Source organism: Acinetobacter sp. YH12132, from assembly GCF_013418645.1.
Classification (GTDB): domain Bacteria; phylum Pseudomonadota; class Gammaproteobacteria; order Pseudomonadales; family Moraxellaceae; genus Acinetobacter; species Acinetobacter indicus.
In genome coordinates this window covers 1-57,671 of sequence record NZ_VPBR01000010.1, presented here as the reverse complement: position 1 = coordinate 57,671, position 57,671 = coordinate 1, and the positions used below count along the sequence as shown (strand labels likewise).

54 protein-coding genes and 3 pseudogenes (1 of these 57 running past the window's edge) are annotated in these 57,671 nt (G+C 43.9%); 10 read left to right on the top strand and 47 right to left on the bottom strand.

Annotated features, from left to right (window positions below; genetic code table 11):
* Positions 1 to 1,080, bottom strand: the 5' portion of a protein-coding gene (gene thrS / locus FTU67_RS10645; protein ID WP_016659522.1) for a threonine--tRNA ligase. It extends 843 nt beyond the left edge of the window; only the first 1,080 of its 1,923 coding nucleotides appear in the window; the start codon lies at positions 1,078 to 1,080; its stop codon lies off the left edge, out of view.
* Positions 1,081 to 1,578: 498 nt separating this feature from the next.
* Between thrS and FTU67_RS10640 the strand changes: the two genes are divergently transcribed.
* Positions 1,579 to 3,222, top strand: a complete 1,644-nt coding sequence (locus FTU67_RS10640) for an acyl-CoA synthetase (protein ID WP_127801702.1) — start codon at positions 1,579 to 1,581, stop codon at positions 3,220 to 3,222.
* A gap of 129 nt (positions 3,223 to 3,351) precedes the next feature.
* Here the strand turns inward: FTU67_RS10640 and yjgA are convergent, their stop codons facing one another.
* The 9 genes from yjgA to mazG all read right to left on the bottom strand — a co-directional run bounded on the left by yjgA (position 3,352) and on the right by mazG (position 10,016).
* Positions 3,352 to 3,885, bottom strand: coding sequence for a ribosome biogenesis factor YjgA (gene yjgA / locus FTU67_RS10635; protein ID WP_005182421.1), 534 nt, complete (start codon positions 3,883 to 3,885; stop codon positions 3,352 to 3,354).
* 2 nt (positions 3,886 to 3,887) lie between these two features.
* On the bottom strand, positions 3,888 to 4,157 hold the full coding sequence (locus FTU67_RS10630; RefSeq protein ID WP_206862651.1) for an HPr family phosphocarrier protein: 270 nt from the start codon (positions 4,155 to 4,157) through the stop codon (positions 3,888 to 3,890).
* A complete protein-coding gene (gene rapZ / locus FTU67_RS10625; protein WP_016659525.1) occupies positions 4,154 to 5,005 on the bottom strand; it encodes an RNase adapter RapZ in 852 nt (283 codons plus the stop codon). Before rapZ ends, FTU67_RS10630 begins: the two co-directional genes overlap by 4 nt.
* Before the next feature lie 27 nt (positions 5,006 to 5,032).
* Positions 5,033 to 5,878, bottom strand: a complete 846-nt coding sequence (gene panC / locus FTU67_RS10620; RefSeq protein ID WP_016659526.1) for a pantoate--beta-alanine ligase — start codon at positions 5,876 to 5,878, stop codon at positions 5,033 to 5,035.
* 3 nt (positions 5,879 to 5,881) lie between these two features.
* On the bottom strand, positions 5,882 to 6,691 hold the full coding sequence (gene panB, locus FTU67_RS10615) for a 3-methyl-2-oxobutanoate hydroxymethyltransferase (RefSeq protein ID WP_005182412.1): 810 nt from the start codon (positions 6,689 to 6,691) through the stop codon (positions 5,882 to 5,884).
* A 45-nt stretch (positions 6,692 to 6,736) separates the two neighbouring features.
* Positions 6,737 to 7,225, bottom strand: coding sequence for a 2-amino-4-hydroxy-6-hydroxymethyldihydropteridine diphosphokinase (gene folK / locus FTU67_RS10610; RefSeq protein WP_005182411.1), 489 nt, complete (start codon positions 7,223 to 7,225; stop codon positions 6,737 to 6,739).
* Positions 7,222 to 8,694: a polynucleotide adenylyltransferase PcnB gene (pcnB, locus tag FTU67_RS10605; RefSeq protein WP_005182410.1), complete on the bottom strand. Its 1,473-nt coding sequence runs from the start codon at positions 8,692 to 8,694 to the stop codon at positions 7,222 to 7,224. Before pcnB ends, folK begins: the two co-directional genes overlap by 4 nt.
* Before the next feature lie 136 nt (positions 8,695 to 8,830).
* Positions 8,831 to 9,244, bottom strand: a complete 414-nt coding sequence (locus FTU67_RS10600) for a ComEA family DNA-binding protein (RefSeq protein WP_005182409.1) — start codon at positions 9,242 to 9,244, stop codon at positions 8,831 to 8,833.
* Positions 9,245 to 9,254: 10 nt separating this feature from the next.
* Positions 9,255 to 10,016 carry a nucleoside triphosphate pyrophosphohydrolase gene (gene mazG / locus FTU67_RS10595; protein WP_005182408.1) on the bottom strand — a complete coding sequence of 254 codons (762 nt, stop codon included), beginning with the start codon at positions 10,014 to 10,016 and terminating at the stop codon, positions 9,255 to 9,257.
* Between the two features lie 100 nt (positions 10,017 to 10,116).
* Here mazG and FTU67_RS10590 point away from each other — a divergent pair, with 100 nt between their 5' ends.
* Complete coding sequence (locus FTU67_RS10590; protein ID WP_160243526.1) at positions 10,117 to 10,893, top strand: SDR family oxidoreductase; 777 nt, start codon at positions 10,117 to 10,119, stop codon at positions 10,891 to 10,893.
* A gap of 64 nt (positions 10,894 to 10,957) precedes the next feature.
* On the opposite strand, the gene der is transcribed toward FTU67_RS10590, so the two are convergent.
* From der to FTU67_RS10495, 19 genes are all read right to left on the bottom strand, one after another.
* On the bottom strand, positions 10,958 to 12,370 hold the full coding sequence (gene der / locus FTU67_RS10585; RefSeq protein ID WP_005182406.1) for a ribosome biogenesis GTPase Der: 1,413 nt from the start codon (positions 12,368 to 12,370) through the stop codon (positions 10,958 to 10,960).
* 174 nt (positions 12,371 to 12,544) lie between these two features.
* Positions 12,545 to 13,693: an outer membrane protein assembly factor BamB gene (bamB, locus tag FTU67_RS10580; RefSeq protein WP_104472416.1), complete on the bottom strand. Its 1,149-nt coding sequence runs from the start codon at positions 13,691 to 13,693 to the stop codon at positions 12,545 to 12,547.
* Positions 13,690 to 14,394 (bottom strand): tetratricopeptide repeat protein, encoded by a 705-nt coding sequence (locus tag FTU67_RS10575; protein ID WP_005182401.1) that lies wholly within the window; start codon positions 14,392 to 14,394, stop codon positions 13,690 to 13,692. Before FTU67_RS10575 ends, bamB begins: the two co-directional genes overlap by 4 nt.
* 30 nt (positions 14,395 to 14,424) lie before the next feature.
* Positions 14,425 to 15,720 (bottom strand): histidine--tRNA ligase, encoded by a 1,296-nt coding sequence (gene hisS, locus FTU67_RS10570; protein ID WP_005182398.1) that lies wholly within the window; start codon positions 15,718 to 15,720, stop codon positions 14,425 to 14,427.
* Between the two features lie 3 nt (positions 15,721 to 15,723).
* A complete protein-coding gene (gene ispG, locus FTU67_RS10565) occupies positions 15,724 to 16,845 on the bottom strand; it encodes a flavodoxin-dependent (E)-4-hydroxy-3-methylbut-2-enyl-diphosphate synthase (protein WP_005182396.1) in 1,122 nt (373 codons plus the stop codon).
* A gap of 22 nt (positions 16,846 to 16,867) precedes the next feature.
* Positions 16,868 to 17,656 (bottom strand): helix-turn-helix domain-containing protein, encoded by a 789-nt coding sequence (locus FTU67_RS10560; protein WP_016659532.1) that lies wholly within the window; start codon positions 17,654 to 17,656, stop codon positions 16,868 to 16,870.
* A complete protein-coding gene (pilW, locus tag FTU67_RS10555; protein ID WP_104470591.1) occupies positions 17,647 to 18,444 on the bottom strand; it encodes a type IV pilus biogenesis/stability protein PilW in 798 nt (265 codons plus the stop codon). The genes FTU67_RS10560 and pilW overlap by 10 nt, the downstream gene beginning before the upstream one ends.
* Positions 18,445 to 18,479: 35 nt before the next feature.
* Positions 18,480 to 19,715: a 23S rRNA (adenine(2503)-C(2))-methyltransferase RlmN gene (gene rlmN, locus FTU67_RS10550; RefSeq protein WP_180061722.1), complete on the bottom strand. Its 1,236-nt coding sequence runs from the start codon at positions 19,713 to 19,715 to the stop codon at positions 18,480 to 18,482.
* A gap of 122 nt (positions 19,716 to 19,837) precedes the next feature.
* Positions 19,838 to 20,269: a nucleoside-diphosphate kinase gene (gene ndk / locus FTU67_RS10545; protein ID WP_005182388.1), complete on the bottom strand. Its 432-nt coding sequence runs from the start codon at positions 20,267 to 20,269 to the stop codon at positions 19,838 to 19,840.
* 108 nt (positions 20,270 to 20,377) lie between these two features.
* The gene (iscX, locus tag FTU67_RS10540) at positions 20,378 to 20,578 is read right to left on the bottom strand and encodes a Fe-S cluster assembly protein IscX (protein WP_005182385.1); all 201 of its coding nucleotides are present in this window, start codon (positions 20,576 to 20,578) and stop codon (positions 20,378 to 20,380) included.
* 94 nt (positions 20,579 to 20,672) lie between these two features.
* Entirely contained in the window at positions 20,673 to 21,224 is a 552-nt protein-coding gene (locus FTU67_RS10535) for a phosphatase PAP2 family protein (RefSeq protein ID WP_104470590.1), read from the bottom strand.
* Between the two features lie 32 nt (positions 21,225 to 21,256).
* Entirely contained in the window at positions 21,257 to 22,540 is a 1,284-nt protein-coding gene (locus tag FTU67_RS10530) for a glycosyltransferase family 1 protein (protein WP_075167359.1), read from the bottom strand.
* 167 nt (positions 22,541 to 22,707) lie between these two features.
* A complete protein-coding gene (locus FTU67_RS10525) occupies positions 22,708 to 23,124 on the bottom strand; it encodes a hypothetical protein (protein ID WP_180061721.1) in 417 nt (138 codons plus the stop codon).
* Positions 23,125 to 23,138: 14 nt separating this feature from the next.
* The gene (locus FTU67_RS10520; RefSeq protein ID WP_180061720.1) at positions 23,139 to 25,439 is read right to left on the bottom strand and encodes a fimbria/pilus outer membrane usher protein; all 2,301 of its coding nucleotides are present in this window, start codon (positions 25,437 to 25,439) and stop codon (positions 23,139 to 23,141) included.
* Positions 25,440 to 25,459: 20 nt separating this feature from the next.
* Positions 25,460 to 26,164: a molecular chaperone gene (locus tag FTU67_RS10515; RefSeq protein WP_016659537.1), complete on the bottom strand. Its 705-nt coding sequence runs from the start codon at positions 26,162 to 26,164 to the stop codon at positions 25,460 to 25,462.
* A gap of 69 nt (positions 26,165 to 26,233) precedes the next feature.
* Entirely contained in the window at positions 26,234 to 26,755 is a 522-nt protein-coding gene (locus tag FTU67_RS10510; protein ID WP_180046244.1) for a hypothetical protein, read from the bottom strand.
* Between the two features lie 1,141 nt (positions 26,756 to 27,896).
* Entirely contained in the window at positions 27,897 to 28,913 is a 1,017-nt protein-coding gene (gene ilvC, locus FTU67_RS10505) for a ketol-acid reductoisomerase (RefSeq protein WP_005182373.1), read from the bottom strand.
* A 104-nt stretch (positions 28,914 to 29,017) separates the two neighbouring features.
* Positions 29,018 to 29,509, bottom strand: a complete 492-nt coding sequence (gene ilvN / locus FTU67_RS10500) for an acetolactate synthase small subunit (RefSeq protein ID WP_005182370.1) — start codon at positions 29,507 to 29,509, stop codon at positions 29,018 to 29,020.
* Complete coding sequence (locus FTU67_RS10495) at positions 29,506 to 31,233, bottom strand: acetolactate synthase 3 large subunit (RefSeq protein ID WP_180061719.1); 1,728 nt, start codon at positions 31,231 to 31,233, stop codon at positions 29,506 to 29,508. Before FTU67_RS10495 ends, ilvN begins: the two co-directional genes overlap by 4 nt.
* Positions 31,234 to 31,940: 707 nt before the next feature.
* Between FTU67_RS10495 and FTU67_RS10490 the strand changes: the two genes are divergently transcribed.
* From FTU67_RS10490 to FTU67_RS10460, 7 genes are all read left to right on the top strand, one after another.
* Positions 31,941 to 32,294 carry a DUF4124 domain-containing protein gene (locus tag FTU67_RS10490; protein ID WP_005182363.1) on the top strand — a complete coding sequence of 118 codons (354 nt, stop codon included), beginning with the start codon at positions 31,941 to 31,943 and terminating at the stop codon, positions 32,292 to 32,294.
* Between the two features lie 127 nt (positions 32,295 to 32,421).
* Positions 32,422 to 35,043, top strand: a complete 2,622-nt coding sequence (gene leuS / locus FTU67_RS10485; RefSeq protein ID WP_180061718.1) for a leucine--tRNA ligase — start codon at positions 32,422 to 32,424, stop codon at positions 35,041 to 35,043.
* A gap of 378 nt (positions 35,044 to 35,421) precedes the next feature.
* A complete protein-coding gene (gene lptE, locus FTU67_RS10480; protein ID WP_005182353.1) occupies positions 35,422 to 35,949 on the top strand; it encodes an LPS assembly lipoprotein LptE in 528 nt (175 codons plus the stop codon).
* Positions 35,946 to 36,935: a DNA polymerase III subunit delta gene (gene holA, locus FTU67_RS10475; protein WP_180061717.1), complete on the top strand. Its 990-nt coding sequence runs from the start codon at positions 35,946 to 35,948 to the stop codon at positions 36,933 to 36,935. The genes lptE and holA overlap by 4 nt, the downstream gene beginning before the upstream one ends.
* Before the next feature lie 118 nt (positions 36,936 to 37,053).
* Entirely contained in the window at positions 37,054 to 38,397 is a 1,344-nt protein-coding gene (locus FTU67_RS10470; protein ID WP_156188776.1) for a MacA family efflux pump subunit, read from the top strand.
* Positions 38,398 to 38,399: 2 nt separating this feature from the next.
* Positions 38,400 to 40,379 carry a MacB family efflux pump subunit gene (locus FTU67_RS10465; protein WP_160241618.1) on the top strand — a complete coding sequence of 660 codons (1,980 nt, stop codon included), beginning with the start codon at positions 38,400 to 38,402 and terminating at the stop codon, positions 40,377 to 40,379.
* Positions 40,380 to 40,389: 10 nt separating this feature from the next.
* On the top strand, positions 40,390 to 41,808 hold the full coding sequence (locus FTU67_RS10460; protein WP_104473304.1) for an efflux transporter outer membrane subunit: 1,419 nt from the start codon (positions 40,390 to 40,392) through the stop codon (positions 41,806 to 41,808).
* Between the two features lie 71 nt (positions 41,809 to 41,879).
* Here FTU67_RS10460 and FTU67_RS10455 read toward each other — a convergent pair whose 3' ends face one another.
* The 3 genes from FTU67_RS10455 to FTU67_RS10445 are packed head-to-tail and all read right to left on the bottom strand — an operon-like array spanning position 41,880 to position 43,674.
* Positions 41,880 to 42,635, bottom strand: a complete 756-nt coding sequence (locus FTU67_RS10455; RefSeq protein WP_180061716.1) for a putative type VI secretion system effector — start codon at positions 42,633 to 42,635, stop codon at positions 41,880 to 41,882.
* Positions 42,622 to 43,404 (bottom strand): putative type VI secretion system effector, encoded by a 783-nt coding sequence (locus FTU67_RS10450; protein ID WP_180061715.1) that lies wholly within the window; start codon positions 43,402 to 43,404, stop codon positions 42,622 to 42,624. Before FTU67_RS10450 ends, FTU67_RS10455 begins: the two co-directional genes overlap by 14 nt.
* The gene (locus tag FTU67_RS10445; RefSeq protein ID WP_160241622.1) at positions 43,405 to 43,674 is read right to left on the bottom strand and encodes a hypothetical protein; all 270 of its coding nucleotides are present in this window, start codon (positions 43,672 to 43,674) and stop codon (positions 43,405 to 43,407) included.
* A gap of 123 nt (positions 43,675 to 43,797) precedes the next feature.
* Between FTU67_RS10445 and FTU67_RS10440 the strand changes: the two are divergent.
* Positions 43,798 to 44,025 (top strand): annotated as a pseudogene (locus FTU67_RS10440) (IS5/IS1182 family transposase); the annotation flags it as partial.
* 7 nt (positions 44,026 to 44,032) lie between these two features.
* Here the strand turns inward: FTU67_RS10440 and FTU67_RS14220 are convergent.
* The 15 genes and pseudogenes from FTU67_RS14220 to FTU67_RS10370 all read right to left on the bottom strand — a co-directional run bounded on the left by FTU67_RS14220 (position 44,033) and on the right by FTU67_RS10370 (position 57,324).
* Complete coding sequence (locus tag FTU67_RS14220; protein ID WP_257220604.1) at positions 44,033 to 44,158, bottom strand: hypothetical protein; 126 nt, start codon at positions 44,156 to 44,158, stop codon at positions 44,033 to 44,035.
* A 26-nt stretch (positions 44,159 to 44,184) separates the two neighbouring features.
* Entirely contained in the window at positions 44,185 to 44,646 is a 462-nt protein-coding gene (locus tag FTU67_RS10435) for a hypothetical protein (protein WP_127800632.1), read from the bottom strand.
* 144 nt (positions 44,647 to 44,790) lie between these two features.
* Positions 44,791 to 45,252: a hypothetical protein gene (locus FTU67_RS10430; protein ID WP_168397152.1), complete on the bottom strand. Its 462-nt coding sequence runs from the start codon at positions 45,250 to 45,252 to the stop codon at positions 44,791 to 44,793.
* Positions 45,249 to 46,811: a hypothetical protein gene (locus tag FTU67_RS10425; RefSeq protein ID WP_180057790.1), complete on the bottom strand. Its 1,563-nt coding sequence runs from the start codon at positions 46,809 to 46,811 to the stop codon at positions 45,249 to 45,251. Before FTU67_RS10425 ends, FTU67_RS10430 begins: the two co-directional genes overlap by 4 nt.
* Before the next feature lies 1 nt (position 46,812).
* A pseudogene (locus FTU67_RS10420) lies at positions 46,813 to 47,436 on the bottom strand (DUF2345 domain-containing protein); the annotation flags it as partial.
* Positions 47,435 to 47,884: pseudogene (locus tag FTU67_RS10415) on the bottom strand (hypothetical protein); the annotation flags it as partial. The pseudogenes FTU67_RS10420 and FTU67_RS10415, both read right to left, overlap by 2 nt.
* Before the next feature lie 18 nt (positions 47,885 to 47,902).
* Positions 47,903 to 48,367 carry a hypothetical protein gene (locus FTU67_RS10410; protein WP_163146133.1) on the bottom strand — a complete coding sequence of 155 codons (465 nt, stop codon included), beginning with the start codon at positions 48,365 to 48,367 and terminating at the stop codon, positions 47,903 to 47,905.
* 41 nt (positions 48,368 to 48,408) lie between these two features.
* Entirely contained in the window at positions 48,409 to 48,846 is a 438-nt protein-coding gene (locus tag FTU67_RS10405; RefSeq protein ID WP_227554623.1) for a hypothetical protein, read from the bottom strand.
* A 32-nt stretch (positions 48,847 to 48,878) separates the two neighbouring features.
* Complete coding sequence (locus tag FTU67_RS10400) at positions 48,879 to 49,229, bottom strand: hypothetical protein (RefSeq protein WP_373684737.1); 351 nt, start codon at positions 49,227 to 49,229, stop codon at positions 48,879 to 48,881.
* A gap of 87 nt (positions 49,230 to 49,316) precedes the next feature.
* Positions 49,317 to 49,772 (bottom strand): hypothetical protein, encoded by a 456-nt coding sequence (locus FTU67_RS10395; RefSeq protein WP_180057787.1) that lies wholly within the window; start codon positions 49,770 to 49,772, stop codon positions 49,317 to 49,319.
* Positions 49,773 to 50,114: 342 nt separating this feature from the next.
* Positions 50,115 to 50,756 carry a hypothetical protein gene (locus FTU67_RS10390; RefSeq protein WP_168397148.1) on the bottom strand — a complete coding sequence of 214 codons (642 nt, stop codon included), beginning with the start codon at positions 50,754 to 50,756 and terminating at the stop codon, positions 50,115 to 50,117.
* Positions 50,757 to 50,763: 7 nt separating this feature from the next.
* The gene (locus tag FTU67_RS10385; protein ID WP_168397149.1) at positions 50,764 to 52,695 is read right to left on the bottom strand and encodes a sodium/proton-translocating pyrophosphatase; all 1,932 of its coding nucleotides are present in this window, start codon (positions 52,693 to 52,695) and stop codon (positions 50,764 to 50,766) included.
* A gap of 4 nt (positions 52,696 to 52,699) precedes the next feature.
* Positions 52,700 to 55,498, bottom strand: coding sequence for a type VI secretion system Vgr family protein (locus tag FTU67_RS10380; RefSeq protein ID WP_180061714.1), 2,799 nt, complete (start codon positions 55,496 to 55,498; stop codon positions 52,700 to 52,702).
* Between the two features lie 139 nt (positions 55,499 to 55,637).
* Positions 55,638 to 56,441, bottom strand: coding sequence for an enoyl-ACP reductase (locus FTU67_RS10375; protein ID WP_005182307.1), 804 nt, complete (start codon positions 56,439 to 56,441; stop codon positions 55,638 to 55,640).
* Positions 56,442 to 56,589: 148 nt separating this feature from the next.
* Positions 56,590 to 57,324, bottom strand: a complete 735-nt coding sequence (locus FTU67_RS10370) for a Bax inhibitor-1/YccA family protein (RefSeq protein WP_016659546.1) — start codon at positions 57,322 to 57,324, stop codon at positions 56,590 to 56,592.
* Between the last annotated feature and the right edge of the window lie 347 nt (positions 57,325 to 57,671).

Below are 57,671 nucleotides of genomic sequence, written 5' to 3'. Positions count from 1 at the left end.
ACATGAACCAAATTCTGCCAGACGGATTGGTAAATCACGATACGACTTTAGGCCCTGGTTAAACACCTGCACGTGACATGGGCAGTTCATTGGCTTCACTGCGTAGTTACGGTTTTCAGAATGCGTGGTAAACATGTTTTCCGCATAGTTCGCGGCATGACCCGATTTTTCCCATAAGGTGAAATCGACCACCTGCGGAGTACGGATTTCCTGATAACCGTTGTCCTGCTGCACTTTACGCATGTACTGTTCCAGCACCTGGTAAATGGTCCAGCCATTTGGATGCCAGAACACCATACCCGGCGCTTCTTCCTGCATATGGAACAGGTCTAAGGCTTTACCAATTTTACGGTGGTCACGCTTTTCTGCTTCTTCAATACGTTTGATGTAGGCAGCCAGCTGTTTTTTGTCAGCCCAAGCGGTACCGTAAATCCGTTGCAGCTGCTCGTTCTTGGCATCACCGCGCCAGTAAGCACCCGAGATTTTGGTCAGCTTGAACGATTTTAAGAATTTGGTATTTGGTACGTGCGGACCACGGCACATATCCAGATAGTCCTGATGGTAGTACAGGCCCATTTGAGTTTCTTCAGGCATGTCTGCAATCAGGCGCAGTTTGTATTCTTCGCCACGCGCAGTGAACTCAGCAATAACTTCATCACGCGGGGTCATTTTTTTCACAACATCGTAGTCCTGGTCGATGAGCTTTTTCATACGCTCTTCGATGGCCGCCATGTCATCTAAAGTAAATGGACGTGGCATCCAGATGTCATAGTAGAAACCTTCTTCAATGACCGGACCAATCACCATTTTTGCTTCAGGGAACAATTGTTTTACCGCATGGCCCACCAGGTGCGCACAAGAGTGACGAATAATTTCGACCCCTTCTTCGTCTTTCGGTGTGATGATTTGTAAGGTGGCATCTTCGGTAATTAAATCGCAGGCATCGACCAGACGATCGTTCACACGACCTGCCACAGTATTTTTGGCAAGACCCGGGCCGATGCTTTGTGCAACTTCCATCACAGATACGGCTTGATCAAATTGTTTTTGATCACCATTCGGCAAAGTGATAATTGGCATAGAAAATCCTTAAGGAGTGATGCCCCGTACCATGGAGCATGTCACCGCGAGATTATGATCGAGGAGAACCTCAAAAGATAAAAAACGGCGGTAAATAAAAAAATCGACTAGAATTTTACACGTCTTGGCGCGGTGATTAAACCTTTTCTCCGAGAAAATTCAAATTAAGCCTCGTGTTTATGCTTAATTTTTTCCGATTTAAAAAAATGTGCTGCATGGGCCAATTTTATTTCCGGATTTACCGGTCAAACGGATGATGTGGCTTTTTATATGCTGATCTGGCCAATCTATCTGCAACTGCCATCATCAGCTACACCCAGATAAAAAAGAAATATCTCCATACAATTTTACCGGATCAAAAAAGGTTTATATTTCAGGTGATAGCGTGCCTATTCAGCAGCAATACCGCTCACTCGACTAAAGAATAACTGCAAGCCTGCACTGAAATGAATATCTTTAAACCAGAGAAACAATAAATATGATTAGGGAGTAATAATAATGGTTAGCGCATATGATCAATTGCCGCGTACCCCTGCCAATTTCGTGGCCTTGTCTCCACTGAGATACCTTGAACGCGCTGCTTATATCTACCCGCATCAGGACGCCATTATTCACGGTAAACGCCGCATTACCTGGCGAGAAAAATATCAACGCTGCCGCCAGTTTGCCCATCAGCTACAACAGCTGGGGGTCGGCAAGAATGATACCGTGTCCACCCTACTCCCGAACGTACCAGCCATGCTGGAAGCACATTTCGCCGTACCAATGGCAGGCGCCGTCCTCAATACCCTCAACACCCGGCTCGATGCCAAAAGTCTGGCCTTTATGCTGGAACATGCCGAATCCAAAGTGTTACTGGTTGATCCGGAATTTTCTGCCGTGGCCAAAGAAGCGCTGGCGTTGGTGCCACAAGAGATTTTTGTGATTGATGTTGAAGATGAGCTGTATGAGCAGTGCTTTACTGCCCCGATTGGCCAGATTGAATATGAAGACTGGCTGGCTGAAGGCGATGCCAATTTTGAATGGTCACTTCCACAAGATGAATGGGATGCGATTAGCCTGAACTATACCTCTGGCACCACCGGCAACCCGAAAGGCGTGGTCTATCATCATCGTGGGGCTTATATCAATGCCGCCAGTAATATTATTGCCTGCGGTATGACCCCACGTGCCACCTATTTATGGACCTTGCCACTGTTCCACTGCAACGGCTGGTGTTTTGCTTGGACCATGGCAGCCAATGGCGGTACCAATATCTGCCTACGTAAAGTCGATCCTGAGCTGATTTTTAAACTGATTGCTGAACATAAAGTTGATTACTTCTGCGGCGCACCGATTGTACTGTCGATGCTGATTAATGCTCCGGAACAGCAACAGATCAAAATTGAGCATCGCGTAGAAGTGATGGTGGCCGGTGCTGCACCACCTGCGGCGATTATTGAAGGGATGCGTAATCTGGGCATTAACGTGACCCATGTTTATGGCTTAACTGAAACCTATGGCCCATCGGCGCTATGTGCATCACAAGCTGGCTGGTCTGAGCTGACTATTCAGGAACAGGCGCAATTGCATTCACGCCAAGGCGTGCCGTATCCGCTGCAAGATGGCATGAAAGTCCTCGACCCGGAGACCATGCAACCGGTACCGAACGATGGCGAAACCATGGGCGAAATTATGTTCCGTGGCAATATCGTGATGAAAGGCTATTTAAAAAATCCGGAAGCGACGGCCGAAGCCTTTGCCGGCGGCTGGTTCCATACCGGCGACCTGGCCGTTTGCCAGCCGGACGGCTATGCCAAAATTACCGACCGCTCCAAGGATGTGATTATTTCCGGCGGTGAAAATATTTCCTCGCTGGAAGTTGAAGAGGTGTTGTATCAGCACCCTGCGGTCCTCACCGCGGCAGTGGTGGCCAAACCGGATCCGCGCTGGCAGGAAGTGCCGTGCGCCTTTATTGAAATTAAAGAAGGTAAAACCGTGACCGAAGATGAAATCATTGCCTTCTGCCAGCAGCATCTGGCGCGCTTTAAAGTGCCAAAAGAAGTGGTGATTACCGAGATTCCTAAAACCTCGACCGGCAAATTACAGAAGTTTGTATTACGTGAATGGGCCAAAGAACGCGCTGTCGGCGAGTTCGGTTAAAGCCAGCCGAGATGTTGATGCGGGTCACAGTGCCCGTTTTCACATCAGTCACCCAAAAATGAACCGCAATAAAAAACGACTCCATCGAGTCGTTTTTTATGGCTTCAGACCAGATGAAGTCTGATCCGCTTAATTGTCAGATAATAGCGCCACTTGCTGCACATAGTTAAACAATTTTAACTTGGACGCTTCCAGTTCTGCTTCCGGCATTTCCACTTTCAAATCACGGTGAATGCGCAACACATGCTGACGCAGAGTATGTCGCTCTGCCGCATTATAGGTTTTGCAAAAGTCATTAATCACCGGATCGCCATCTTTAATAATCCGCTCGACCCAGCGTTGCAGCTGCGCGGTTTTCTTGGCACCCTGCTGCGGGGTTAAATAAGACAGAATTACCGATTCATCTTCATTGCGCAGCAGTTTCCCAATCCGCTGGAACTGACGGCGACGCGCCTCATGCGAACTGATATTCTGCACTTCAATGAGTGCATCAATTAAACGCTCATCTACAGGAAGCTTTTGAATTTGCTTCGGGTTCAGTTGAGCCAACTGCTCGCCCAAAGCCGCCATACGCTGTACGGCTTTTTTCTGTTCAGTTTTACTTGCACGTCCTTCTAAAGATTCGAAATCATCTTCGGTAAAACGGTGCGGTCGACGTGCCACGATTAATCTGCCTCGTAAAATTTTGCTGCAAAAAGTGTCTGAATTTCAGATAAAGCTTGTTCTTCATCTGCACCTTCAATCACTAAACGTAAAGTTGTGCCCTTACCTGCGCCGAGCATGAGCAGGGACATGATATTTTTTGCATCAACCAACTTGTCACCTTTGCCAATTTGAATGGACGAACGGAATTTCGTGGTGACTTCAATCAGTTTGCCTGATGCACGCGCATGTAAACCTAGTTTATTAATTACGTCAACAGTTGTGTCAATCATGACCAGTGCTTCATTTCCCGGTGTAAGACTTGAATAGACCATTGTGCCTCAAGTGCCTTTTTTAGTCTATCCACCATATAAACAGATCGGTGCTGCCCACCGGTACAGCCAATAGAGATGGTCATATAATGACGATGCCCTTCTGCAAATGCAGGCAGCCATTTATTTAAAAACTGATAAATATCCTGGAACATTTCATTGGTCTGTTCATGCTGTTCCAGAAACTGTTGCACCGGCTCATCCAGCCCGGAATATTTGCGCAAAGACAGATCCCAATGTGGGTTCGGCAAATGCCGGATATCAAAGACATAGTCGGCATCCAGCGGAATACCATACTTGTAGCCAAAAGATTGTAAAATCACAATCAGCTTATCGGTCTGGCCCAGCTTCGACAGCAAGGTGTGTTTTAAGTCATGCACACTCTTGTCGGTGGTATCAATGTGCACCGTGGAGCGCAGCTGAATCGGCATAAGCAGGACTTTTTCTTCCTGAATGCATTGATGCAGACTTTTAAACCGGCTGGCCAGAGGATGCGGACGGCGCGAAGCACTAAAGCGGGTGATCAGCTCCTGATCTTGGGCAGTCAGATAAATAATATCGACCGAGCCATGACCTTGCAGCTGTTCAAACACCTGGTCAAATTCCTGCAAATTGGCGCGGGTACTGCGTACATCGACCCCTAGCGCCAGCTGTTCCAGATTATTTTCCAGATCAAGCTTGGCCACAATTTCGGGCAGCAATGCCAGAGGAAGGTTATCAATACAGTAATATCCGAGGTCTTCGAGAACCTGCAAAGCCGAGGATTTTCCTGAACCTGATTGTCCGGTCACAATCAAAATACGCTTCATGACAAGGCTGTCCTTTCCATTGCTGAGCTATGCAGTCGGTTTGATCTGCATATTATCAATTAAGCGGGTGCTTCCCAATTTTGCCGCCACGAACAAAACAATCTCTTGATTAAATTCATCAATTTTTTGCAGTTCAGGTGTACGTGCCTCTACATAGTCCACAACAAAGCCGGCCTGCGTCAATGCTGCCTTAATATTCGCTAACACTTCTGACAGCTTTTCACCCTGTTGCAGTGCCTGTTCAGCATTTTTCAGGCTTTGATAAATTACTGGTGCCGTTTTACGTTCCTGTTCACTTAAATAACCGTTACGTGAACTGAGCGCCAGACCATCCTCTGCCCGGACAATTGGCACGCCAATCACTTCCAGTGGAATATTCAGGTCACGTACAAACTGACGGATCACCGCCAGCTGTTGATAATCTTTTTGGCCAAAGAAGGCATAGTTCGGCTGCACAATATTAAACAGCTTGGTCACCACCACCGCGACACCATCAAAATGTCCCGGACGCTGCAAACCACACAGGTCTTCGGTAATTTCAGACACACTGATGTTGGTTAAACGCGGGCTTTTGCCATACATTTGCTCGACAGAAGGTGCAAATACGATGTCACAACCGGCTTCTGCCAGCAATTGACTGTCTTGTTCCAAGGTCCGTGGATAGTTGTCAAAGTCTTCATTTGGACCAAACTGAATCGGGTTCACGAAGATGCTGACCACCACCACATCACATAATTGACGCGCTTCACGCACCAGGCTCAGATGGCCTTCATGCAAATTGCCCATGGTCGGGACAAAACCAATAATTTTACGCGCTGCACGTGCAGGATTTAATGAGGCTGCCAATCCCTGAATCGTGGTTTCTGTTTTCATGTTTTACAACTCAACTTGGAAAGTTTGTTCACGTGCCGGGAAAGAACCGTCTTGTACCGCAGCATGATAGGCTTTGAAGGCATCTAAAATGGCTGTTTCACCAGACTGCTCTTTCATAAAGTTCCGTACAAATTTGGCAACGCGGCCAAACGTCAGACCCAGCATATCTTGCACCACCAGCACCTGACCATCGGTGTCTGCACCGGCACCAATTCCAATTACCGGAATATGCGGGAACAGGGCGCTAATTTCCTGACCAAGCTGCGCCGGTACACATTCCAGCAATAACAGCGCAGCACCGGCATCAACCACCGCCTGACAGTCGGCAATCAACTTGTCCGCCGCTTCACGGGTACGCGCCTGGAGTTTATAACCGCCAAAAACATGTACCGATTGCGGCGTCAGGCCCAAATGCACACACACTGGAATTCCGTTACGGGTCAGCACTTCTACGGTTTCAGCCAGCCAGGCACCACCTTCCATTTTGACCATTTGCGCACCGGCCTGCATCACGGTTTTCGAGCTTTGCAGTGCATCATTCAAGGTGGCATAACTCATAAATGGCAGATCGGTCATGATAAAGGCATGCTGATTGCCACGACGCACTGCTGCCGTATGATAGGCCATATCTTCAACGGTCACCGGCAAGGTAGAGTCACGGCCCTGAATCGACATCCCCAGCGAGTCGCCAATTAAAATACTATCAATTTCAGCAATTTCCATTGCCTTGGCCATACTCGCATCATAACAAGTCAGGCAGGAGAATTTGCGACCATCGGCTTTAAATTGTCTTAAGTCACTGAGACTAATCATGGAGATGTTCCTCTAGGAAAAGCATAGAACATGCTAAAAATCACTTTAAATATTTGCCCAGTGTTCATGGTCCAGCACATCCAGTGCGGGCTGTTGAATGAACGGCAAGTCTTTTAATAATTGCGTATGCACACGCAGTTCGGGGTCTAAATCCAGTAATGGAATCACCACGAAATCGCGTTCTAAAACGCCGACATGCGGCACAGTCAGACGTTCATGCTGAATCTGCTCCTGTCCATAGAGGAGTAAATCCAGATCGAGCGTGCGTTCACCCCAATGGCGTAAACGCACCCGTCCGGCTTCCTGCTCAAAACGTTGCAGCTGATCCAGCAATTCCAGCGCCGGTAAATCTGTACGCAGCTGTACCACCGCATTTAAATAATTCGGCTGGTCTTGTGGCCCCATCGGCGGACTTTGATACAGTTTAGAGGTTTTGACCTGACCCAACGTCGCCAGCTTGTGCACAGCTTCGGTCAGAATCTGGCGTGAATCGCCCAGGTTACTGCCCAGGCCAATATAAGTCACCCTACTCATTGTGTTGGCCCGAAAATAACCTGACTTAAATCCCGTTGTACCCGCTTGCGCTTCAGAATTGGATGGTCTGCACCAATCCCCGAGCCATTGCTTGATGATGTTGATGCAACCTGGGCACGGGCATCTTCCTGCTGTTTGGCTTTACGGGCACGGCGGCTGCGTGGCTCCGGCTCATTCACCAGCGGTTCAATTTCGGCGGTCTGCGCGGCATTCAGCTGCTGCTCCAGATGTTCTTCCTGTGCAGCTTTGCGACGGCTCTTGGCCCGCTGACGGTTGTACTGGCCAATGGCACGTTCTTTTTCATCGGTGCTCATGGTCTGGTACTGATCCCACCACGTACCCATCTCTTGAGTCTGGGCATCGCCAGATCTTTCACGCAGCAGCAAAAAGTCGAAACCGGCACGGAAACGCGCATGGTTGGACAAGGCAGCAATTTGCTGAGGTTTTGGATTCAGCAAACGGGTTTGCATTTCCCAGACTTCACGAATAAAGGTTTCAGCAAAACGCGGAATCACCGTGCGGGTGGCCTGACGTTTCAGCACATCCAGTCCAGCCTGGGCACGCGCTTCTGCCGGAATTACCCCTTTGGATAGATAAAAATCACAGCGCTCTAAAAATGGCTTCCACAGCAGCACCGCATAGAAAAAGGCCGGGTTGATGGTTTTGCCAATCGCAATGCGCTGATCGGTATTTTTTGCAGCCAGTTCAATAAAGGGTGTGATGTCCGGCTTGATGTCGGCAAAAAGCTGACGCCAGATACCGAAGTCGATTAGCATCGGCAAGACGCGATTTAAATGCCCCATGGTGAACAGTTTTTGCGATTCATCATACAGACGGTGCGGAGAAACATCGCGCAGCAACTGAGTCATTTCCGGAGTAAAAATCTCCAGAATGGCCGGATCAATATTGAAATTCAGCTTGGCCGCAAAACGTAAGGTCCGCAGCATCCGCACCGGATCTTCTTCAAAACGGACGGTCGGATCACCGAGCAGACGCAAGGTTTTGGATTTAATGTCATCAACTGCATGACAGAAATCCAGCACGATTCCTTTACGTGGCTGGTAATACAAAGCATTGATACTGAAGTCACGACGGGCAAAATCCTGCTCAATCGTGCCCCAGTTATTGTCTCTTAAAATCATGCCCGCAGCAGAGGTCACCGCTCTTTTCGGCGGTGCACGGAAGGTAGCAACTTCCACCAGTTCACGTCCAGAATAGACATGAGCCAGCTCAAAGCGGCGTCCGATAATGCGACAGCGGCGTCCGAACACCTCTTTGACCTGAGATGGCGTGGCATTGGTCACGGCATCAAAATCCTTCGGATTCAGGCCCAACATCAGGTCACGAACACCACCACCAACGATATAAGCTTCATAGCCAGCTTTGGTTAAAGCATCAATAACATCTAGAATGTAAGCAGGTAATTGCGTGGTTGATAAACCACATTTTGACGCGCGCAAAGTTTGCAAAAGACGCTGTCTCCTACGTCTGAACGTAAAATAGATTAGATGACGCTAATCATATCTCTAACACAATCAAAGGGCAATTTGATTATCTCAATACTCGGGCCCGGCTGATGCGGTGTTGGCCGATGATCAGACCCGATTAAATACCCAGCCGGTGCCGGTTTTTGGCCAATAATGCCGGTCCAATCCCTTTGACCAGCTGTAAATCTTCAATCCGTTTGAATTTTCCATGCCGATTGCGGTACTCAATAATGGCTTCCGCCTTCTTTTGTCCCACGCCAGATAATTGCTGTAATTGCGCGGCTGTTGCCATATTCAGATTAATTTTTTCACTGCTGCCTGCGCTAGCTGAACGGGGTTGGGAAGTCTTCGTAGAAGCCGACGGGCTTAAGCGGGCATCAATCGCCTCTTGTTCGGCCTTCCATTGCAGATAACGCGCATCATAATTTTCTGCCTGCGCATTTTGCAGCGCGAAAAAGCTACAAAACACGCAGAACATTAACGCCAGTTGAATTAGAGCTTGAGCGTGTTGAAATCTTATTCTTCTTGTCATGGTCACTCTGTCATTTTAATTGTTGTTTTGCCTGCTCCCACAGCTGATCCATTTCAGCCAACGACACCTGTTCTATATTTTTATGCTGCTGTTGTAACTGCTGTTCAATGAAAGCAAAGCGGGTTCTAAATTTATGTACGGTACTCAGCAAAGCCATTTCGCTGGACAGATTCAGTTTACGGCCAACATTAATTAAAGAGAATAAACAGTCACCCAGCTCATCCAGAATTTCGTCGGAATTTTGCCGATCCACCGCCTGTTTCAACTCCTGCAACTCTTCATCGACTTTTTGCATCGCACCAGTGACATCGGGAAAATCAAAGCCAATCTGCGCGACATTGTGCTGTAACTGCTGTGCCTGCTGAATGGCCGGGCCATGTTTGACCTCAGATAAGCGCGATGCAGGTTTGCCGGCTTTTTCCTGCTGTTTAATCTGCTGCCACAATGCACTGACATCTTCCGGGCTTAAGGCCGCAAACTGCTCGGGCTGAAATACATGCGGATGACGGCGAATCATTTTATCGGTAATGGCCTGCACCACATCCTGAAAGTCAAAAGCACCCTGCTCGCTATACATTTGCGACTGGAATACCACTTGCAGCAATAGATCACCCAGTTCTTCTTTAACGTCCTGAGCATGACCACTGCGCACGGCCGCTTCGACTTCATAGGCTTCTTCAATTGCATACCTGGTCAGCGATTCTGGGGTCTGCTTCTGGTCCCATGGGCATTGCTCACGAAGCTGTTTCATCACTGCCAATAACTGATCCATGCCGATTTCTACCTTCTTTAACCATCATCTACATAAAAATATTTGCTATGCTCTCAACAGAACAACACTTTGAAAAACAAAAACACAAGGAGTTAGCCACATGCACAGTATCTTCATTAGTGGTGCAGCACAAGGCATTGGTGCAGCAGTGGCCCGCTTATTTTATCAGGCGGGTTATAAAGTCGGAATTTATGATTTAAATGTTGCACAGGCCGAGCAACTGGCGCAGCAGCTGGGTCCCAATGCGCAAGCCGGCGGGCTGGATGTCGCGGATTATGCACAGTGGCAAACGGCTTTGGCGCGTTTTGTAGACTGGGCTGGCGAGCTGAATATTTTAGTCAATAATGCCGGTATCTTATATTCGGGTGCTTTTGAAGACACCGAGATTCAGGCGCATCAGCGTACCATGCAGGTTAATGTCAATGGGGTGCTAAATGGCTGTCATGCCGCACTGCCTTATTTAAAACAGGCGACTTTTGCCCGGGTGGTGAACCTGTCATCAGCTTCGGCCATTTATGGACAGGCCGATCTGGTGTCGTATTCGGCCAGCAAATTTGCGGTACGCGGTATAAGCGAAGGGCTGGATGTTGAATGGCAAAAATACGGTATCCGGGTGCTGGATGTGATGCCTCTGTTTGTACAAACCGCCATGGTCAAAGATATGGATGCCGGCACCATCCAAAATATGGGGGTACATTTAAGCGTGGAAGATGTGGCCGATGAAATTTTCAGTTGTGTTACGCGAAAAAGCTCGCTATTTACCGCCACTCATCAGCCGGTCGGATTAAAAAGCAAATTCCTGTTTACCCTGTCACGCCTAAGCCCGCAGTGGGTGAATCGTTATAGCAATATGTTGCTGGCACGGCGTCCAGACTAGAAACTGATGGCCATAAAAAAGCCCGAATCTGATTCGGGCTTTTTTGTATCAAGCGACAAACCGCTTAACCGCGTTTAAATTTCTTCTCGGCTTTCTTAAACTTCTGTACATAACGACGACGACGCGCAGCAGTACGTTCATCCACCTGTGATTTACGTCCTTCAAACGGGTTCTCAGAGGTTTTAAATTCAATCTTCACCGGAGTTCCTTCCAGCTTATAGACCTTACGGAACACGTTTTCCAGGTAACGACGATAATCGGCCGGGGTTTTATCCACCTTGTTACCGTGAATTACAATCGTTGGCGGGTTCTGGCCTCCCATGTGTGCATAACGCATTTTAATGGCACGACCCTGCACTTTTGGCGGATGGTGCGCTTCAGTTGCATCATTCAGAATCTGAGTCAGTTTGGCTGGTGATACTTTTAAGCGCGAAGACTCATAAGCACGATGAATCGATGGATAAAGATCACCCACCCCAGTGCCATGCAGCGCTGAAATCAGGTGAATACGCGCCCAAGGAATAAAGTCAAAGCGGCGCTCGACATCCAGCTTACACTGCTTGCGATCATATTCAGACATGTTGTCCCATTTATTGATCGCAATCACCATGGCACGGCCAGCTTCCAGCGCATAACCAATCAGGTGCAGGTCCTGCTCGACAATCCCTTCACGCGCATCGACCACCACAACCACCACGTTGGCATCTTTCATCGCCTGCAAGGTTTTTACAATCGAGAATTTCTCGATCATTTCATCAACCTTGCCTTTACGGCGTACACCGGCAGTATCAATCAGGGTGTATTTACGCCCTTCACGCTCAAACGGAATATAGATCGAGTCACGTGTTGTGCCCGGCTGGTCAAAAGCAACCACGCGCTCTTCACCCAGCAAACGGTTCACCAGCGTCGATTTACCCACGTTTGGACGACCAATAATCGCTAGACGCAGACCCGTGTCTTCATCACGCTCTTCCGGGTTTTCATCTTCCGGCACATCTTGCAGTACTTCTTCCAGCATCTGCTGAACACCGCGACCATGGCTGGCGGCCACTTGCATTGGCTCGCCCATCCCCAGTTTAAAGAATTCAACCAGCGCGGCTTCTGCATGTACGCCATCGACCTTGTTGGCCACCAGAAAGACTTTTTTACCCAGCGTACGCAGTTCACGGGCAATCTGCTCATCCGAAGCCAGCAGACCGGCACGCGCATCGACCACGAAGATGATCATATCGGCTTCATGGATGGCGGTTTTCGACTGCTCGGCCATGTAAGAATCGATACCACCTTCAGATTCGCCAATACCGCCGGTATCGACCACGATGAAGGATTTATTCTGATAGGTCGCATCACCATATTTACGGTCACGCGTCAGGCCGGCAAAGTCTGCGACCAGAGCATCACGACTCTTGGTGATCTGGTTAAACAACGTTGATTTTCCGACGTTCGGACGACCAATGAGCGCAATTACGGGTTTCATAGATTAACCTTTATTTGAGATCAGTCCACTACACGGGTCTGAACATCAGAAACAAATGGGAAGAAAAAATTTCAGTCAAAGACCTGAATAAAAACACGGGGCATTGAACATTCAATCACCCCGCGTTAAAAAATACGGAAATTGTCGCCTAGTTTAACATAAGGCAACAAAAAGTTAACGGTTCTGCCAAATGCTGAATGCACCCTTTTGCGTACCAACATATAACTGGTTGTCGATGACACGTAAAGAACGCACTTCACCGCTGGTTTTGGCGCGACCAATCAGCTGACCGTTGCTCGGGTTAAACAGATGCAAGACACCATCCATATCTCCCACCACCAGGTCCTGACCCAGCATTACCGGGTTACTTAAACGACGGTTAAGCAACTGGTCATTTTCCCACAGCTTCTGGCCACTGGTAATTTCATAAGCCACTAAACGGCCATCGGCACTGGCGACAAAAACCCCATTGCCGACCACTTCCGGACGTTTGGTGCTGCTCAGGTCTTCGCTCCAAACCACTTGCTGTGAAGCCAGATCAGTGACGGTCACCTGGCCCTGGAAGCTGGTAGTGACCAGGAACTGGCCCGCTACTACCGGATCGCCATCAATATCATTTAAACGCTGAATATCGGAGCGACCTTCACTGATGGCCACACGGCGCTGCATACGCGGCGTACCGGTCACCACATCAATTGCATAAATATAAGCATTGGCGGTTGCTACCAGCACGGTACGCGGATCAACCGCTACCGGTGCAGCGCTACCACGCAGGCTAAACTGGACATTCGGCAAATTGTAAGTCCACATTTGCTGGCCAGTCGCCAGGTTATGCGCATAGACAATACCATCATTGCTGATAGTCACCACACGGTTGGCATGCACCAGCGAAGGTGCCAGAATAGCCCCAGTCAATTGTGCGGTCCACTTTTTCTCACCTGTGGCCTGATCCAGTGCAAACAGTTGGCCTTTCTGATTCCCAACAATCACCAGACCTTCTGCCGCTTCTACACCTGAGCTCAGCCCCTGTTTGCTGACTTCGGTTTGCCACAAACGCTGCTTGCCACGATAGGCCGCCACTTCACCTTTAGGATCAATACTAAATACTACGCCATTATCGACATCTAGCTGTAAACGCAGCGGATCTTCTTCAGCAGTCGATGAGGTGTTTTGAGAAAATACAGGCACCAGGGTTTTGGCCTGTTGCAGTTTTGGCAAAGGATTCGGTTTTACTTTTTCAACTTTAATGCTGTTGCTTGAACAGCCAGCCAATGCAAGGCTTAAAACAGTTAGTGCAAACGGGATCTTATATTTTCTATTCATTCAGTTTCATCCACTTGTGTGTCGATTACAGGACGTTCAATTTCAGGATCATCAACTAAAACGCCGACACTTTCGAGTTTAATTTGTAAAATTTGACGTTCCTGTTGACGTTCAAGTAACGCATTCCATGCGTTCTGATACGCTTTTTTGGCATTTTCAATATCGTTTTTCGCCACGTACACATCACCACGCGCTTCTTCAGCTGTTGCTTTAAAGGCAGGATCGTTGACGGCAGACAAGGTTTTCAGTGCCTCATCATATTTCTTTTGTGCCAATTGCGCATAGGCCAAACGCAGTTTTAATACCTGCATTAAGCCGGCATCATCGACTTTAGAATTTTCAACTTTCTTTAAGGCTTTTTCTGCACCGGCATAATCGCCCTGATCATAGGCCAGTTTCGCCATTAAGAACTGGGTCTGAATGGCCTGGACGGAATCTGGTGCTTCTTTCACAATCTTATCGGCCGTGGTCGACAGATTCTGGAAAGCTTTGTCATCGCCTTCAGCCGCACGCGCCTCGTCCATCAGTTGCTGGACTTTGGCGGTGTTGGTCTGATCTTCAGCCAGGTTTTTCTTCTGCCAGTATTGCCATCCGAAAAAGGCAATCAGCGCAATCAAAATCCCGCTAATAATTGCAGAACCATATTTCTTAGCGAATGATTTTAAATGATCAAGTTGTTCATCATCACTTAATGCGCTCATTGAATTACCCTTTTCCTTATATTCTTTGGCTTATTTTGAAGAAAATTTTTCAATCATAAATGGCACAATCTCTGCCACAGCTACATCCAACTGCTCGGCAGTGGCCAGTTCTTTAACGGCGAAGCGCTGGTTTTCCCACTCACGCTCACCCAGAATTAAAGCATACAGTGCACCCGACTGGTCGGCTTTTTTCATCTGGCTTTTCATCGAGCCTTGTGAGCCGACTTTCAGGCGAATGGCACTACCACTGGCTTCAAGCTGGTCACGAATCTGCTCTGCCAGCACCAGTGCTTTACCTTGTGATGCCGGATCGGCCACCAGGAATACTTCACAATCGCGGCTTGGGCTGTTGTCTTCGACCTGTTCCAATAGAAGCAATAAACGCTCCATGCCCATGGCAAAACCAACTGCCGGAACCGACTGTTCTGGCTTGCCTTTTAACTGCCCCACCAGACCATCATAACGGCCGCCGGCACACACTGTCCCCTGTGAACCCAAATGGGTGGTGGTCCATTCAAATACAGTTTTGTTGTAATAATCCAGACCACGGACCAATTTTTGATTAATCACGAAGCTGACACCGGCATCAGTCAGATACTGCTGCAACAGGGCAAAATGCGCCATGGTGTCTTCACCCATAAAGTCGTGAAGTTTTGGTGCATTTTCCAGGATGCTTTGAGTTTTGGCATCTTTAGAGTCCAGAATACGCAGCGGGTTGGTGCTTAAACGGCGCTGAGAATCTTCATCGAGATCGGCTTTGTGCGTTTCCAGGAATTCAACCAAGGCAGCGCGATATGCAGCACGTTCGTCTGACTCACCTAAAGTATTCAGTTCAAGTTGAACTTTATCTGCAACGCCCATACGTTTCCATAAACGCGCGGTCATTAAAATCAGCTCGGCATCCATATCTGGTGTAGCGACACCAAAAGTTTCCACACCAAACTGATGGAACTGGCGATAACGGCCTTTTTGCGGTTTTTCATAACGGAACATTGGGCCGATATACCACACGCGAGGCGTTGCACCGCGCAGCAGGTTATGCTCAAGCATGGCACGTACACAGCCTGCCGTACCTTCCGGACGTAAAGTCAATGACTCTGGCGGATTGCCTTTGTCCAGGAAAGTGTACATTTCTTTTTCAACGATATCGGTTGCATCACCAATGGAACGCTTGAACAGATGGGTCTGCTCAACCATCGGCAAACGGATTTGCTGATAACCATAAGCATCCATAAGACTGGACAGATGCTGTTCCAGACGTCTCCAAGCCGGGGTCTGGGTTGGGAGAATGTCATTAAAACCTTTGATTGCGACGATTGAACTCATGATCTACTCAGAAAAACCTGTGCGAATAATCTCTTTTGACTTAGCTTCTTCAAGCTCTTTAACACGTTGACGAACCATTGTTTCGATTTCATCAACCAATTGATTGGTATCAATTAAATGGCTCTTTTCACCATTACGATACACCAGTGAACGCGGACTTGCACCTACCACGCCAATATCAGCTTCTTTGGCTTCGCCCGGACCGTTAACTTTACAGCCAATCACCGACACATCCATTGGAGTGCGGACATCTTCCAGACGCTCTTCCAACATCTGCATGGCTTTAATCACGTTAAATTCCTGACGTGAACAGCTTGGGCAGGCAATGAAGTTAATGCCATTAGAACGCAGGCCGAGCGATTTTAAAATATCAAAGCCAATTTTGACTTCTTCTTCCGGCTCTGCTGCCAGGGAAATACGCATGGTGTCGCCAATGCCTTCCATCAGCAGGCCACCTAAGGCAATCGCTGATTTCACCGAACCGGTCCGATAGATTCCCGCTTCAGTCACACCTAAATGTAGCGGATTATCAATTTGCTGCGACAGCAAACGATAGGCATCCATGGTTAAAAATACATTCGATGCTTTCACCGAGACCTTAAATTCCTGGAAATCCAGACGGTCTAAAATATCAATATGGCGCATGGCCGATTCAAGCAAGGCTGCACCGGTCGGCTCGCCGTATTTTTTTTGAATATCTTTTTCCAGTGAACCGGCATTGACCCCAATCCGCATGGAAATATCATGATGTTTGGCCGCAGCCACCACTTCACGGATTTTCGCTTCCGAACCGATATTACCCGGGTTAATCCGCAGACAGTCAGCACCGAAATCGGCCACAGCCAAAGCAATTTTATAGTCGAAGTGAATATCAGCCACCAAAGGAACAGAGACCTGCTTACGGATTTCACCAAAAGCCTGTGCGGCTTCCATGCTTGGTACCGATACCCGCATGATGTCTGCACCAGCATCAACACAGCGCTGAATTTGCGCAACCGTTGCAGCGACATCACAGGTTTCGGTATTGGTCATACTCTGAATGCTGATTGGCGCATCACCGCCCACATAGACTGAACCGACACGAATTTTACGGGTTGGACGGCGTCGAATTGGATTCTCAATCATGATTTCGCTCTACTCTGTGCCATTAACGCGACAAACGGAATTCCGCTTTGCCATTGACGGTATATGGAGACAATGAAATATTTTCATTGTTTAGACTTAATGACACTGCGGTTGCATCATCTAAACGAATCTGAAATGGTGCCTCACCAGTTAAATTCAAGCTGGACGCCTGACGGCCAGTGGCCAGCACTTTCCCGGTCGAATCCACAATATGAACCGACGTCGGACGGTTAAAGCTTAAAGACAGCTGATCGCCGGTCACGGCACTGCTGTTGTCTAAATTAATAATTTCGACATCAGACATTGGCACAATATTCTGCTCGGTGTCGCTCGACTGCGAAGATGACCAGTTTTGCACGGCCGCGATGATAATCCAGATTAAGGCCAGTGCCACTACCGCCAGCGCAATACGCTTTAACCATTTGCGGTTACGGTCACGATTCGAGCCAGGCAGTTTGCCCATAATTTTAATTGGGGAATTATTCAGGGCATGATTCGGCAGCATGCCGGTATCATTGGCATAGATTTCATCAAAACGCTGGATGATACTGGTGGCATCGACTTTTAAGTATTTGGCGTAGGTGCGGTAATAGCCCTTGATAAAAGTCGCTTCAGGCAGTGACTTGTATTCATCCTGCTCCAGCGCCGTCAGGGTTTTGACCGGAATATTCAATTCTTGCGCCACATCTTCAAGCTCAAGCTTCTGATTTTGACGGATTTGACGCAGATACTCACCTGGGCGTTGGATATTTCCTAATGCATTGGGCGCTACATTTGTATTTGATTGCGGTGAATTAGGATTTACTTCCATACGGCCTCAGTACTGTGCTGTAATTGCAAATAACGTTGATATTCCTGGCTTTCAGGGAACAATGCCCGAAGCTGATTGACCAGCACCTGCTGTCCCAACTGATCGCCATTTGCTCGTGCAACACGGATCCCAATCCACAATGCACGCGCACCTTGATTTTTTTGTCCCACAGCACGCACAAACTGTTCATACATTCTGGATGCTGCAGGAGTCTGCTGGTTGAAATAAAAAATTTCCGCCAACTCTAACATTGAAACATAGGAGTCACGGTTCGCCTGCAGAGCCTGCTTGAATGATTTTTCAGCATTCGCCATATCGCCCAGTTTCAGGTAAATCCGCCCCACGTTTTCCAATGCACGAAAACGTTGATCATAACCGAGTGTTGCCCCGGCAATACTCAGCTGTTCAATGGCATCATTATAGCGTTCAACCTGATACAAATACGTACCATAGTTGTTACGCGCCTGCGCATTGTTCGGATCGGCAGAGATGGCACGCTTGAAATACGTATCGGCCTTCTCCAGATTCAGCTTGCTACCTTCTTGCTGTAGCAGCACGCCCATCATCATATTGGCCATAGAATCACGCGAATCTGTTTCCAGTGCCTGATCCAGGGCACGTTTGGCCGAGTCTAAATCACCCGATTTTAAATACTCGGCCGCCAGCTGGGTACGCACCTGAATTGCCTTTTCCGGATCTTTCGGACTTAAAGTAGGAGTTGTGGTTTGACAGCCGGTGCTCATCCATGCAGCCACACACAGTGTGCTGATGGTTGTGAATTTATACATCAACTTAGTCAATGGACCTCTCCCCCTAAATTTAATTATCCTTGAGAGCGCATAATTTCATTTCGCTCTGCAACTTTCTTTTTCCACTGTTCCGCACGACGGGTACGGTCTGCCACCTGTCCCACCAGCTGGCCACACGCGGCATCAATATCATCACCACGTGTCTGACGAATCGTACACACAAATCCGGCATCAGACAAAGTTTTTTGGAAAGAAATAATCCGGTTCCGGCTTGAACGGCCATATGGCGCATGCGGGAACGGGTTAAACGGAATTAAATTGATTTTGCTTGGCAGGTCTTTAAGCAGCTTGATCATCTCTTTGGCATGTTCAATGCTGTCATTCACGCCATCGAGCATGACATATTCAATGGTCACGTGCTTACGCGCACTTTCGTTGCCATCTTTTTTGATATAACGCTGGCAGGCTGCAATCAGCTGTTCCAGTGGATATTTCTTGTTGATTGGCACCAGCTCATTGCGCAGTTCATCGTTGGTGGCGTGTAAAGAAATCGCCAGCGCGACATCAATATCTTCAGCCAGCTGGTCAATTTTTGGCACTACACCCGAGGTCGACAGCGTTACACGGCGTTTTGACATGCCATAGGCGAAGTCATCCAGCATAATACGCATCGAGTTTAAAACTGCATCATAGTTCAGCAGCGGCTCGCCCATGCCCATCATCACCACGTTCGTCACCGAACGCTCACGCTCTGCAACCGGCACACCTTCCATATAGGAATAGTTGGCCATCCACAGCTGACCAATAATTTCAGCTTGGGTCAGGTCGCGCTGAAAGCCCTGTTTACCGGTTGAGCAGAATGAACAGTCCAGCGCACAGCCGACCTGTGAGGAAATACATAAAGTCTTACGCGAACCGGTTTTATCTTCCGCAGGAATCAGCACGGTTTCAACCAAGGAACCGGCACCATCACCGACACGGAACACCCATTTACGCGTACCATCTTTAGAATAGTTTTTATGCACCACATCGGGCGCTTTAATTTCACATATCTGTTCCAGTTTTGCGCGCAACTTGCCTGAAATATTGGTCATTTCGGCAAAATCGGTTACAAAATACTGGTGAATCCATTTCATCACCTGGCCGGCACGAAATTTCTTCTCACCTAAATCTTCGAAGAATTTTTCCAGCTCAGCACGCGACATGCCCAGTAAATTCACTTTCTGCACAGAAGTTGATTGCGCTGGAGTGGACAAAGATTGTTGCTGCTCATCAGATGTTGCAGATGAAGCGACCACTTCATTACTCATGTGTATTACCTAAATCATGTCTGAGGATGAAAGGAGATGCTCAAGATCTGAGCGAGGGATTATTCAGAGAATAAAAAAACCAGATAAGTATAATAACACTTATCTGGTTTGAATACTGCGTATTAACGAGTACGTGGAGCAATCTCAGTTTGAGCGAAGAAGTAGTTAACTTCACGGTCAGCAGATGCTACAGAGTCAGAACCGTGAGCAGCGTTTTCGTCGATGCTTACAGCGAAGTCTGCACGGATAGTGCCAGGAGCCGCTTCTTTAGGGTTAGTTGCGCCCAGGATTTCACGGTGAGCAAGAACTGCGTTTTCACCTTCAAGAACTGAAACAACAACTGGACCAGAAGTCATGAACGCAACTAAGTCAGCGAAGAAACCACGTTCTTTGTGCTCAGCGTAGAAGCCTTCAGCTTCAGCTTGAGTCAAGTGTTTCATTTTAGTTGCAACGATTTTAAGACCCGCTTTTTCAAAACGCGCGAAGATTTCGCCGATTACGTTTTTAGCAACTGCGTCTGGTTTAACGATAGATAATGTACGTTCGATAGCCATGATTGGCTCCTTAAAGTCAAAGTTGACAGAAATTTTGCCGCATTATACCGAAAAATGGGCTTTTTTCTGCGTTTAATCTGTAAAAAAATCGGTTTTTTGAGGTCGCTGTTAACGTGCTTCGTCAATCCATGCCATTTGAATGGCTTCTAACAGACCCTCGGTTGACTTGGTCGGATCATCTTCAAAATCTGGAAGTGCACAAACCCAGGCATGCAGGTCAGTAAAACGGATCCATTGCGGATCGACATCTGGATGTGCTTCATACAGTTCAATGGCGATATCGATGCTATCTGTCCAACGTAAACCCATGTCTATTCCTAAGGCAGTTTAGTGTGATGCACTACTTTAGCAAATTTTGCAAATGCTGTACCAGCTTTGACAGGCCGTACCGCCGGTGAATGGGCTATAGCGCAATTTCCAGATACGGCGCAGCCGAAATAATGCCACTGGCCACCACACCGCCAATCAGTGCACCGACCGCCACATCACTTGGATAATGCAGACCCAGCACCATACGTGATAGCGCCACCAGAATGGTAAAAGGTAACATCAGCACCAGCAGTAGCGGCTGAATATAGCCCAGTACCGTGGTAATCATGACTGCATGCAAAGTGTGACCGGAAGGAAAACTAAAGTGATCAAGCGGACGCTCGCCCAGGCGGATCACCTGATGCACCTGATAAGGACGCGGACGCACGGTTTTGCTTTTAAGCAGTTTATAGATGCCTGTACCGACCGATCCACCTAACAGCAGGTAGATAATCTGTAATCCATACAGCAGACCCTGCCATAACCAGACTGTGGCCAACATGACATACCAGAATAAACCGTCGCCTAAACGGCTCACCACTTTAAAGAAATAAGCCACCCGCTCGGAGTGGGAAAAATGATTGAGATACAAACAGCCTTTCAAGTCGAGATCAAGTATTCTTATTTTTGCATTTTTAAGTTTCATTCTATGCTCTCCTTTAAGCTTGAGCTTAAAATCTAGGTCGTCATATGCGACTCCTGCACCACCCGATAAAGTGCCTGTTCAAATTGTTGGATCGGATATTGCCAGCCGATATGCTGGGTAGATTCACGGGCTTTTTTACCCATCTGTCTTAATACTTTTGCGCTTGGTAACTGATAAATCGAACGCATAATTCCGGCGACATCACCCAGTGGACTAAGCCAGCCGGTTTCATCTTGCTTGACATGCAAATTGGCGCAGGCATAGTCATACGCCACGACTGGCAAGCCGCTGGCCATGGCTTCAAGCACCACATTGCCAAAGGTTTCTACCTGGCTGGCAAAGACAAACACATCTGCACTGGCATAAGCTTCAGCCAGTTTTTGCCCGCTTAAGCTGCCCATAAAAATGACTTCGCCATCGGTGTTCAACCCTTCCAGACGTTTCAGGTCTGGGCCATCGCCTACCACCACCAGCTTGGTTGGATATTTGGCAATGGACTGCATAGCCCGATAGGCATCAATTACCACGTTCACTTCTTTTTCTGGCGACACCCGGCCCACATAAAGCAGGACCCGGGTCTGTTCATCGGCGCCCCAACGTGAACGTAAGGCCTCTGAACGATGTTGTGGTGAGAACCTGTCGACATCGACCCCACGACCAACGACCACCAGTGGACCTTCCACACCAAACTGGCGTAAAGACTGCTCGGTATCAGTACTGGGTACACAGGTCAGTTGCGTATTGTTATGGAACCAGCACAGATAACGCTGGATCGGTTTGACCAGAAAAGCCAGATCAAAAAAGCGGCTAAAGTCCTGAAAAGCAGAGTGGAAACCGCTAGATACCGGAATCTGCTTGGATTTTGCTACCTGTAACGCAGCCAGACCCAGCGGCCCTTCGGTCACCACATGCACGATATCTGGCTCAAACTCATCCATGGCGGTAGAGAGTTTATACAGCTGTGGCCAGCCAAACTGCAGATGACCATATTTCGGAATAGACTGCGCCTTGACCAGACATTCTTTGTTGGGACTAAAATCGGTACAAGGTTGTTTTTGTTCAGGACGAATCAGTAGAATTTTGTGTCCCAGTTTTTGCAATCCTTTGCACAGCTGTAATAATGAATTGGCCACACCATTAATTTCTGGCGGCCAGGTTTCTGTCACTAACGCAATTCTTAAACGAGGTCGCACCAGCTCTTCAATTTCAATGACTTCATTAATCGCGTTTTTTTGTTTTTCCTGTTTAAAATAAAATTTAAAATTCTCAGGAATATTAGGCGACTTTAATACCAGTGTGCGTGAAGACGCTGACATCCGCGTATTCCTCTGTTGTTGTTGTCTGCCCAGCATAATCCTTACAGTTTGCAGTTTTATGATAAATTCATGAAATTAATTTCATACTTGTATCAAACTCGTGGTATTGCACCCGCCTAGTTAAAGGCTTGGAAAAATATTCGATATTTCCAATATTTAAAGCATAATTAAAACATCAAATTAATATAGAGACTGTCCCGGTATACACCGGCAGGTGTTCTTGCCGTTGGACGTTCCATTAATTGAACCAACACCACAAATTTATCTTGACCAGTAGGGGCCTGACTAAGCGGAACATTCCAGCGTGAAGAACTGGCGCCACTAATATTCATCTGGGTTCTGAGCTTATAATTCTTCTCATTCACCAGATAACTGCTGCCTGTACTATTCACCAGATTTCGGCTATTAAATTTAATAGCATAACGACTATCACAATTCACCGAAAAGGAAGTCGCAGCCTGACTTAAATAAGAGGCATTCAAATTCAATTGGGTTGCCGTTAAACGCTCAATTTGGCATTGTCTCGCATGTGCCAGAGACAGACTGCTGATACAACAGACTAAAAACAGTACACTCGCTTTCATCACCCCTACTCCTTTTATTTACACACAAGTTCAACCGGTACAGTTATATCTTGTGCCTGAGCTGAAACCTGTAATACAGCGCTACAGGTTTGCGCCTCTCGGGTTTTAATCCGGACACTATAATTCCCTGGAATCAAGCCATATAAAGTGACCGTTCCATCCGAACCAATCGGATAAACCTCGCCACCTTCATTGTTAATATGCAGCTCTGATCCCGGTACAAAACTGCGATTTTGGACATCTACCGGCCGGATACGAACCTGTTTAGCATGGAAAACCGGGAAATTGATTTTGTAGCCGCGCTGGTTTAACGCGGTAATTTGTTTACTTGAATAAAGAATTTTATCTTCGATAGGTAACTGATTTTCATCAAAGGCAATGTCGTATTTCACATAAGGAATAATGTCATGCACAAAGGCATAGCCGTCTTTGTTGGTTTTATCGACATAAACCAGTGAGCGTAGAATATCAATATCTTGATAATCCCCGACTTTGACCAAACCAAAAGCATGTTCAACAATTTTGGTAAAACTTAGCTGATTACCCAGCCAGACAATAGCACCACGATAAGCCAGTTGCGAGTCACGCGTTTCCTTGCCCTGAACATGGTAAAAATCTAGATCACCCACCTTGGTTTTCAGCAGGCCATTTACATTATAAAGTGTGTCATCATTGCGATGATTCACACCGACAGCATAGTCAAAGCCGACCTGACTCGAGTCACTTTTTACCAGCTGCAGGTTGGTGTTCTGGTCTGCAGACTGACTAAAATAGACGGATTTATCATTATCAAAATTATAACTAAGAGATAATATCCCGCCAGAATCTTTACGATCGCCAAAGGCATTGAAATAACTGAGCCCGACAGCAAATTGGCGTCCAAAATTCCGGTTAAATCCGACATTGATCACCCGCTGGTTCTGCTGTTCAAATTCAGGATGATCATAGTATTTCTGTTCAGCATAGTTCAGATTAATATTGTGCACATAAGGCACATTGGTCAGCCCTAAATACACCAGATTTTCAAATTTTGGATAATTCGAAACATTGTCCAGATCATCGCCTAAAAACTTAAAATCCCGTTCGGTATACTTGGAACTGGCACCCAGTGAAAAATTCCCGAAATCTTTGCTGGCGGATAAACCATAGGAATAGTTCATCTGATTCCGGTCATCATGCGAGGCCATGACCACACTGTCTACAATTAAAATATTACTAATGGCCTGAGTCCACATAACCCCTGCATTCTGAATATCTTCACTATAGGACAGGTTGGTTCCCAAGGTGGTTGCGTTAGACAGCCCCCTGCGGTAAAAGCCATTAACAAAGAAATCCCGATAATCGCTACTGTCCAAATTGTAGTTATAACGCAGCTTACCTAAGGCAATATTATATTCATCTAGGCCATCACGTAATAAACGGTTAGTGACCAGCACTGGAAAAGTTTGCACACTGCGGTTACCTAAAACATCTTCAACTACAATTTGTGCATCACCCGCCTGCTGAATTTGCGCCCCTGTTTCCAGCATGTAATCACCCGGGCTGACTTTCTGGCTATAAATGCTCACCCCGTTAATAAACAGCTCAACAGTAGATGGAATACGCGCGCTACCCTGTAAGGTTGGAATATTCCAATAGACAAAACTTGGACGCTCGGTGTAGTTGGTTCCCCAGTTTAAGCCGGCAAAACGCAAAGAATTAATTAACGGGTTATAGGTTGTTGTGGTATCGCCCAGGGTTAGACGGGTCATGCTTTCTGGAAATTCCAGATCAAAACTGCTATTTAAACGTACTACCTGCTCCTCAACAGAGGTATTCTGATACAGCACCGAATTCTTGAGAATCCAGTAATCTTTAAAGATCCCCAACTCGGCCAGACCACTATAAGCTTCATTTGAATCGCTGTTGGCATAGACCCAGTCATAATTCATAAAGCCACCAAAACTGGCTTTTTCAGGAATCACTTTCTGGTTAAAAACGTTTAAATCGGATTGAAAATAGTGACTGGGGATGGTTAATTTAATGGACTGCGATGAACTATCAAAAACCGCTTGAATATCGCCTTCACTGACCAGACAGAAATCCGCACGCTGCTGATGTTTCTTTAACTTTTGCACTTGAATTTGCCGTTCGGACAGCACATCACAACCCATATAATAATGCTGCCCTTCTGTGATTAAAATAATATCAGTATGATGATCAAGTTCATTAATCCACAGATTGGCAAGACTTTCTTCTACCGGATTTTCATTCGCATTCGCTGCGAAGCTAAATAAAATATGAATAACAATAAACCACCGATTTTTTATATTCATCGCAAATTCCCCCTATACCGCTAGTCCGAGAATTTAAGCTCCACCATGTTATCGTTCTTATCCGTAAAAAATTGGACAGTATACTTTTTTGGATCTGCAATCTTGGTTCCATTTAACTCATAGCTGTAATTCATTTTGGCCAATAAGTAAGCCATAGTATCGGCCTTAAACACTTCCTTCTTATTGGCATCAACAATCTTCAAATTATTAATCTGAACATGCGAATTGGCCTGATTTTGTGCAACCAGCCGGTTATTCTCAATATTAAATTTAACGTTCGTATCTTCCTGCTTACCGACAAATAAAGGCAGGTTAAAGCTGAGCAGAAAGTTAACTGAAGTTTCTTTCACGGCCTGTGGAATTTCTTCCACCAGAATGCGCCATGCACCCTCCTGATTACCGGTGAGTACCGACTCTAAAGGACGATTAAAACCAACACGGATAGTCTGTTTGCCATTCGGCTGCAGAATAAAGTTTTTGGGATTTAAAATAAGGGTGTCATCTGGTACCAAAACATTCTCACCATTGCCTTGTTGCGTCCATTTAAAGGCTTTAATTTCAAAAATTTTTGCTTCAGTTTCATCTGTAGATTCTAAAGTAAGCGTTGTGGTTCTTTGTTTAGCCTGACTGTTGATATACATCTGAACCGGGTCAATAGAAACACCTGCATAACTTGCAGATGCATAACACAGCGATGAAACTAAAAAGGCTATTATTTTTTTCATATTATTCCCCAGCTTTTATAACGAAAAAGCCTAACTTGGTCCGAAGACCAAGTTAGGCGAAACACTAAATTAGTAGAACACTTTGATTTTATAAGTGTCTGAATATGTACCTGCACGCTGGAATGGAGCTACTGCCGAGTTAGTAACCGAAACAGTATAGACATCATCTGCTAGACCAGCATGGTTACTGCTACCCCAAGCAATCGCACCACCACCTGTTTTTGTTGTTGTGATTGTAGTTGGAATACGTACTGTGCCATCATCTTCATGCTTAACATATGTACTTGCATTGGTACCATTGTTTGCAGTTGTAATATTTAATACATAGTGAGTATTACTTCTTACTGTATAGTTAGATGTTTTGGTACCACCGGCTTTGCTCAACTCAATTGCTGATCCGCCTTTAATTTCACATTTTTTTGGAACTTCTAGTTTAATTGGAATATCTTTTTCACAACCTAAAGTTGTACAGTTATTCCAGTTATGTTTACCACCTGGTTTACCAGCTGTTTCAGCTTCTGTTGCATAAATTGCTGATGAGCAAGTACCTGCAAATAATACCGCCATAGCTGTTTTAATTAATGTAGACATGTCGTGTTTCTCCATAACTTTAATATAAGACCGTTTTTCTAATCACTTACCCAAACCAGAATGTCTTTAGACTGATTAAAACCCGATCCTGAGCAAGTCCTTTTATTGTAGGTATTCCACAGAAAAAACCATCTATACTGGATTTTTCACACAAGGCTAAGTATTTATTTTTTAAAATTATTTTTCTTGCTTAATCGACTGTTTTTGGACTAATTCTCTTTTTTTGGTGACCCAAATTCTCCTTGCTACTTGGGTCACTATTTTTAGGGAATTTTTTTCTAACCAGTTTTTTAAGATAAAAACAAATAGATGTTTTTTATAAGAAATATTAAATACCCTTAATAAACATTCCTTTACATTTATTACACTTTTTTTTAGTTTTCCCTAGAATATTGGAATTTTCCACCAAAAATTAGTTGAAATTTCACATATTCTTAAGAAGCCTGACAATTTAAACAGATTGTTTGATTGTTATTTTAAATATAAAATACTTAGTAATAGGGATAGCCTTATTCAATAAACTGTTAGGGAGAAATAATAAAATACATAAACCCCATCAGAAAAAACCAAAGCAGCCCAATCTGTTTTATTCCTGATTCATTTTTTACTTTTTTCGCATTTATTCATTTTTCACTCGATTTTAATCTGAGTAAAAAATAATTCTTCTAAATAAAAGTATTTTTCAGCCAATTTAGTGACCCAGCGTGATTAGCCATCTCACTCAGTACAGTAGTTATTTTTGGGGCAGATGATCTGGCAGCGACGTCAAAGCAGCACTTTAAGTGAAGCGTAAGAAGTAAAAAACAGTGTTTTGTATGAAGTACAAGGAAGAAAAGCACTCCTTTGAATGAAGCAAGGCACACAATATTAAATGTAAAAAAACCACTCTAGTGAGTGGGTCTTTGCGTTCAAATCAAATGATTCGAGAAATTAGTTCTTTTCTTTGTCTACGATTTTGTTTGCTTGAATCCAAGGTATGAGCAAGCTCAGAACACTGTTCTGAGTGAAGTGCAAGGAAAGAAAAGCACTGCTTTCTTTTCTTTAAGGCACGGAAGTTAACTTAACTCAGTAAGCTCTATTTTTAAATGACATAAAAAAGCCCCTGTGAAACACAAGGGCTCTTTGGCTCAGAAATTAGAACTTAGTTCTTTTCTTTATCAACGATTTTGTTTGCTTGAATCCAAGGCATCATCGCACGCAATTTAGCACCAGTTACTTCGATACCGTGAGCAGCATTTTGACGACGACGAGCAGTCATAGATGGGTAGTTTAAAGCACCTTCCTGGATGAACATCTTCGCGTATTCGCCAGATTGAATACGTTTAAGCGCATTACGCATTGCTTCACGAGACTGTTCGTTGATGACTTCAGTACCTGTTACGTATTCGCCGTATTCAGCGTTATTTGATACAGAGTAGTTCATGTCCGCGATACCGCCTTCGAACATTAAGTCAACGATCAATTTAAGTTCGTGTAGACATTCGAAGTAAGCCATTTCAGGCGCATAACCCGCTTCAACCAGAGTTTCGAAGCCCATTTTAACCAGTTCAACTGCACCACCACAAAGAACCGCTTGCTCACCGAACAGGTCAGTTTCAGTTTCTTCACGGAAAGAAGTTTCGATGATACCTGTACGGCCACCACCTACGCCTGAAGCGTAAGAAAGTGCAAGGTTACGTGCGTTACCAGAAGCATCTTGGTGAATCGCGATTAAGTCAGGAACACCTGAACCACGTTGGTATTCAGAACGTACAGTGTGACCAGGTGCTTTAGGTGCAACCATGATTACGTCTAAGTCAGCACGTGGAACAACTTGGTTATAAAGAACAGAGAAACCGTGAGCAAATGCTAAAGTTGCGCCTTGCTTGATGTTTGGCTCAATCACGTCACGATAAAGTTGCGCTTGGAACTCGTCTGGAGTCAAGATCATCACCACGTCAGCTTGTGCAACTGCAGCAGGAACTTCAGCAACTTTAAGACCTGAATTTTCAGCTTTTTTCCAAGAAGCTGAACCAGCACGTAAACCAACAGTTACGTCAACGCCAGAATCTTTAAGGTTAAGCGCGTGCGCGTGACCTTGTGAACCGTAACCAATGATCGCTACTTTCTTAGATTGGATGATAGATAAGTCGCAGTCTTTATCGTAAAAAATTTGCATTGCTGTCTCCGCTTAAATGCTTTTGATTCCTGTCCGCTAGGGCAATTTCTTTATTCAGCTTGCTAGCGCCTCTCCCAGCCGGGAGAGATGAATTCGTTGTTAAATTAAATAGTTAAAACTTTTTCGCCACGTGCGATACCCGATACGCCTGAACGCACCACTTCCAGAATGGTGTTCTCAGCCAACGCATCAATAAAGCCATCAAGCTTTTCTGTGGTACCGGCAATTTGAATGGTATAGGTCGTTGGTGTCACATCGACCACCTGACCACGGAAAATATCGGCAGTACGCTTGATTTCATCACGTGCTGAACCCAGTGCTTTGACTTTAATCAGCATCAGTTCACGCTCAATATGCGCACCTTCAGACAAATCTACCACTTTGACCACTTCAACCAGCTTGTTCAGCTGCTTGGTAATCTGCTCAATTTTGTGGTCATCACCATAAGTAGTGAGTGTCAAACGTGACAAAGTCGGGTCTTCAGTCGGTGCTACGTTCAGCGTCTCAATGTTATAACCACGTTGAGAGAACAAGCCCACTAAACGAGAAAGCGCACCAGCTTCGTTTTCAACGAGAACGGAAATAATGTGTCTCATTCTGTACGCTCCCCTTTTCCTAACCACATATCTTTCATGGACTGACCGGCAATCTGCATCGGATAAACGTGTTCAGTACGGTCAACCATCACGTTAATAAATACGCATTTATCATTGATGGCCATGGCTTCAGCCAGCTTCGATTCAAGCTCATCGGCATGGTCAATCTGGATTCCCACGTGACCATACGCTTCCATCAGCTTGGCAAAGTCAGGTAAAGACTCTACATATGAGCTTGAGTGACGACCTTCATAGTTCATATCTTGCCACTGTTTTACCATACCCAAGGCACGGTTGTTCAGGCACAGAATTTTCACGTTCAAACCGTATTGCTTACAGGTCGACAGTTCCTGAATACACATCTGGATGGATGCTTCACCAGTAATACACACCACCTGCTGGTCTGGATACGCCAGTTTCGCAGCCATTGCATAAGGTAAGCCTACACCCATGGTGCCCAAGCCACCCGAGTTGATCCATTGACGTGGACGCTTATATTTGTAGTAAAGCGCACCAAACATCTGATGCTGACCAACGTCAGAAGTAATAATGGCCTCACCATTGGTCACTTTATCTAAAGCTTCAACCACCTGTTGTGGCTTCATGGTGCCATCAGTTGGCTTTTCATATTTCAGACCATGAACTTTACGCCATTCATTGATCTGCTCCCACCATGCTGCAATCGCTTCAGGATTTGGCTTCGACACATTCATCTGTTTCAGCTGTACCAGCATCTCCTGGAGTACAGGTTCAACTGCGCCCACAATTGGAATGTACGCCATGATGGTTTTAGAAATTGTTGCCGGGTCAATATCAATATGAATGACTTTAGCATTCGGACAGAATTTTGCCGGGTTGTTGGTGACACGGTCATCGAAACGCGCACCGACACACAGAATCACGTCTGCATTGTGCATGGCCATGTTGGCTTCATAGGTACCGTGCATACCGAGCATGCCGATGAATTGCGGATCATCACCCGGGAATGCGCCCAAGCCCATTAAGGTATTGGTCACAGGATAACCCAGAATATGCGCCAACTCAGTTAACTGTGCTGCGGCATTGCCCTGCACCACACCACCGCCTGAATAAATCACTGGACGTTTGGCATGAATCAGTTCATCAATCGCTTTACGGATTTGACCTGAGTGACCACGATGTGGTGGTTGATACGAACGCATCTTCACTTTTTCAGGATATTCGTAGGCAAATTTTTCTGCCGGATTGGTCGCATCTTTTGGAATATCAACCACAACCGGACCAGGACGGCCAGATGACGCGATATAGAATGCTTTTTTAATAATTGATGGAATTTCGCTGGCATGACGCACCTGGAAACTGTGTTTTACGATTGGTCGGGAAATCCCCACCATATCGGTTTCCTGGAACGCATCTTCACCAATTAAATGAGAAGCAACCTGACCTGACAGAATCACCATTGGAATGGAGTCCATATAGGCTGTTGCAATTGGGGTAACGGTGTTGGTTGCACCTGGACCTGAAGTCACAAGCACCACACCGGTCTTACCGGTTACGCGCGAGTAAGCATCAGCCATATGGCCTGCTGCCTGTTCATGGCGCACAAGGTAATGATTGATTTTGTCTTGTTGAAAGAACGCGTCGTAAATGTGTAAAACGGCGCCGCCTGGGTATCCAAATACATGTTCAACGCCTTCGTCCGCTAATGCACGAACGAGCATTTCACCACCAGATAAAAGTTCCAACGTGATTCACCCTAATCTTAATCACTGCGAAATGGGAGGCATTTGCAGCGTTTCATTAATTCATTGTTGCACTGTTATAGCACACATATTTCATAGTTTTCATCGCAATAGGAAAAATTTGTGATCTGATTGCTGATTGAGCAATATGAGATCTAAAAACATGTTGGGATAAACACGTTTCACAGCTTTGTTCAGCTTCTCGGCTAGAGAAGTTGCCCATTGCATGACATGACACTTATTCGAAGGGTGATCGATCTAAGGCATATAAAACTAAAGACAGCATTTTTGTAGTTTCGTCCCCTAAAGTCAAGTTTAAAAATTGGCTTTTTTCCTAAACTTGGCTGTGTGCCTGTTTTTTAAACATATCTGGTTTTCAAGCATTACATAGAAAAATTTAAATTTCCGTTATAAAACATGATATTTCATGTGTTTGCCTTTATTTCACATAAATTTTAAATATAAAATACATAAAAAAAATGAATGAATTTTATTAAATAAAAAATCGTTTATTTATAATTCACTCATCAAAATGGATCATTCTGTAGCAGTAAAATGGTTATTTCAGATACAACAGTCGAGGATATTCAGGCGCAGATTCATGCTGTTATTTTTCATCTTCCAGCCTAAAAATTAATCAACTTTGGCGCCAATTATTGCTAAGATAACCGCGCAGATTGATCAGCTGAATACAGCATGAGGATAACAAGATGAATCGCTCTATTTTAACTTGGGGATTATGTTCAGTAGTCGCACTGGCCAGCGCCAATGTGATGGCCAAACAGTACTACAAATGGGTCGATGCCAATGGTTCAACCCATTACACCACCACCCCGCCACCGAAAAATGCCAAGAAACACGGCAAAGTCGATACTTACGGCTGGCGCAACTCTGCCCCAACGACTTCAGCGCAAACGGCGGCAGCGAATAATACGCACAGTCCAACCACAGCACAGACAGCGAACACGCCAGCAACCGCTCCCGAGATGGATTCACAGCAACGTGAAGCCAATGCTGCCCTGCAGCAAGCCCAACAGGAACGTGCCAATCCGCAAGTTTTTTAAGTTTCTGCTTGCTCTGGCCCGATCAGTTAAATTTTTCCAGCAGAAACCGCCGCGCAAAATTCACTTTTCGCTGCATTTTGCGCTATGCTGTGCAACAAACTTTTAACCGTAATTCATTAATCCGTTTATGACTACTCATATTGACCCTGAATATCAAGCCAGTGCGATTGAACCTCAAGTCCAAAGCGACTGGGAAACTCGTAAAGCCTTTAAAGTTGCCGACACTGTAGAAGGTCCACGTCGTTATATCCTCTCGATGTTCCCTTACCCAAGTGGCAAACTGCATATGGGTCATGTGCGTAACTATACGATTGGTGACGTGATCAGCCGTTTCCACCGCTTAAAAGGCGAAACTGTACTGCAACCGATGGGTTGGGATGCCTTCGGTCTACCTGCTGAAAACGCAGCGATTGCACACCAGGTTGCACCAGCAAAATGGACTTTTGAAAACATTGATTACATGCGTAATCAGTTGAAAAAACTTGGTCTATCGATTGACTGGGATCGTGAATTTGCAACCTGTACACCAGAATACTATCGCTGGGAACAATGGTTATTTGTTCAGCTTTATAAAAAAGGTCTGATCTACCGTAAACTTTCAACGGTGAACTGGGATCCAGTGGATCAAACCGTACTTGCCAACGAACAGGTTGAAAATGGTCGTGGCTGGCGTTCAGGTGCATTGGTTGAAAAACGTGATATTCCAATGTACTACTTCCGCATTACTGACTATGCGCAAGAATTACTGGACGATTTAGACACGCTGAAAGACGGTTGGCCACAACAAGTGTTAACCATGCAACGTAACTGGATTGGTCGCTCACAGGGTATGGAAATTACTTTCCCTTCAGCGAATCCAGACGTGTATGCAGATGGCTTAACAGTCTTCACAACACGTGCCGACACCTTAATGGGTGTGACTTATGTTGCTATTGCAGCAGAACATCCGATGGCGCTTAAAGCAGCTGAAACGAATCCAGAACTTGCTGCATTTATCGAAGAATGTCGTATGGGTTCAGTTGCAGAAGCGGATCTTGCCACTGCTGAGAAGAAAGGCATGGCAACAGGTCTTTCTGTAAAACACCCTGTGACTGGTGAAGAAGTTCCTGTTTGGATCGCAAACTATGTGCTGATGTCATACGGTTCAGGTGCGGTGATGGCAGTGCCTTCACACGATGAACGTGACTTCGAATTTGCCAATAAATATGGCCTCACCATCAAACAAGTGATTGATGCCAAAGGCGCAGATGATGCGGAATTTGACGCAACTGAATGGCAAGAATGGTACGGCTCGAAAGAAGGCAAACTGGTTAATTCAGGCGAGTTTGACGGTTTAGACTTCCAGGGTGCATTTGATGCATTCTTGGCAAAACTTGAACCACAAGGTCTTGCCAATGTCAAAGTTCAATTCCGTTTACGCGACTGGGGTGTATCTCGTCAGCGTTATTGGGGTTGTCCAATTCCAATGATCAACTGTGACACTTGTGGTCAAGTGCCAGTGCCTGAAGATCAACTTCCGGTTGTACTTCCGACTAATGTTGTGCCTGATGGTTCAGGTAACCCACTCAATAAAATGCCTGAGTTCTACGAAACCAAATGTCCATGCTGTGGTGGCGACGCACGTCGTGAAACAGATACATTGGATACCTTCGTAGAATCTTCTTGGTACTATGCACGTTATGCTTCTCCAGACTTTACAGATGGCATGGTGAAACCTGAAGCGGGTCAAACCTGGTTGCCTGTGAACCAATACATCGGTGGTGTGGAACACGCGATTCTGCACTTGTTATATGCACGTTTCTTCCACAAATTGATGCGTGACGAAGGCGTGGTACAAGGCAACGAACCATTCACCAACTTGTTAACACAAGGTATGGTACTTGCCGATACTTATTACCGCGAGTCTGAATCAGGTAAGAAAACTTGGTTCAACCCTGCCGACATCGAACTTGAAAAAGACGAAAAAGGTCGTATCACGTCTGCGAAATACAAAGGTGATGGTCAAGACGTCATTGTTGGCGGCCAAGAAAAAATGTCGAAATCGAAAAATAACGGGATCGACCCGCAAGCGATTATTGACCAATACGGCGCAGATACGGCTCGTGTGTTCATGATGTTTGCAGCCCCTCCTGATCAATCTTTAGAATGGTCTGATGCTGGTGTTGAAGGTGCAAACCGCTTCCTGAAACGTGTATGGCGTTTGGCAACTGGTTTCCTTGAACAAGGCAACAATGCATCAAACATCGACAAAGCTGCGCTTTCTACAGCAGCGCAAGACTTACGTCGTAAAACCCATGAAACCATCCAAAAAGTGGGTGATGACATCGAACGTCGTCATGCATTTAACACTGCCATTGCAGCGATGATGGAGCTTCTAAATGCAAACAACAAGTTTGAAGCGAAAGATGACAATGACGTGGCTGTGGCTCGTGAATCCATCACCACACTTCTGACTTTGCTGGCACCATTTGCACCACACTTAAGCCAGACTTTATTGGCTCAGTTTGGCATTGAGTTAACCTCTGCTCAATTCCCGACTGTGGATGAATCTGCATTAACACGTAATACCCAAACCATCGTGGTTCAGGTGAATGGTAAGCTTCGTGGCAAACTTGAAGTGTCTGTCGATGCATCGAAAGATGACATTTTGGCACAAGCGAAAGCATTGCCTGAAGTGCAACAATTCTTGACTGGCCCAACCAAGAAAGAAATTGTGGTGCCGAATAAGTTAGTGAATTTGGTGGTTTAATTCCTTAGGTTCCCTCTCCTCTCAGGAGAGGGTTAGGGAGAGGTGAAATATTAAAAGCCCCCTCATCCTAACCTTCTCCCAAAGGGAGAAGGGAATATAAAGGAACAATCCCTCCCTTGCGAAGCAATGCTTCTCACCCTTTAAAAAAGGGAGGAGAACCCATTTTTTATAATATGGACCGTGGAAGTCCCCCTTTGTAAAAGGTGAGCCATATATGGCGCAAGAGGGGGACCTTTAAGGACGAATCCCTCCAAACCTCCCTTTACCAAAGGGAGGCTTAAAAAACACAAAGCCCGTTGCCAGTCAACGGGCTTTGCACATACAATCAAAACCTCATTTTATTTTTCGCTTGATTCAGGCCAACACAGAGGACAACACATGCATTTGGGCAAACGTGTCGCAGCTATTGTACTTACATGCGGTTTAGCTACTAGCCTGGTCGGTTGTGGTTTTCATCTGAAAGGCACCAACCCAACCGTCGCCCCGGTGGCCTATTCGAAAATGCGTCTGGCGCTGCCTGCCCAAGCGGAAGAATTACAGGAAAAACTGTCGATTTATTTGGGTGCCGCCGGTGTCCAGCTCAGCAATAGCAATGATGCCTATCTGCTGCGGGTACTCGACTATAGCCCGCGCCGTCTGGAATTAAATGGCAAGCTGGTCGAAACCATGCTGCGTTTAAATGTGACTTTCCGTATTGAAGATGCGCAAGGCAATCCGGTGACTGAACCGCGTACCGTAGTCGCCACCCGAAGCTATCAATATGATGTCGCAACAGTGAACACCGATGATCAGGAACAGAAATTCCTGCGTGATGTGATCATTGATGACGTGGCTCAGCAAATCGTACGTCAGATTTCATCAAACCGCTTACCTGCCGCATCGACCAGCCAAACTGCTGCACCATGAAACTGGATTACTTACAGGCCCTGAAACGGATTGATGATGCCCGGGGAGCCTGGGTGCTGCATGGTCAGGAACCACTACTAGAACAAAACCTGATCGATGCTTTTCGCCAAAGCTGGCAGAAGCAGGACATTGAACGTCAGCGCTATGACATTAGCAGCGTCAGTGACTGGAAAAATGTCTTTAATGCCTTAAACAGCCTGTCTTTATTTTCCACCCAACTGGCAGTTGAAGTGCATGGCAACATCAAGCCCGATGCCAGCAGCTTAAAACTGCTGAAAAGCTATTTACAACAAGACAGCAATAACCTGCTGCTGGTGGTCATGCCCAAGCAGGATGCCAGCAGCCTCAAGTCAAGCTTTTTCCAGACGGTGGAGGCCAATGGCGTTTGCGTCGCCTTAACGGCAAATTACCCACGTGACCGACAGCAGATTTTAGCAGTTGAAGCGCAGAAACTCGGGATTCAACTGGCCAATGATGCCTGGCAATGGCTGGAACAGCATCATGAACACAACTTGCTGGCGGCCAAAAACAGCCTGATGCGGGTGCGCGATACGTTTCCGGACCTTGAACATATTCAGATTGAGCATTTATATGCCTGCCTGCAAGACCAGTCACGCTATACCACTTATGATTTAAGCGATGCCCTTTTAGCCGGAAATCTGGCTCAATCTATCAAGATTTTTCAGTATCTGACCGCCTCTGGCGAGCCGATGAGCCTGATCTTATGGAGTATCAGCAAGGAAATGCGGCTTCTGATGCAACTGTTTGAGCAACCACAGAATGCTTTGCAACTGGGCATCTGGAAAAACAAGGTCAGTACTTACCAGCAGGCGGTACGCCGTTTATCGCCACAGACGTTTTTAAGCTGGCCGGCGCTGTTATTAAATATTGATGCGGCCATTAAAGGCGTCAGTCAGGACAACCCGGAACAGCTGGTGCAGCAAGCCATTGCCAGTCTCTGTGGTCGGCCTTTATTTGCCGTTTAACAGGATATCCGGACCTGCATAGAATAATTATCATTTGCAATGTCTTCAAAATATTCACGATTTATCCTTAATTCGCTTTTATAATTCCGTTTAATTCTTTTTACCTGTTTCGATGATCATGCCTAAAATAAAACCAACCAAACTCGCGCTTGCTGCGCTGGCCATTGTGGCACTTATTGCTGCAGCCTGGTTCTTTTTAAAACCTAAACAGGAACAGCCACAGTACATTACCGCTGCCGTCAGCCGTGGCGATATTGAAAATTCAGTACTGGCCACCGGTGTCCTTGAAGCCACCAAAATGGTCAGTGTCGGCGCCCAGGTGTCGGGACAGGTCAGAAAAATGTATGTTGAACTCGGCGATCAGGTCAAACAGGGCCAGCTGATTGCCCAGATTGATTCGGTACGTCAGGAAAACGAATTAAAAACCGCAGAAGCCAGCATTAAAAACCAGCAGGCCCAACTGGCGGTGCGTCAGGCCAATCTTGCCAAAGTCGAAGCTGAATATCGCCGACAACAGGCCATGTATGACCAGGATGCGACCTCACGTGCAGAACTGGAAGCCGCACTGGCCAGCTACAAAACCGCACAGGCCGATATTGCTGCCATTAATGCCCAGATTGAACAATCCCGCTTAACTTTAGCCACCACACGTGAAGATTTAGGCTATACCCGTATTGTTGCACCCATGGATGGTACGGTCGTGGCGATTGTTACGGAAGAAGGTCAGACTGTAAACGCCAACCAGAGTGCGCCGACCATTGTCAAACTAGCCAAGCTCGACACCATGACCGTAAAATCGGAGATTTCTGAAGCCGACGTTATGAAAGTGGAAGAAGGCCAGCGTGTGTACTTCACCACCTTGGGCAACAGTGAGAAAAAACACTACGCCACCTTGCGTCAGGTTGAACCGGCACCGAATTCAATTAACACCGAAACCAGTAACAGTTCATCCACTTCAAGCTCTGCGGTGTATTACAACGCCCTGTTTGATGTTCCGAATGAAGATGGCAAATTGCGTATTGACATGACCGCACAGGTGTCGATTGTGCTGGATGAAGCGAAAAATGTCCTGATGATTCCAGCGGCAGCCATTCAGGCCTCTAACCGTCCACAGCGTAGCCGTGCCCCGGGTGCAGATCAGGCGCCGGCTGAACGCGGTGCATCTGAAGCTCGTGGTCAACGCCCGGCCGGTGACCGTCCTGCGCGCTTAACCCTGACCGAACAGGAACGTGCCCTGATTGATCAAGGCAAAGCTGCACTGGCAATGGTACGTGTCTTACAGGCCGATGGCAGCGCCAAACCGCAACAGGTCCTGACCGGCTTAAATAACCGCGTTAGCGTTGAAATCATCAAAGGTTTGAAAGAGGGTGATCAGGTCATCATTGCCGATGGTTCAGATACCTCAAACGATGGCGCCAAACGTAGCAACCGTGGTGGTCCTTCCGGCCCAATGAGAATGTAAGCATGAGTCAACAACAGCAACCTCTACTCGAGGTCAAGAATCTGACTCGTGAATTCCCGGCAGGTGAATCAACGGTGCAGATTCTCAAGGGTGTCGATCTGGCAATTTACCCCGGTGAACTGGTCGCAATTGTCGGTCAGTCCGGTTCGGGTAAATCGACCCTGATGAATATTTTAGGCTGTCTGGATAAACCGACCTCGGGCAGCTACCGCGTCAATGGCCGTGAAACCCGTGAACTGGAACCCGATGAACTGGCGCAGTTACGCCGTGAATATTTTGGTTTTATTTTCCAGCGCTACCATCTGCTGGGTGATTTAACCGCAGCGGGAAACGTTGAAGTCCCGGCGATTTATGCCGGTGCCGATGCCGATGAACGTCATCAGCGTGCAGAAAAACTGCTGACCGATTTGGGTCTGGGCGAGAAAACCCAGAACCGTCCAAGCCAGCTTTCTGGTGGTCAGCAACAGCGTGTTTCGATTGCCCGTGCACTAATGAATGGCGGCGATGTGATTCTGGCCGATGAACCAACCGGTGCACTGGACAAAAACAGCGGCATTGAGGTGATGCGGATTCTGCGCGAGCTGAATGCCCAGGGTCATACTATTATTCTGGTCACCCATGACCACAATGTCGCCAAAAGTGCCAGCCGGATTATTGAAATCAGTGACGGGAATATTATTTCCGATCAGCCGAATACGCCAGAAACTGACGATGCCCCCCTAGAAAAACAGCAACTGCAGCGCAATACGCAAAAGAAAATTTCGTCCTGGCGCTCCGCGGTGGACCGTCTGGGAGAAGCCTTCCGTATGGCCTTACTGGCCATGAATGCACACCGGATGCGAACCTTTCTGACCATGCTCGGGATTATTATTGGGATTGCCTCGGTGGTTTCAGTGGTGGCACTCGGCAATGGTTCACAAAAACAGATTCTGGAAAACATCAGCAGTCTGGGTACCAATACCATCACCGTGTATCAGGGCCGGGGCTTCGGGGACAATTCACGTTCCTCTCAGGTCAGAACCCTGATTCCCGCAGATGCCGATGCGCTGGCGGAACAGCCCTATGTCGATGGGGTCAGCCCGTCGGTGAATACCAGCGTGACCGGACGCTTTAAGGAAATTGAAGCCTCGACCACCGTGAATGGTGTGAGTGAAGACTTCTTCTATGTACGCGGTCTGGATTTTAACAGCGGTCAACCTTTTGACCGGAGCAGTGTCCGCACTCAAGCCCAAGACGTGGTGATTGATACCAACACCCAAAAGACTTTCTTTAGTGACGGCTCTAACCCGGTAGGTCAGGTGATTTTACTGGGCAGCGTACCCAGTCGGATCATTGGGGTGGTCGATGCCCAGCAAGGCATGGGCGGTAATGCGGATAGCCTGAATGTCTATCTGCCCTACTCCACCGTTTTAAGCCGGATGCTGGGGCAATCGCATGTGCGCAGCATCATTGTCCGGATTAAAGATGAATATCCAAGTGCCACCGCAGAAAATGCAATTTTAAGCCTGCTGGTCCAACGCCACGGTGCGCAGGATGTCTTTACCCAGAATGCCGACAGTATTCGGGAAACCATCCAGCAGACCACTGCGACGATGACCCTGCTGATTTCAGCCATTGCCGTGATTTCTCTGGTGGTGGGTGGTATCGGGGTGATGAACATCATGCTGGTATCGGTTACAGAGCGGACGCAGGAAATCGGCGTTCGTATGGCGGTGGGTGCCCGACAAAGTGACATCTTGCAGCAGTTCCTGATTGAAGCCGTACTGGTCTGTATTTTAGGTGGTATTCTCGGGGTGCTCTTATCTTTAGGGATTGGACAACTGATTACCCAGTTCGCCGGCGGGACTTTCCAAATGGCTTACTCGACCACCTCCATTGTGGCAGCCTTTATCTGTTCCAGCCTGATCGGGATTGTGTTTGGCTTTATTCCTGCCCGTAACGCTGCCCGTTTAAATCCCGTCGATGCCCTGTCTCGAGAATAAGGATACTTTCATGCAATTGAATTTCAGTAAACTTGCAACCGCCTTGCTATTGAGCAGCAGCCTGGTCGGCTGTGCGGCGGTGGTGAAAACCCCATATCAGGCACCCGCTGTGACTATTCCAGGCAGTTTCCAGAACAGTAAAGCGGTTAGCCAGCAGGTGCATGCTCAGGTTCAGGCCGATCAGTGGTGGACGCTGTTTAAGGATGCCCAGCTGAATGCCCTGGTTGAACAAACCTTGACGCGCAATAGCGATCTGGCAGTTGCGGGGATTAACCTGCAACAGGCTCGTCTACAGGCGGGACAGTCTCAAAGCCAGCAAGGGATCCGGATTGGAGATGCCAGCATTTCAACCGGGCACCGTTTTAGTCTGGATGGCGATGGTAATGCCTCGACCGGAATTTCTCTGGGCTATCCACGCTTGAGTTATGAACTGGATTTATTTGGCAAACTGGCCAACCAGACCGAAGCTGCGCGTTGGGAAGCCTTAGCCACCGAGCAGGATTTACAGGCCACAGCACAGAGTTTGATTGGTACAGCAGCAGAGCTGTATTGGCAGCTGGGCTATTTAAATGAACGTTATCAGGTGGTCCAGCAAAACCTGGCGACCGCACAAAAAACCTATGAACTGGTACAAGTACAGTATCGGGCTGGCGCGGTATCGGGTCTGGATGTAACCCAGGCAGAACAGTCGGTACAAAACCAGAAATCGACCTTAAGCCAGATTGAGCAGCAGCGTGTAGAAACCCGGACGGCCTTGGCAGTTTTATTAAACATGCCGGTGCAGCAACTGAATGTTCAGGAACCGCCGCGTTTACCACGCACGGCGCTGCCGGAGATTAGTGCCGGTTTGCCGGCAGAATTATTGGCGCGTCGTCCGGACTTACAGGCTGCCGAGTTACGCCTGCGTAAAGCCCTGGCCAATAAAGATGCCAATCGGGCCAGCTATTATCCATCGATCAGCTTGACTGGCGCACTATCAACAGGTGTGGGTGCCTCTACCTCACTAAGCAGTGCATTGCAAAATCCGGCCTTGACCTTGGGTGCTGGATTAAGTCTGCCATTTTTACAATGGAATGACATGAAACGTGATTTACAGGTCAACGAACTGGAATATGAAAAAGCGATTTTGCAGTATCGCCAGACTCTATATGCCGCCTTTGCAGATGTGGAAAATGCATTATCGGCACGTAATGAGCTGGATAAGCAGCTTGCCTTGCAGGCACGTAATGTTGAACTGGCGGAAAAGTCTGAACGGTTGACTGAAGTCCGTTATCGTAACGGCGCAGTGGCGTTAAAAAATCTGTTAGATGCACAGGAAACCACGCGTAATGCCCGTTTGTCTTTGGTACAAACCCGTCAGAGCCAATACAATGCTTATGTAACTTTATTGCAGGCGCTGGGTGGAAGCCCGATTCAGCAATTGCCTTAAATTTATGGAATAAAAAAAGCCCGTAAGGGCTTTTTTTATATAATTAAAGATCAATAAAAAATTTATTTTAATTACTTATCAAAATAATCTTCAGGATAGGGATCAGCACCTATTAGATTTTTTCTATATAACATAACACTTGGGTATATCCCTTCACTGTCCCAAAGCCCTGAATTATAAAAATCCTGTTCTTTTACATCTGAAAAATTCAATTTTTCAAATACGTTTTCTGAAAGTTCAGCTAAATATCGAAGATTGTTTTTACCCAATAAAAAGTATCCCATAAATAAAAATGAAAAAAGAATACTTGATGGATAGAAAAGCATTACATTAAATTTAATTTTTTCAACTGAAATATCTTCAATTGCAAAATATTGGGCAACAATTAATATACTGGAAAAGAAACAAAATAATATCGATAACAAAATTGCATTTTTTACTAAAGATAAATAAGTCTTCTTTTTAGATCTTCCCATCTCATATGGCATATGTAACAAACCTTTTTTAGGATCTAGAACTGCATATACAAAATGATATCCGTCCTCTTGTTCTTCATTAATAACCATAATTAGAGGAGTATTATTTTCAAACTTAACACCTGTGAATTGTCCAATGACTCGGATACCGTTAATCTCACCTCTAAAAGTCTTTCCATCTCTACCTTTTGCAGCTAATGCCATAATGGGCACGTTACTCATTAAGGAAGTACTTCCGACTAATGTACCAATTAACGCAGTATTAGCTGCTTGTTGATTTAAATTACCAATAGACAAAATTTTAGAATCTTCTACTTTAAGATTTTGAATCTTGCCTTCAATTTTTATCATTTTTCTTCTCAAAATAATCCGCTGGATAGGGATCTTTTCCAATCAAACTTTTTCTATAATCCAAAACACTCACATGCAAACCATTTTCATCGATCAGATATGAATTAAAAAGATTTTGATTTTTGGGTTGTTCAAACCCTAATATTTCAAAAATTTTCTCGCTGTAACGCCCTAGAAAACGTACATTATCCTTACCAAATAAAAAGCTAAATAGTAGACCAAAGGAAAATATAAATGACACTAAATAAGAGATTATTAATTGATTTTTAAAGTCAATAATATCTTTACCATTATCAGGATTTAAATACCCTACCAGAGCAATAATAGTTAAAAAAATACATGAAAATATACTTAGTATTATTGCCCATTTAAGTAAATGTAAACAATGCTTTTTAAATGAACGCCCAGAATCATACAACATATGAAGTATTCCCTTATTTGGTATTAATACTGCATAAGCTAAATGAAAGCCTTTATCTTGCTCTTCACTTAGGATGGTAACAACTTGGTCCCCTTCATTAAATTTTACTGTAGTATATTGCCCAATGACATCAATCCCGTCTATTTTACAAGTAAAGGTTTTTGCTCTCCTACCTTTTGAAGCAAGAATTAATATTGGGGCCGCACTTAAAAGTGAAGTACTTTCTGTCAACACTCCTAGCAAAGCTGTAGTTGCGACTTGCTTACCAATATTTTTAAAAGGCTGTATAATAGATTCTTCACATTTAAGACCTTCTATTCTACCCACAATTTTTTTTGCATTAATCATTTATATACTCTGTAAGGCCTCACTAAATGCCTTATCCTCCTCCAATATATTCTTAAATTTACTTTTATTTAGACCAAAAGCTGATTTACTACACCAACTTTCAAGTTTGCTATCAAAATAGTAGTTTTTAGCTAGCTCGTACAAAAAGGTTAATCCTAGTCCAACCCAAGTTAACCTAGCTGCCCATTTTACAACACTAATTAATAAAAACTTACTAGCAGCATGCGCAATAATATTTTTTTCAACATTTTTTAAAATATATGATTCCACAACTGAAATTTGTGCTAGCCCCCCGAAACCTATTGCTATCAAAGCTAATGAATTGATAAGTTTTACAACTAGAATTGCTTATAAGTAACCATTTTTTTCTTTTGATATAGCAATTGAGTCGCTAATGAATTACTTCGAACAGTTAAACGTTTAGGCAGGACACTATGGAAAAAATGGTCAGGCTATCATCGCCGCAGTTTGGTAGAAACCAAGATGCATTGCATCAAATTATTAGGCGATAAATTAATGGCAAGAAGCTTTCCTAGTCAGGTGAATGAGATTCATGCACGTGTAGCAGTCCTCAACAGATTTACGGAATTAGGTCGACCACTTACCCAAGTTACGCCTTAAATTTGGCTCAATTAGGGGCGCTTTGCATTTCAAATCTTTGTGCAACAAAACCTACATCTTCAATAAGCATTCCATCGCCAATCGTTCCTGCTCCCACAACAACCGTGATGGTTAGGAAAACAGAAACTAACATATGTAACCAAATTATTTTTAGAAGTATTAAAAACCTAAATAAACAATAAATTTTGCTATATATTTCGATGTAAACATTGATGTTATAAATACAAGAGAGACAAGAGACAAAACTTCATTTCTGATAATCTGTTTTCCAAACTTTTCACATAAATAAATGACATTATCCTGATAAAGGTTTGGATACAAGCTTGGACTCTTTTCTCCACGTTTGGCGAAATATGACATCTTCTGTTTAAAACATCTATGCTGTACAAAATATGAGAACCACATCAAGGAAAATATAAAATTTAGTTGCATTACCTTTTCAAAAGAAACTCCCACCTCATCTAAATACTCTTCGATACCATAGATTCTTTCAGAAAGCTCTTTACTATTTTTCTTTATAAATATGTAGTTATATGTATATAAAACTAACATCAGCAAAAGACCTAACCCCATTGAGCAAAAAAAGATCCAATAATCATAAATTAATGTTTGATCTTTCATTCACATATCCCTGTAAAGGTTTTAACCTTGTCTTCAGCAAATTCACTGCCATATTTACCACCGAAAAGATACCTACTCCCACTTCAACAGCAGAAATCTTGAAATAAAGAGGTGCTGATATGTATAAACAACTTATTTAAGATATTAAAAACCTAAATAGACAATAAATTTTGCTATATATTTCGACGTAAACATTGAAATCCCAAAAAATAGAGAGACAAAAGCTAAGACCTCATTTGTGATTATCTGTTTTCCAAACTTTTCACATAAATAAATGACATTATCCTGATAAAGGTTTGGATACAAGCTTGGACTCTTTTCTCCACGTTTGGCGAAATATGACATCTTCTGTTTAAAATATCTATGCTGTACAAAATATGAGAACCACATCAAGGAAAATATAAAATTTAGTTGCATTACCTTTTCAAAAGAAACTCCCACCTCATCTAAGTATTCTTCGATACCATAGATTCTTTCAGAAAGCTCTTTACTATTTTTCTTTATAAATAAATAGTTATATATATATATAATTAAGACCAAAGAAAGAACCAAAATTATTGAGCCATAAGCAATCCAAGCTTCATAAATAAGTTGCTGATCATTCATTTACATATACCAGTAATATTTTTAGATAAATCTTCCATATATTCACTCCCATATTTACCCCCAACAATAATACCCGTTCCCACTACAACGGCAGTTACTGTCAAAGAAACAGGTAAAGATATAGTATACCCAACTGCTCCAGCCACAGCACCAATAATATAAATTATCCCCCGTGCTGCCACTTTTCCTCCCAAGCCACCAATAGCCCCTCCTGCGGCTCCCCCAGCAATCTTACTACCTTCAATCATAGCCACTTTCTTCGTAAGCTCCATATCTCCCGTGTTGTAGGCATCCATTGTATTTTTAAAGAAAATCGCAGCACCTAGACCAATCACCAATTGCTTACCCATTCTTAAACCGATACTGATTTTCCCTAAATCGACGATCATCTTATCGTAATGCTTCAAACCACCTCGTACAGCATCTGAACGTATAAGAGAGTCCGTTTTCATATACTTTCTCATTAAAGGAATTTGAGTCTGAGGCTCAACAATATGCATATCTTTGAGTGCTGTACCCAACTGGCTATAAAGTGAGGCATATTTTTTCTTAAAATCTGAAAAATGCTTTGGGTTCGAATATTTAGATTTCATTAGCTGTTCACTTTGATAAACAGCCATAATCGCATCATTGCTTTTTATCACTTTTTCTAGTGATGTTTCTTTCATGACTAGAAGCTCATTCTTTTTAAGCTTTCTATCTCGCTCGCTTTTTTGTTCAGCGCTATCTACAATTTGCCCCGTTCTTTCTTCAACTTGATCTAGTAGATCATCATCACCTTGACAGTATTCCTTCCTAAACTCATCAACTGTAACGACTTTCTTTTGGTCACTTACATTGGCTAATGCCATTTCAGTAGCATGTGACCAATAATCGTACAAAAGTTCATAATTTGCAGCAAAAAATGCCGCATCAAAATTTGAGGACTTTCTCAATAGCTTCAATTTTTCTTCGACGCTGCTCGCTAACCGCTTATATTCACTCAGCTTAAGATCATTACCATATTTATTTGATAAAATGACCACCTGACACGGCTTAAGCACAGTCATTGGTCCATTGGTTGATAACCCTGGCAAATGGGCATTATTATTTTTAAAAATAGAAAATTCTTTTGCCGTAGGAGGGTATGCATAGATACGTTTTAACAATGCATCGACAGTCTCATCTTCTCGAATCAACAACCAACCAACTTCCATACCTTCTTTTATATAAACTTTTTGGATTTTATTTTCTTCTATCGGGGAACTTTGCGCTTGATGGTATTTAAACTTGATCTCTGTAAACTTTCCGCTTTCAGATTGTGCTAAATGTGGAAGGATTGCGCCTTGATACCATTTATCGTCTAAGAAAATATCAACTTGAACTACTGCAGTATCATAATTCACCTCAATTTTATGGGTTTTCATAAACTTATTAAAAGGTGTCAGTTTAGATACATAGGTAGATTTAGCTTCAGATGTTTTTGCTGTAATCACATATTTCAAACGTGGCAAAGCAATATGTTTTGGCACATTCTTTAATACAGCTTGTGCAAGCTTAGGTTGAGGATACTTTGCCATCTTAGTTATCCAATTTCTTTATTTTGTCATTGATTGCATGTAGATAGTAATTCTCTTGCTTATCAGTGACAAATGCCTGAGTCAAGCCATTCACATCTGTTTTTCCATAGCTTACATGCCCTTGATCATTCATTAACATGTAAGAAGTGAAAGGCAACAACGCTTGTGTTTCAGTATCTCGCAATTCAAATTGTATTTTGTGTAATCCCAATTTAGGCATTAAAGGAATGGTTGCATGAACATTTTCACCACTCTTAAACAAATGCTGCCCCGCCTTTACCTCGAATTTTCCGCCTGTGGTCGGAAAAATCCCCGAGCCATTAATCTTGATTTGTGAACCACCGGCGGTCAGATTAATTTCGGTTGGACTGGTAATATAAACCGCATCTTCCGTCGAAATAATTTGCACCCCTTTTCTGGCAATAAGATCTGCACCATCACCCTGTGCCTGAATCTCGACTTTGCCTTTACCCGCATATAAACGTGCACCGTCTTGTGCTGCAAACAGGCTTAGTTTCTGGCTGGCATGTGCAATCAAAGACTGCTGCGTACTCAGGTTAATACTCTCTCCGGCACTGTGACTGATCTGACCATCAGCAGAGAGATGTACATCTTGCTGGCTACTTGATGGGTTGATCCTGATCATTGTATTCTTGTTGGGTCTCTCGCCCTTCAAAATCAATTTGACGGGTAATACGTTTTTGACTATCACGGCTGTACCACGATTCACGTCCATCTGCTAAACGAGTACGGTAGGTAAATCCATTCAGATCAAAATAGTAATAGGTCGGGACATCGTAAGCGTCATAAACAGCGACTTGGCGTAAGCGAGGATGCCATTTGAGTTTGGTATGGTAACTACCATCATCAGCCCATTCTTCAATTGCTTTAGCTTTGGCTTCAGTTGATTCATAGCGAATATTTTGCCCACGCCCTGTACGATCGGTATAACGTGTAAGTTGATGGAAATGGTTGTATTCATAGTTTCGGACATGACCATTTTCATCAGTAGCTTTTATCAAGTTGCCTTGTGTATCATATTGATAACGAACTAAAGGCTCAGCCTGTTCATCAACAAATATTTTTACAAGTTATCTTTTATAAAAAAGGTCAATCAAGATAAATACTGCAAAAGTAAGAATTATTAAAAAATTTATAATCCAATTGATAAACATCCATCGATTGTGATTTTTTCTAAATTTATCAATATTTTCGATATAAGCATTAGGAGTCAATTTCATTGGAGTTTTTTTATCTCTAATACTTGGAAATGGTTTTTTTTTATTATATTTAAAAATATTATTTAATATTAACTGAACATCATAAGTTGTCAAAAAAAAGAAGGTGGTTACATCTAAACTATTTAATATCCCTTTAGAAACATTCGTTGTTCCATAATATAAATTTAAAAAATCATCCCTATGTTTTTTTATATAAATTTTATTATAAACAATAATAAAAACAACTAAAAATGCACTAAAAAAGATTGCTATAATCATAGTTGCAACCATAGGGTCCTCTAATAAATTAGACACCATTTCCTGATAAACAGACATATCAGAACTCTCTTTACACCTAAATTTTTAAGTTAAGAATTTTAAATAAAAAGTATTATATAAATTAGAAAAATAATAGCCAATATATATGTTATATAAAAAGATATCAGATTAAAAATCAGCCACCCCTTCCTATTCTTTTTAAATAATTCAATATTCTCTTTAAAAGCATTCGGCGTCATATAAAATGGTTTAGCATGAGAGTCATTAATAGAAGGGAAACGTATTTTTCTCGATGAAATCACTTCAAAAGAATAACGCATCAAAAACCAATATGCGACAACAACCAAATCCCCACCTACTCGATTAAAGATGACTCCATTATTCCTCCCAAAAAACAAATCAATAAAATCATCTTTATAAATCGAAATATAAATTTTATTATATATATATGTAAAAAACATTAACAACAAATTAAAAAGAATAATTAACATAACAAAATTCATTAAAATAGTATTATTTTCAATCATTTCTTTCATCACGAATAAAACCTCATTCATAACTATACCTTTTAATCACACACACCCGTATATTTCCTAGCAACTTGTGTCCCACCATAACTACCAGCAAATCCACCACCAACTCCTAGCGCAACCGCACCAATACCTGCACCAACAATACCACCAATCGCAATTGATGCTCCACCTGTCACAGGTGATAATATTAAGCCAATCTTCGCTCCCGCCATAGCACCTAATTCTGCTTTACTCAATGAGTTCACAATTTTAAGATTATCACCTAATAAAGCTTTCATTTTTGCTCCAAATGGATACTTATCTGAAGGTTGCTCATATATTCTATTAGAACAACCTAATTGAATTAATAAGGAAGAAATTAATATAATTTTCCAAAAATCATTCACACAAATCCTCGCCCCATTTATTATAACTATAAGAGGCTTTGTTGCATAAATATGTAAGCATCTGATTTAAATAAATTTAATTTTGGATCAAAAAATAATCAAAACTTTTAAAATCATATAGTTATGAAATCTTTGTGCAACAAAGCCACTATAAGATATAGCATCAGAATTATAATCAGTTATATTTAGTTTACCTCCTTGATAATCATAAACACCAATTGCAGTAGGGCTAACAATATTAATACTATTATTAGCTCCTAAACAATATGTATCTACCCCTTGTCCATGCCCCTTTAATATCCAACCATCTTTTTCTAATTGATTAATTACTTTTTTCAATTTATTAGGATCTTTTTCAAATCTAAAAGAAGAAATTTGGACTTCTGCTTTACGTATTGAGTTCACAATTTCAAGGTTATCCCCTAATAAAGCTTTCATTTTCACTTCAAATGGATATTTATCATAAGGTTGAGAATAAATTTCACCACATCCAGTAAATATAAAAAGTATAAAAACAACCAAACTCAAATTATTTAACTTCATACTTATTTGCCCCTAACTAATCTCTTAACTTTATCTTTACACTTAAATAATTTTTTTCTACTAAATATTTATTATCAGTAATTCATTTCCACAGTACAATGTTCCTTGTTCTTGATAATACATACCAATATTCCTTTCTTTTTCAATTGAAGGGCTTTGTTGCATAAATATGTAAGCATCTGATTTAAATAAATTTAATTTTGGATCAAAAAATAATCAAAACCTTTAAAATCATATAGTTATGAAATCTTTGTGCAACAAAGCCACTTTATTGCAGGCGTTGGGTGGAAGTCCGATACAATCATTAATTTGAAAAAAGCCCGTAAGGGCTTTTTTTATATTTCACTCATTTTTAAATTTATATTCAAGACCACTAAAAAAATAAATTCTTTTCAATGTATACTCCCAAACAACTAGAATTAATAAAATTACTGCATACATATATAAATTTGATTTTATCCCATTCATCATTTCACCAGCATCAAATCTATATAAAGGATTCAATATAATAAAATAAGGACCAATCACAAATACATATGAAACGAATATAATTTTAAAAAATCTTCCATCACCCCAAACTTTTCCATTTGCCAACTCAAAGTCACATGAAAACTGATCAAGATTATCATCAATGATACTATTATTTTTATACTTATGTTGCATATCTTTAATTTTACCAATAGATAAATACAAATCAATCACCATAAAAACAAGCAAGCAAACAAAAATTTCAAACCATCCATTTTTTACAGTTAAATAAATAGCCCCAAAAGAATAAAATAAAATAATTGAAAAAATTAATAAAACATATTTAAAATAGTATTTTTTATAATTAATACGACCTAATACTAAGAAAATACAACCCAAAAAAATACTAGCTAACAAGTATTTTAAATATCCAAATTGCACATAAGACCAAAAAACCAAAAGTGAAAAAAAAGAAATTATAAAAATTGACTTATTAATTAATTCAAATTTCTTCATAAAAACCTCAATTTAATAACCAATTTGGTATCGTATAATTAATACCAACTATCTTACTTATAGATTCAATTAGTTTCTTAATATTGCCAGCAAAACCATCTTGAACTTTGTTTAAAAGGTATTTTATTCCACCAGTGAAATTTAAATAATAACTATCGAGAGCGTCAATAAGAAATCCTATTACAAAACCAACTATTAATCCAACGGCTAACACAGCTACGAATGGAGCTGTGACACCCACGAAAGCTGTAAGAATAAAAGAAGTAACCAATGTTGTAAGTATGGTACCTATAACTGTTTTAACCGCTACTCCAACAAGAGTAGAAATTAGATTTGTCCAATCTTTATTTGCTTTATCAGTTGATAAATGCTCAATAACTTCTGAAGTTGCTACAATAAAAAAACCTATTAATGCACCTGTTTTTATTGATTTCCACGTAATAGGCTCCTTTACAGGAATATTGTTCATAACCATCTTTTTCTTGAGGTGCCGAATTGCATTCATATTCATTTGATAACGTAAGTGAGAAAGCCCCAAAAAAAACAACATCAATGTTTTATTTTGAGTTTTGACAGCGATTAGAATATCTTTAGCAGCAACACCTATATTTTTAAAAAAGGGTATTAAATATTTATTTATATAATTATCTCTAAGTGCATTCTTTGCAATGTCTGTGGTTCCTGTTACTGTTGCTGAAAATACAGGTACAATCCCATTATCCCATACAAAATTTGTAAAAATTGCATTTACAATTATTGCAAACTCTTTATCGCTACAAGTTTTTAGATCTTCTAGATCATACTTTTCTCTAAACTTCTGATCATTACAATTAGTTGAAATAGTATATGTTAAAAATTCAGCTTTTTGTTGTGGTGCATCCTTAACACCTTTTTGTGCATCTTCCATCAATTTTTTTGCACCACTAGAGGGTGGCTTTGGTAATTCAAATTTACTCTGTCCAAAAGATATTGTTTCATTCTCATTTGGAAATTTAGCTACATTTATTGTTGCTATAGCCTTCTTAGTTTTATAATTTTTAATAATTAAAATACCTTTAAATTTCTTCGGTATTCTAATCGTTATTTCTTTACCATCTTGCCAAGTTACTGCATTTTGAGAATTTAAATTTGGAGCAATAAGCTCTCCCAAGTCTTTTCGTTCGAGTTGATAAGTGGTACCCGCGACTCTACTAATACTAATTACCACTTTCCTATATTCATTCAATCTTTGTGCTACTGTCTTACTTTCTTTAACAGCTTCTTCTGTTTTATCTTCCCAAAAGACTTTTTCTAATGATATTTCTCTGTAATGGAACTTAGATCCTATAGGAATGACTCGTGGTGCAAAAGTAGTTGATATCTCATTTGATTCTTTACCATCTTTTTTCACAACTTTAAGATGAATTCGTGCTAATGGACTTACATCTGTAAATAGCTTTATAAATTTTGCTTTAACTTGTTTTGGATAACCACCATCTAAAAGGCTTGAAGGCTCAGTTGTATATGTTTTTGTTAATCCATTTTTAAGACTATTAGAGAGCGTTATGATCCCTTTTTCACCTGTTGGCTTAAATTCAAAATGGTATTTAATATTCTTATCTAAATTTATAGCTTTAGGTGCTGTAAATTTAACTTGAATATATCCTTTTTCAACGTTTACGGTTTTTATACTCGTTTTTTCTCGCGTATTCTCAGTGCAATTTTTAACCACATAAGTTGGTATATCATAGGTATTTGTTTTTAGATTAAATAACTCTACCCTAATATCTTCTGATTTTTCAGTTGATATGACTATTGTTTCCCCTGTAGAAGAGGTTAATAAATTTTCCTTCAATATCTTACCACTTGAGGCAACAATCCTATATTTGGCTCCATCGAAATTTTCCCAATGTCCTGCTTGATGTCGATATCTAATAATAAATTTTGCTGTGAAAGACATATCTTTACTCTTCATTAAATTTTATATTTGAATCAAAGGTAGTATCAAAATGTATAAATATTTTTTCTTGGATATCCGTTTGAAACAGACTAGTTTCACCCTTGGCATTCGTCTTACCAGTTTCAATATTTCCACTTTCAAAAAATGCCATATATTTAATATTAGGCATTGGTTTCCCTATATCATTTCTTGCAATAAATTTTTTGGTGAATTTTTTAGTAATTAACTCAGGGAAACTAGGTAAATCAACTACTAGCTTCTCTCCACTAACAAAACTATGCTGCCCCGCCTTCACCTCAAACTTGCCACCCGTGGTTGGAAAAATCCCCGAGCCATTAATCTTGATTTGTGAACCACCGGCGGTCAGGTTAATTTCGGTTGGACTGGTAATATAGACCGTGTCTTCCGTCGAAATAATTTGCACCCCTTTTCTGGCAATAAGATCTGCACCATCACCTTGAGCCTGAATCTCGACTTTGCCTTTACCGGCATATAAACGTGCACCGTCTTGTGCTGCAAACAGGCTCAGTTTCTGGCTGGCATGTGCAATCAAAGACTGCTGCGTACTCAGGTTAATACTCTCTCCGGCACTGTGACTGATCTGACCATCAGCAGAGAGATGCACATCTTGCTGGCTACTTAAAGCAATAGAGTTTGGTGCGCTAAGAATCATTAAGGCCTGTTTAAAAGCAGCGGCTTTATTTTCATCCTGCTGTTCGATCTGCTCTAAGAAGCTCTTTAAGTTATCGAGAACCTCTAAAGGATCGGTCTGCTGATTCTTGGCCACTTCACTTAAAGCTTGGGCATTGTTCAGTGAGCCTTCAATCTGACTCTTGGCTTCGCTGGCATCAAGATGGTTACCTTCTGCCTGTGCCTGTGGATGAGTGGAAATCAGTAGCCCTTCTCCGGCACGAACTGCACCCCACTGATCGGTTCTCAGCTCAAAACCTTCACCCCGGCCGTCACTTTCGGCGCTGGCTTTGGGATGGCTCAAGTTCCCCAGGTTCAGTTGGGTCGCACCATGGCTGCTTTGCAGCTGGGCTGAAATCTGCTTCGGAGTATCATCAAAGCGCAGCTGGTTAAAGCCACTGCCTTCAATTTCCTGTGAGCGGATACCACTGAGTTTTTTGGTGTCGGGTAGCTGGCCTAGGGTATCAAAGCGGGTTGGCGAGCGTTCTGCTTCATGTAAACGCCCCACCACAAATGGCCGGTCGATGTTACCGTCAAAGAAGTCGATCACCACAATTTCATTAATCCGTGGCAGGAAACGTGCCCCGTAGCCTTCTCCGGCCCAAGGTGTCAGTACATCGACCCAGGCGGAATCGGTGTCATTGTCATTGCTACCGGCCCCACCATCATGCTGATGGTCATCACTGCGGGTAAACAGGAAGCGGACTTTAATCCGTCCCCATTCATCGACATGGATGCTTTCGCCAGCAGGACCGACTACCCGAGCACGCTGCGGATGGGCTGCTGGTCGGTGCTGTAGTGGATGGTATTCCGGGACGGTGCGGATGTAGCGACGTTGCAGGGTTAAGGTATTGCCTTGACGTTCATCCGGGTGTTGTTCGTGTTGAAAGCTAAAATGGCTATGCCAGTGGCTTTGACTGAGTAACTGGTTAATCTGCTGATTGAGGTCTTTGGGTAAGTTGTTCTGGTTATAGAACTGTTTGCCGGTAATTAGAAATTCTTTGTCGGCTGCGCTGTGCTGGTCAATTTCCGGGTGTTCATTCAGTTCAAACCAGTAGCCAACCTGGGCATCACGGACGGTGGAATGGGCGCTGAAGTATTTGGATTGCAGGTCGTGGTAGTGACTGAGGTTCTGGTTCAGTTTGTCCAGCTGGTTATTAGAGGATGCGGTGGCCTGGTCTTCGCCATTTAAATCCTGCATCCAGGCCGGGCTGATCTGCCAGGCTTGTTCCAGGCTGAGGCTGGCATTGTCCTGATTATGGCTGTGCTGGTGTTTGCTTTGCACTGAACCGGCGCCTTCTTCCTGGCTGAGGCTGTCTGACTGCCAGCGTTGTAGATGTACGGCAGTCGGTTGCAGGCTGCGCTGGGCAATCAACTGGGTGATGCTGTCTAATTGTTCGGTGGCACTGGAGCGATGAAAGCGGATACTGCGACGATTTAAGGCGCTGTACTGGCTGTTATCATCAATCAGGCGCAGTTTCTGGGCCTGAAGCGGGCTGCTGGAATGTAAGACCTGTAACTGGGCTTCATCAATCAGCCAGTTAATGCCTTCACTGCGCCAGAGCCGGGTCAAAAAGTCATAGTCGGTTTCATTGGACTGCATGATAAAGGGACGCACATCCAGTTCCTGGGTCAGTCCGGTTAAGTCCAGGGTCAGGCTGGCGGCAAAGAGCGGGCTTTTGTTTTGCCATTCTTTAAATAAGATCTCACTGACCTCGCGCACGCTTTTATTCATAAACACGCGGCTATTACGGCGTTTATGCCAGAGTGCAGTCGGATCTTCTAGCGTGAGTTTATAGAGGGTGAGTGAGCCATCACTTTGGCCTTGCGCTGCGGCGGTGATGATGCCGCTGCTGCGAAACAGCTGGCCCTGATCAGTGACCTGATCGATGGCAACTTGCGCGCCGATAAACTGTTTTAACGGAATCTGGGCATTGGTCGAAAGACAGATCAGTTCGGCATGTAAACCGTCATTGAGCTGGTGTTCACCGTCGATGCGCTGTAAAAAAACATCGGTATTTAAGGCAGGCTGAGAAAATTGAATATGGAGGGCACGTTTTTGTGGGCTGAGGCCTAATTTTTCTAGTGCTGCAAATATATTGCTTGGCATCATTGTTCTGTAATAAATAGCTAAAAAAAAGTGTGGCTATTTTATACAAAATAACCACATAAAACATCGCTTCAACCCGGCCGCTTGTTTATCAATATGTAACTATCCGATAAAAAGCCAGCACAGGTTGAAACATTCCGACTTATTCTGCGTCCATCATGGCGGCGCTCATACCCACAGTATTAAAGCCAGCATCTACATACAGAATTTCACCGGTAATCCCGTTGGCCCACGGTGAGCACAGGAATAATGCAGCATTGCCCACTTCTTCAATGGTGACATTACGTTTTAATGGGGCAATTTTTTCGTTGGCATCTAACATTTTACGGAATGACTTAATTCCTGATGCAGCCAATGTACGGATTGGACCGGCAGAAATGGCATTAACACGAATGCCTTCAGCACCCAGGCTAGAGGCTAAATAACGCACCCCTGCTTCAAGCGAAGCTTTGGCCATGCCCATCACGTTGTAGTTTGGCATTACACGCTCAGAACCCTGATAAGTCAGGGTTAATAAACAGCCTTGACGCGCCTGTAATAATGGTTTTGCGGCACGCGCCATCGCAACAAAGCTGTAGGCACTGATGTCATGCGCAATTTTAAAACCTTCACGGTCGGTCACGTCGGTAAAGTCACCATCTAAGGTATGGGCTGGTGCGAAACCAATTGAATGCACCACGCCATCCAAACCATCCCAATGTTGAGCAAGATCGACAAAGACCTGTTCAATTTCAGCATCTACCGCAACATCACAAGGAAGAACAATTTTAGAACCAAACTGTTCTGCAAATTCATCCACACGTTTTTTCAATTTTTCATTCGGATAGGTAAAAGCCAGCTCTGCACCTTCACGATGTAAAGCCTGAGCAACACCAAATGCAATGGATAATTTACTCGCAATACCCGCGATTAAAAAGCGTTTACCCGCTAATAGTCCTTGTGCCATGTGAATCTCACTCATATTGATTTTGCAGTATCATGCCAATTCTGAGCCAATTCGGAAATTGCATAATGCGCCTTTTTTTCAATTCCTCCGAAGAAAATAAAAATCGCGCAAAGGTTGCGCGATGTTAATGTCGATAAATGCAGGGAAGTTAATCATTGCTTTGCAATAAGCCCAGCAAACGCAGGAAGGAATAATACATCCAGACCAAGGTGGCCAATAAGGCAATGGCGCTCAGCCATTCCATGCTTTTCGGTGCACCTTGTGCTGCACCGGTTTCAATCAGGTCAAAGTCTAGAATCAGGTTTAAAGAGGCAATCACGGCCACAAATGCTGCAAAGCCAATTCCAAGCCAGTTGCTTTCAAACAGATAAGGAATACTCGACCCCAAAGCCAGACTCAGAAAGATTTGCACCACAAACACCATCGCAATCGCAATTGAGGCCGACATCACCACCGCCTTAAATTTTTCAGTGGCGCGAATTACCCGAGTACGATACAGCACAAACATCACCAATGTGGTCACAAAGGTAGCCAGCAAGGCCTGTAATGGCACACCCGGAAACTGCAACTGGAAGATCACTGAAATCCCGCCCAGAAAGGCCCCTTCAAACAGCGCATAGGGAATGGCCAGCGTGCGCGCTGTATTTGGCTTAAAGGTGGCCACCAAAGCCAGAATCAGTCCGCCAATGGCACCGACAATTGCGCCGGCATAGGCAATAGAAAGATTGGCGGTCAGGAAACTGTAGAAAAACAGGCCGATGCCCACCACGGCGGCAATTAAAGTCAGCAGGACAGATTTTTGGATTGCTCCCTGCACGCTCATCGGCTGGGCATAATCACTCGACACCTCAACGCGTGTCAGGATCGGGTTATTACTTTGCATGATTTAAGGTACTCCGATCATTGCAGCAAATGGGTTTTGAAATACTCATTGCTCCTATCATAAGCGCGCAGCTGCATCCTGTCTAAATAATCACCAAAAAGATTACATCTTTATAACGGGTAATATCTCTGGATCACATCCGAATAACAGCAAATGAAAAACGATAGAGATAAAAAAAGAGGCCCAAAGCCCACTGCTGTCCCATAGTTTGCTTTAAATAAAAAAACCTGAGTCCTAACAGTTAAAATATGAGTGCAAACAAACACTTTAACGACCAGGATTCAGGTTTTGTCACATCAGAATACCGTATTTCATGAGCTAATTAAACCTGTTGTGCGACAGGATTT

Bases quoted from the DNA above. Each gene is read 5' to 3' on its own strand.
- panB (WP_005182412.1), bottom strand. From the start codon at position 6,691: ATGATTAGTCTCAGTGACTTAAGACAATTTAAAGCCGATGGTCGCAAA.
- folK (WP_005182411.1), bottom strand. From the start codon at position 7,225: ATGAGTAGGGTGACTTATATTGGCCTGGGCAGTAACCTGGGCGATTCA.
- FTU67_RS10455 (WP_180061716.1), bottom strand. From the start codon at position 42,635: ATGATAAAAATTGAAGGCAAGATTCAAAATCTTAAAGTAGAAGATTCT.
- FTU67_RS10395 (WP_180057787.1), bottom strand. From the start codon at position 49,772: ATGAAGTTAAATAATTTGAGTTTGGTTGTTTTTATACTTTTTATATTT.
- FTU67_RS10530 (WP_075167359.1), bottom strand. From the start codon at position 22,540: ATGTCAGCGTCTTCACGCACACTGGTATTAAAGTCGCCTAATATTCCT.
- FTU67_RS10410 (WP_163146133.1), bottom strand. From the start codon at position 48,367: ATGTCTGTTTATCAGGAAATGGTGTCTAATTTATTAGAGGACCCTATG.
- ilvC (WP_005182373.1), bottom strand. From the start codon at position 28,913: ATGCAAATTTTTTACGATAAAGACTGCGACTTATCTATCATCCAATCT.
- bamB (WP_104472416.1), bottom strand. From the start codon at position 13,693: ATGAATAGAAAATATAAGATCCCGTTTGCACTAACTGTTTTAAGCCTT.
- FTU67_RS10430 (WP_168397152.1), bottom strand. From the start codon at position 45,252: ATGAATGATCAGCAACTTATTTATGAAGCTTGGATTGCTTATGGCTCA.
- FTU67_RS10525 (WP_180061721.1), bottom strand. From the start codon at position 23,124: ATGAAAGCGAGTGTACTGTTTTTAGTCTGTTGTATCAGCAGTCTGTCT.
- FTU67_RS10390 (WP_168397148.1), bottom strand. From the start codon at position 50,756: ATGAAGAAATTTGAATTAATTAATAAGTCAATTTTTATAATTTCTTTT.
- FTU67_RS10600 (WP_005182409.1), bottom strand. From the start codon at position 9,244: ATGACAAGAAGAATAAGATTTCAACACGCTCAAGCTCTAATTCAACTG.
- pilW (WP_104470591.1), bottom strand. From the start codon at position 18,444: ATGTATAAATTCACAACCATCAGCACACTGTGTGTGGCTGCATGGATG.
- der (WP_005182406.1), bottom strand. From the start codon at position 12,370: ATGAAACCCGTAATTGCGCTCATTGGTCGTCCGAACGTCGGAAAATCA.
- FTU67_RS10380 (WP_180061714.1), bottom strand. From the start codon at position 55,498: ATGATGCCAAGCAATATATTTGCAGCACTAGAAAAATTAGGCCTCAGC.
- FTU67_RS10385 (WP_168397149.1), bottom strand. From the start codon at position 52,695: ATGTCTTTCACAGCAAAATTTATTATTAGATATCGACATCAAGCAGGA.
- lptE (WP_005182353.1), top strand. From the start codon at position 35,422: ATGCATTTGGGCAAACGTGTCGCAGCTATTGTACTTACATGCGGTTTA.
- FTU67_RS10560 (WP_016659532.1), bottom strand. From the start codon at position 17,656: ATGGAAGTAAATCCTAATTCACCGCAATCAAATACAAATGTAGCGCCC.
- FTU67_RS10640 (WP_127801702.1), top strand. From the start codon at position 1,579: ATGGTTAGCGCATATGATCAATTGCCGCGTACCCCTGCCAATTTCGTG.
- FTU67_RS10520 (WP_180061720.1), bottom strand. From the start codon at position 25,439: ATGAATATAAAAAATCGGTGGTTTATTGTTATTCATATTTTATTTAGC.
- FTU67_RS10575 (WP_005182401.1), bottom strand. From the start codon at position 14,394: ATGAGCGCATTAAGTGATGATGAACAACTTGATCATTTAAAATCATTC.
- FTU67_RS10510 (WP_180046244.1), bottom strand. From the start codon at position 26,755: ATGTCTACATTAATTAAAACAGCTATGGCGGTATTATTTGCAGGTACT.
- iscX (WP_005182385.1), bottom strand. From the start codon at position 20,578: ATGGGTTTACGTTGGACAGATAGCATCGATATCGCCATTGAACTGTAT.
- FTU67_RS10370 (WP_016659546.1), bottom strand. From the start codon at position 57,324: ATGCAAAGTAATAACCCGATCCTGACACGCGTTGAGGTGTCGAGTGAT.
- FTU67_RS10490 (WP_005182363.1), top strand. From the start codon at position 31,941: ATGAATCGCTCTATTTTAACTTGGGGATTATGTTCAGTAGTCGCACTG.
- ilvN (WP_005182370.1), bottom strand. From the start codon at position 29,509: ATGAGACACATTATTTCCGTTCTCGTTGAAAACGAAGCTGGTGCGCTT.
- ispG (WP_005182396.1), bottom strand. From the start codon at position 16,845: ATGATTGAGAATCCAATTCGACGCCGTCCAACCCGTAAAATTCGTGTC.
- FTU67_RS10425 (WP_180057790.1), bottom strand. From the start codon at position 46,811: ATGGCAAAGTATCCTCAACCTAAGCTTGCACAAGCTGTATTAAAGAAT.
- FTU67_RS10470 (WP_156188776.1), top strand. From the start codon at position 37,054: ATGCCTAAAATAAAACCAACCAAACTCGCGCTTGCTGCGCTGGCCATT.
- holA (WP_180061717.1), top strand. From the start codon at position 35,946: ATGAAACTGGATTACTTACAGGCCCTGAAACGGATTGATGATGCCCGG.
- FTU67_RS10465 (WP_160241618.1), top strand. From the start codon at position 38,400: ATGAGTCAACAACAGCAACCTCTACTCGAGGTCAAGAATCTGACTCGT.
- FTU67_RS10405 (WP_227554623.1), bottom strand. From the start codon at position 48,846: ATGAAAGAAATGATTGAAAATAATACTATTTTAATGAATTTTGTTATG.
- ndk (WP_005182388.1), bottom strand. From the start codon at position 20,269: ATGGCTATCGAACGTACATTATCTATCGTTAAACCAGACGCAGTTGCT.
- FTU67_RS10435 (WP_127800632.1), bottom strand. From the start codon at position 44,646: ATGAAAGATCAAACATTAATTTATGATTATTGGATCTTTTTTTGCTCA.
- FTU67_RS10375 (WP_005182307.1), bottom strand. From the start codon at position 56,441: ATGGCACAAGGACTATTAGCGGGTAAACGCTTTTTAATCGCGGGTATT.
- FTU67_RS10630 (WP_206862651.1), bottom strand. From the start codon at position 4,157: ATGATTGACACAACTGTTGACGTAATTAATAAACTAGGTTTACATGCG.
- rapZ (WP_016659525.1), bottom strand. From the start codon at position 5,005: ATGAAGCGTATTTTGATTGTGACCGGACAATCAGGTTCAGGAAAATCC.
- FTU67_RS10515 (WP_016659537.1), bottom strand. From the start codon at position 26,164: ATGAAAAAAATAATAGCCTTTTTAGTTTCATCGCTGTGTTATGCATCT.
- FTU67_RS10450 (WP_180061715.1), bottom strand. From the start codon at position 43,404: ATGATTAATGCAAAAAAAATTGTGGGTAGAATAGAAGGTCTTAAATGT.
- FTU67_RS10535 (WP_104470590.1), bottom strand. From the start codon at position 21,224: ATGAAACTTAAAAATGCAAAAATAAGAATACTTGATCTCGACTTGAAA.
- FTU67_RS10590 (WP_160243526.1), top strand. From the start codon at position 10,117: ATGCACAGTATCTTCATTAGTGGTGCAGCACAAGGCATTGGTGCAGCA.
- mazG (WP_005182408.1), bottom strand. From the start codon at position 10,016: ATGGATCAGTTATTGGCAGTGATGAAACAGCTTCGTGAGCAATGCCCA.
- hisS (WP_005182398.1), bottom strand. From the start codon at position 15,720: ATGAGTTCAATCGTCGCAATCAAAGGTTTTAATGACATTCTCCCAACC.
- rlmN (WP_180061722.1), bottom strand. From the start codon at position 19,715: ATGAGTAATGAAGTGGTCGCTTCATCTGCAACATCTGATGAGCAGCAA.
- FTU67_RS10460 (WP_104473304.1), top strand. From the start codon at position 40,390: ATGCAATTGAATTTCAGTAAACTTGCAACCGCCTTGCTATTGAGCAGC.
- leuS (WP_180061718.1), top strand. From the start codon at position 32,422: ATGACTACTCATATTGACCCTGAATATCAAGCCAGTGCGATTGAACCT.
- FTU67_RS14220 (WP_257220604.1), bottom strand. From the start codon at position 44,158: ATGTTAGTTTCTGTTTTCCTAACCATCACGGTTGTTGTGGGAGCAGGA.
- panC (WP_016659526.1), bottom strand. From the start codon at position 5,878: ATGAAAACAGAAACCACGATTCAGGGATTGGCAGCCTCATTAAATCCT.